At 47.7% G+C, this 57671-nt stretch carries 40 protein-coding genes (2 of these 40 running past the window's edge); 18 read left to right on the forward strand and 22 right to left on the reverse strand.

Translation table 11 applies throughout. The features are described 5' to 3' along the window. Positions 1-915, forward strand: the 3' portion of a protein-coding gene (hisS, locus tag D9Y29_RS20680; protein ID WP_127131836.1) for a histidine--tRNA ligase. The gene continues 450 nt to the left of window position 1, outside the view; 915 of the gene's 1365 nt are visible here — the last part of the coding sequence; its start codon lies beyond the left edge, outside the window; its stop codon occupies positions 913-915. A gap of 141 nt (positions 916-1056) precedes the next feature. On the opposite strand, the gene D9Y29_RS20685 is transcribed toward hisS, so the two are convergent. After that, positions 1057-1527, reverse strand: coding sequence for a DinB family protein (locus tag D9Y29_RS20685; protein ID WP_164735502.1), 471 nt, complete (start codon positions 1525-1527; stop codon positions 1057-1059). A gap of 181 nt (positions 1528-1708) precedes the next feature. Next, positions 1709-2905, reverse strand: a complete 1197-nt coding sequence (locus D9Y29_RS20690) for a thiolase family protein (protein ID WP_127131840.1) — start codon at positions 2903-2905, stop codon at positions 1709-1711. A gap of 87 nt (positions 2906-2992) precedes the next feature. Between D9Y29_RS20690 and rlmN the strand changes: the two genes are divergently transcribed. The 3 genes from rlmN to D9Y29_RS20705 are packed head-to-tail and all read left to right on the forward strand — an operon-like array spanning position 2993 to position 6423. Further along, positions 2993-4054: a dual-specificity RNA methyltransferase RlmN gene (gene rlmN, locus D9Y29_RS20695; protein ID WP_127131842.1), complete on the forward strand. Its 1062-nt coding sequence runs from the start codon at positions 2993-2995 to the stop codon at positions 4052-4054. A 52-nt stretch (positions 4055-4106) separates the two neighbouring features. Continuing rightward, complete coding sequence (locus tag D9Y29_RS20700) at positions 4107-5708, forward strand: pseudouridine synthase (protein WP_241238000.1); 1602 nt, start codon at positions 4107-4109, stop codon at positions 5706-5708. Continuing rightward, positions 5701-6423, forward strand: a complete 723-nt coding sequence (locus tag D9Y29_RS20705) for an RluA family pseudouridine synthase (protein ID WP_127131844.1) — start codon at positions 5701-5703, stop codon at positions 6421-6423. Before D9Y29_RS20700 ends, D9Y29_RS20705 begins: the two co-directional genes overlap by 8 nt. Positions 6424-6557: 134 nt before the next feature. On the opposite strand, the gene D9Y29_RS20710 is transcribed toward D9Y29_RS20705, so the two are convergent. From D9Y29_RS20710 to dinB, 3 genes are all read right to left on the reverse strand, one after another. Continuing rightward, a complete protein-coding gene (locus D9Y29_RS20710; RefSeq protein ID WP_127131846.1) occupies positions 6558-7832 on the reverse strand; it encodes a metal-dependent hydrolase family protein in 1275 nt (424 codons plus the stop codon). A 154-nt stretch (positions 7833-7986) separates the two neighbouring features. Further along, a complete protein-coding gene (locus tag D9Y29_RS20715; RefSeq protein WP_127131848.1) occupies positions 7987-8622 on the reverse strand; it encodes a peroxiredoxin in 636 nt (211 codons plus the stop codon). Between the two features lie 126 nt (positions 8623-8748). Next, the gene (gene dinB / locus D9Y29_RS20720; RefSeq protein ID WP_127131850.1) at positions 8749-9948 is read right to left on the reverse strand and encodes a DNA polymerase IV; all 1200 of its coding nucleotides are present in this window, start codon (positions 9946-9948) and stop codon (positions 8749-8751) included. A gap of 45 nt (positions 9949-9993) precedes the next feature. Between dinB and D9Y29_RS20725 the strand changes: the two genes are divergently transcribed. Further along, on the forward strand, positions 9994-10581 hold the full coding sequence (locus tag D9Y29_RS20725; RefSeq protein ID WP_127131852.1) for a Crp/Fnr family transcriptional regulator: 588 nt from the start codon (positions 9994-9996) through the stop codon (positions 10579-10581). Positions 10582-10721: 140 nt separating this feature from the next. After that, complete coding sequence (locus tag D9Y29_RS20730) at positions 10722-11312, forward strand: DinB family protein (RefSeq protein ID WP_127131854.1); 591 nt, start codon at positions 10722-10724, stop codon at positions 11310-11312. 120 nt (positions 11313-11432) lie between these two features. Here the strand turns inward: D9Y29_RS20730 and D9Y29_RS20735 are convergent, their stop codons facing one another. Next, positions 11433-13571 carry an outer membrane beta-barrel family protein gene (locus D9Y29_RS20735; protein ID WP_164735503.1) on the reverse strand — a complete coding sequence of 713 codons (2139 nt, stop codon included), beginning with the start codon at positions 13569-13571 and terminating at the stop codon, positions 11433-11435. Between the two features lie 183 nt (positions 13572-13754). Here D9Y29_RS20735 and D9Y29_RS20740 point away from each other — a divergent pair, with 183 nt between their 5' ends. Both D9Y29_RS20740 and D9Y29_RS20745 read left to right on the forward strand, forming a co-directional pair. Next, the gene (locus D9Y29_RS20740; RefSeq protein ID WP_127131858.1) at positions 13755-14903 is read left to right on the forward strand and encodes a sensor histidine kinase; all 1149 of its coding nucleotides are present in this window, start codon (positions 13755-13757) and stop codon (positions 14901-14903) included. Positions 14904-14927: 24 nt separating this feature from the next. After that, positions 14928-15626 (forward strand): LytR/AlgR family response regulator transcription factor, encoded by a 699-nt coding sequence (locus D9Y29_RS20745; RefSeq protein ID WP_127131860.1) that lies wholly within the window; start codon positions 14928-14930, stop codon positions 15624-15626. Here the strand turns inward: D9Y29_RS20745 and rimM are convergent, their stop codons facing one another. From rimM to D9Y29_RS20765, 4 genes are all read right to left on the reverse strand, one after another. After that, positions 15627-16142: a ribosome maturation factor RimM gene (rimM, locus tag D9Y29_RS20750; protein ID WP_127131863.1), complete on the reverse strand. Its 516-nt coding sequence runs from the start codon at positions 16140-16142 to the stop codon at positions 15627-15629. It abuts the gene before it with no gap. Between the two features lie 86 nt (positions 16143-16228). Then, on the reverse strand, positions 16229-16654 hold the full coding sequence (rpsP, locus tag D9Y29_RS27120) for a 30S ribosomal protein S16 (protein ID WP_127131865.1): 426 nt from the start codon (positions 16652-16654) through the stop codon (positions 16229-16231). Positions 16655-16807: 153 nt separating this feature from the next. Beyond that, positions 16808-18127 carry a signal recognition particle protein gene (ffh, locus tag D9Y29_RS20760; protein ID WP_127131867.1) on the reverse strand — a complete coding sequence of 440 codons (1320 nt, stop codon included), beginning with the start codon at positions 18125-18127 and terminating at the stop codon, positions 16808-16810. Positions 18128-18277: 150 nt separating this feature from the next. Next, on the reverse strand, positions 18278-19147 hold the full coding sequence (locus D9Y29_RS20765) for a sigma-70 family RNA polymerase sigma factor (protein ID WP_127131869.1): 870 nt from the start codon (positions 19145-19147) through the stop codon (positions 18278-18280). A gap of 320 nt (positions 19148-19467) precedes the next feature. Between D9Y29_RS20765 and D9Y29_RS20770 the strand changes: the two genes are divergently transcribed. After that, a complete protein-coding gene (locus tag D9Y29_RS20770; RefSeq protein ID WP_127131871.1) occupies positions 19468-19848 on the forward strand; it encodes an START-like domain-containing protein in 381 nt (126 codons plus the stop codon). On the opposite strand, the gene D9Y29_RS20775 is transcribed toward D9Y29_RS20770, so the two are convergent. Further along, the gene (locus D9Y29_RS20775) at positions 19845-20456 is read right to left on the reverse strand and encodes a hypothetical protein (RefSeq protein WP_127131873.1); all 612 of its coding nucleotides are present in this window, start codon (positions 20454-20456) and stop codon (positions 19845-19847) included. The genes D9Y29_RS20770 and D9Y29_RS20775 overlap by 4 nt on opposite strands. Before the next feature lie 24 nt (positions 20457-20480). On the opposite strand from D9Y29_RS20775, the gene D9Y29_RS20780 reads away from it, so the two are divergent. Further along, positions 20481-21971 carry an LptF/LptG family permease gene (locus tag D9Y29_RS20780; RefSeq protein WP_127131875.1) on the forward strand — a complete coding sequence of 497 codons (1491 nt, stop codon included), beginning with the start codon at positions 20481-20483 and terminating at the stop codon, positions 21969-21971. Positions 21972-22697: 726 nt separating this feature from the next. Here the strand turns inward: D9Y29_RS20780 and D9Y29_RS20785 are convergent. Further along, a complete protein-coding gene (locus D9Y29_RS20785; protein ID WP_127131877.1) occupies positions 22698-23396 on the reverse strand; it encodes an LOG family protein in 699 nt (232 codons plus the stop codon). A gap of 103 nt (positions 23397-23499) precedes the next feature. After that, positions 23500-24957 (reverse strand): sodium:solute symporter, encoded by a 1458-nt coding sequence (locus D9Y29_RS20790; protein ID WP_127131880.1) that lies wholly within the window; start codon positions 24955-24957, stop codon positions 23500-23502. A gap of 131 nt (positions 24958-25088) precedes the next feature. Between D9Y29_RS20790 and D9Y29_RS20795 the strand changes: the two genes are divergently transcribed. Next, on the forward strand, positions 25089-25628 hold the full coding sequence (locus D9Y29_RS20795; RefSeq protein WP_127131882.1) for an LOG family protein: 540 nt from the start codon (positions 25089-25091) through the stop codon (positions 25626-25628). Between the two features lie 217 nt (positions 25629-25845). Here the strand turns inward: D9Y29_RS20795 and D9Y29_RS20800 are convergent, their stop codons facing one another. From D9Y29_RS20800 to D9Y29_RS20840, 9 genes are all read right to left on the reverse strand, one after another. Beyond that, the gene (locus D9Y29_RS20800) at positions 25846-26427 is read right to left on the reverse strand and encodes a hypothetical protein (RefSeq protein WP_127131884.1); all 582 of its coding nucleotides are present in this window, start codon (positions 26425-26427) and stop codon (positions 25846-25848) included. Positions 26428-26460: 33 nt separating this feature from the next. Next, complete coding sequence (locus tag D9Y29_RS20805) at positions 26461-27870, reverse strand: FAD-binding oxidoreductase (protein WP_241238001.1); 1410 nt, start codon at positions 27868-27870, stop codon at positions 26461-26463. Between the two features lie 301 nt (positions 27871-28171). Next, positions 28172-29809: a glycosyltransferase family 39 protein gene (locus D9Y29_RS20810; RefSeq protein WP_127131888.1), complete on the reverse strand. Its 1638-nt coding sequence runs from the start codon at positions 29807-29809 to the stop codon at positions 28172-28174. Between the two features lie 127 nt (positions 29810-29936). Next, the gene (locus D9Y29_RS20815) at positions 29937-31136 is read right to left on the reverse strand and encodes an acyltransferase family protein (RefSeq protein ID WP_127131890.1); all 1200 of its coding nucleotides are present in this window, start codon (positions 31134-31136) and stop codon (positions 29937-29939) included. 12 nt (positions 31137-31148) lie between these two features. Then, entirely contained in the window at positions 31149-31886 is a 738-nt protein-coding gene (locus tag D9Y29_RS20820; protein ID WP_127131892.1) for a TolC family protein, read from the reverse strand. Positions 31887-31889: 3 nt separating this feature from the next. After that, positions 31890-33407 (reverse strand): O-antigen ligase family protein, encoded by a 1518-nt coding sequence (locus D9Y29_RS20825; protein WP_127131894.1) that lies wholly within the window; start codon positions 33405-33407, stop codon positions 31890-31892. A 112-nt stretch (positions 33408-33519) separates the two neighbouring features. After that, positions 33520-34686, reverse strand: a complete 1167-nt coding sequence (locus D9Y29_RS20830; RefSeq protein ID WP_127131896.1) for an acyltransferase family protein — start codon at positions 34684-34686, stop codon at positions 33520-33522. A 26-nt stretch (positions 34687-34712) separates the two neighbouring features. Further along, positions 34713-36920 carry a GumC family protein gene (locus tag D9Y29_RS20835; RefSeq protein WP_127131898.1) on the reverse strand — a complete coding sequence of 736 codons (2208 nt, stop codon included), beginning with the start codon at positions 36918-36920 and terminating at the stop codon, positions 34713-34715. 114 nt (positions 36921-37034) lie between these two features. Continuing rightward, a complete protein-coding gene (locus D9Y29_RS20840) occupies positions 37035-44276 on the reverse strand; it encodes a fibronectin type III domain-containing protein (RefSeq protein WP_127131900.1) in 7242 nt (2413 codons plus the stop codon). A 389-nt stretch (positions 44277-44665) separates the two neighbouring features. Between D9Y29_RS20840 and D9Y29_RS20845 the strand changes: the two genes are divergently transcribed. From D9Y29_RS20845 to D9Y29_RS20875, 7 genes are all read left to right on the forward strand, one after another. After that, complete coding sequence (locus D9Y29_RS20845; protein WP_127131902.1) at positions 44666-45862, forward strand: glycosyltransferase family 2 protein; 1197 nt, start codon at positions 44666-44668, stop codon at positions 45860-45862. A gap of 423 nt (positions 45863-46285) precedes the next feature. Continuing rightward, positions 46286-46687 carry a response regulator gene (locus tag D9Y29_RS20850; RefSeq protein ID WP_127131904.1) on the forward strand — a complete coding sequence of 134 codons (402 nt, stop codon included), beginning with the start codon at positions 46286-46288 and terminating at the stop codon, positions 46685-46687. 47 nt (positions 46688-46734) lie between these two features. Further along, a complete protein-coding gene (locus D9Y29_RS20855; RefSeq protein WP_241238002.1) occupies positions 46735-47904 on the forward strand; it encodes a sugar transferase in 1170 nt (389 codons plus the stop codon). A 93-nt stretch (positions 47905-47997) separates the two neighbouring features. Further along, positions 47998-48906: a glycosyltransferase family 2 protein gene (locus tag D9Y29_RS20860; RefSeq protein ID WP_127131906.1), complete on the forward strand. Its 909-nt coding sequence runs from the start codon at positions 47998-48000 to the stop codon at positions 48904-48906. 1 nt (position 48907) lies between these two features. Then, positions 48908-50116 carry a glycosyltransferase family 2 protein gene (locus tag D9Y29_RS20865; RefSeq protein WP_127131908.1) on the forward strand — a complete coding sequence of 403 codons (1209 nt, stop codon included), beginning with the start codon at positions 48908-48910 and terminating at the stop codon, positions 50114-50116. 307 nt (positions 50117-50423) lie between these two features. Continuing rightward, positions 50424-55511 (forward strand): PKD domain-containing protein, encoded by a 5088-nt coding sequence (locus tag D9Y29_RS20870; RefSeq protein WP_127131910.1) that lies wholly within the window; start codon positions 50424-50426, stop codon positions 55509-55511. Positions 55512-56243: 732 nt separating this feature from the next. Beyond that, positions 56244-57671 carry the start of a PKD domain-containing protein gene (locus D9Y29_RS20875; protein WP_127131912.1) on the forward strand. Its footprint extends 1470 nt past the window's final position, so only the first 1428 of its 2898 coding nucleotides appear in the window; its start codon is at positions 56244-56246; the stop codon falls past the right edge of the window.

Genomic DNA, 57671 nt, shown 5'->3' on the forward strand with positions numbered 1-57671 from the left:
GCAGATGTTGTGGGCAGCCGCTCACTTCTCAATGAAGTGGAACTTGTGAATATCTATCACACGGTGTTCATGGACCTGGGATTGAAAGGATACGAACTCCGCATCAACAGCCGCAAGATACTAACGGCGCTGGCTGAACGCTGTGGTGGCGCAGACCAGATGATCAATATTACCATCGCTATCGATAAGCTGGATAAGATCGGACTGGATGGAGTGAAGAAAGAACTGGTGGAGCGCGGATTGAAACAGGAACAGATCGAAACCATCGAACAATACCTTCACATCAGCGGCAGTAATGAAGAAAAGCTGAAAGCCATCGAAACATTGCTCGGAGGAATTGAACAGGGTAAGCTTGGGATCGAAGAATTGCGTACAGTAACGGAAACGGTTAACCTAAAAGAGCTGATCATCGATTTCACTTTGGCGCGTGGCCTAAACTATTACACCGGCATTATTTTTGAAGCGAAAGCTCCACCAAAGGTGAAGATGGGCAGCATCGGCGGCGGCGGCCGTTACGATGATCTTACGGGCCTGTTCGGCGTTCCCAATATTCCGGGTGTAGGCATCAGCTTTGGCGTTGACCGGATCTATGACGTGCTGGAAGAAATGAACCATTTCCCGCCCGATGTTCAGGTTGGCACACAGGTACTGCTCTTCAATCTCGGAGAAGCAGAAAGCAAAGCAGCATACAAACTCATGCAGGAACTGAGGCTGGCCGGCATTCGCAGTGAGCTCTTCCACGAGAACACAAAATTTGATAAGCAATTCAAATATGCAGAAAAGAAAGGCATCCCTTATGCTATTATCATTGGCTCCCAGGAACTGGCTGCCGGTGAAGCGGTTATCAAGGACCTGCGCAAGGGCACACAGCTCAAAGTTACCATGGCTGATGCCGCCTGTTATGTTTTCGGGTAGAGCTATATCATCTAAGGAATATCATAGTAACATATAAGTAATATCTAAGTAAGATCCTCCCTAATGGAGCGATGCCCAAAGCAAAGAGCAGCATACCGCAAGGCGTGCTGCTCTTTGTGTTATCAGTAATAAATTCTCTTCTTACCCGAAGATCTGCCGGAGATGATGCTCCATGTGATCAGCATAATCATCGATCCACCAGCCAAGCGTTTTCACTTCGCCGTTAGGAATGATCACCTGGTAGTTGAGCTTATCGGCCGGGAGATTGGTAATCACGTAGAGTATCTGCTGATTCAATCCGATCCACATCTGGAGGATATGATCGAAGGGCAGCTGCTGATACGCGTTGATGCTAACGAGATCATCCTGCTGATAAGGTGTGATCCTGTAGGGTTGAGGAAGATACTGTACGTCGGTAAAGCGTTTGAGGTTGTTGATGGCAGAGTCAACGAGGTGACCGAGAATTTCCAGCTTCGACCATTTTGCGGGATTGGGCTTTGCCAGCCATTCATCCAGGGCGAGATCGCGCGCACGTAACGGCATGTCCAGCACATGACTGGTCAATCGGGTTACGGTTGTGGCAATTGCGGGTGTGAGTAATCCTTCCTGCATAACAACAAATTTTAAGGACATTCAAGTTACTGAAATTATTTGAAGAATCCGCGGCAATGCCGCATCCGGACAGGATTTGCAAGGGATCCAACAATCAGCGTTTACATTCAGTTGAAAAGATTATGCCAGAAAAAAGGCGAAGTCTACGCTCCGCCTTTCGATTATCTTTCAAATTATCTTTTTACACTTTTTCATATACGATGGCGGCTCCCTGCCCTACGCCCACACACATCGTAGCCAGTCCATACCGCATATCCCTGCGCTGCATTTCGTGCAATAATGTGGTAGTGATCCGCACGCCGCTGCAACCCAGCGGATGACCGATGGCAATAGCGCCACCATTCACATTCACTTTGCTTTGGTCAAGCCCCAGCTCGCGGATACAGGCAAGGGATTGTGAAGCAAATGCCTCATTCAATTCAATCAGATCGAGATCTTTCACGGTGATGCCTGCCCGCTGCAGCGCCTTTTGCGATGCAGGCACAGGGCCGATCCCCATGATGCCGGGATCCACTCCCGCAACCCCCATCGATACAATGCGCGCCATCGGTGTAAGATCATATTTTTTCAGCGAGTCTTCACTCGCCAGCAATACAGCAGCAGCCCCGTCATTGATGCCGGAAGAATTGCCCGCTGTTACTGAACCGTCCTTCGCGAAAGCCGGACGAAGGGTTTGCAATTTTTCTAAAGTTGATTTGCGCGGATGCTCATCCACTTCGAACAATATCTTTTCATTCTTTCCTCCCAATACTTCCACACCTGCGATCTCGATAGGCCAGATGCCCCTTTCGAGTGCAGCGAAATATTTATCCTGGCTCGCCAGTGCGAAGGCATCCTGTTCTTCACGACTGATCTTCCATTGCCTGGCAACATTTTCTGCCGTTTCACCCATCGAGTAAGGATGATGCATATCTGAGAGTTTCTTATTGGTGAAGCGCCATCCGATAGTAGTATCATACATTTCGGTATTGCGGCTCCAGGCGCCGGATGATTTGGCCATCACGAAAGGCGCACGTGTCATACTTTCAACGCCGCCCGCCAGGTAGAGCTCACCTTCACCACACATCACGGCGCGTGCCGCATCCATAATGGCCTGCAATCCGGAAGCGCAGAGACGGTTTACGGTATTGCCACCTACAGAAACGGGCAGACCGGCAAGGAGAGCGGCCATGCGGGCCACATCGCGGTTATCCTCCCCTGCCTGGTTGGCATCGCCGGCAATCACATCTTCGATCGCATTCACATCAACCCCGGGATTACGCTGGATGAGGGTCCTGAGCACATGGGCAAGCAGGTCGTCAGGCCTGATGCTACTGAGTGCGCCACCATATTTTCCAATGGGCGTTCTCACTGCATCAACGATATAAACTTTCTTCATATAGCTTATTAAGGCAGCAAATATAGCGGTTTGCCCCATCTTGCAATACAGACCTGCCGTTACCAAAAACAATGCTACCTTTGCAGGATGGCAAACACAGGGAAGAAGAACATAAGGCATCTGAGCCTCAGTGAGTTGGAGAAGTATTTTGAGGAACTCGGCGAGAAGAAGTTCCGCACCGGACAGGTGTACGAATGGATTTGGCAAAAACATGCCCATAGTTTCGAGGCCATGACCAACCTCAGCAAAGAGCTCCGTCAGAAACTCGCTGATCATTTCTCCCTTCCTTCCCTTAGCGTGGGCGCCACTCAGTATTCCGCGGACGGTACAGTGAAATCAAGGTTCAAGACCGTTGACGGACATGCCGTGGAAGGCGTTCTGATCCCCACTGACGAACGCAAAACAGCTTGCGTGAGCTCACAGATCGGTTGTTCCCTCAGTTGCAAATTCTGCGCTACCGGTTACATGGAGCGCAAACGCAACCTTGACTACGACGAGATCTATGACGAAGTGGTGCTGATCAACCAGCAGTCCGAGCGCGTATACAACAAGAAACTCACCAATATCGTATTCATGGGAATGGGCGAGCCGCTGTTGAATTACAAGAACGTGCTCAAAGCCATCGAAAAGATCACAGATCCGAATGGCGGACTGGCCATGAGCCCCCGCCGCATCACTGTGTCTACTGCCGGTGTAGCGAAGATGATCCGTCAGCTGGGTGAAGACCAGGTCCGTTTCAAACTCGCTTTGTCGCTCCACGCGGCCAACGACCAGAAAAGGAATGAGATCATGCCGATCAATGAGACCAACAATCTCAAAGCATTGATCGACGCCATGAATTTCTTTTACAAGGCAACCGGCAACGAGATCACTTTTGAATACATCCTTTTCAAAGACTTCAACGATTCTCTGAAAGATGCGGATGAACTGATCAGGATCTACAGGCAGGTTCCTGCAGACCTCGTGAATATCATAGAATACAATCCCATCGACAAAGCCGCTTTCATGAAGCCCGATGAGAATGCAGTACAGGCTTTCATGCAGTATTTGGAAAAACACCGCGTCAATGCAAGGTTACGCCGGAGCCGTGGTAAAGATATCGATGCTGCCTGCGGTCAGTTAGCCAATAAGGAAGTACAGGTAGGTTAATATTTCTCTCTATATTTTTTTAATTACTGTTGAAAAACAGCAATGCACTATTATGAAAAAACAACCAAACGGATTCAAGAAATTCATCCAGACGGAAGAAAAAGGATCCATCAAAAAAGAGCGCATCCGCCAGGAAAAGAAAGCCATGCGCAAAGAGACCCAGGAATATTTTGCTAAAAAGAAAGAAGAGGCAAAACAGTCAAGAGCTGCCGGTAACACAACCAGTAAAGCCAAATGGGGATCGCGCGGCAATGAAGGCGCCGACAGGATCGAAAAAAAGAAAATTTCCAAATCAGAAGATAAGAATGAACGTGGTGGCCGCCCATTCAAAAAGAATGATGCCGGCAATCGTTCCTTCAAAGGCGCTTCAAAAGGTAAGGGCTCTTTCAAAAGCAATGATCGTGATGACCGTAGTCAGCAAGGTGATGCACGCGGCGGATTCAAAAAGAAAGGAGGCTTCAAAAAAAGCAGCGGCTTAGGTCCGCGCGCTTTCAAGAAAGCCGGTGGTTACAAAGCGATGAGCCGCGATGCAGCTGCTTTTGAAGAGAAGACAAAAGGTTTCAAGAAAGAAATGCCTGCTGCACCGAAAGATCAGGAGCAGCAGTCGCCCCGTTTCAAGAATACACGTTTCACCGATAAGAAGCCGTTTAACAAGAGCGAAGAAGGTTCTGCACAAGATGATGCCAAACCTTATCGTTTCGACAGAACAGAAAAACCTGCATTCAAGAAACGTGAAGGCGCAACCGAAAAAACTTCGAAACCAAAATCAAATTTTTCCAGCCGTATCGAAGGCGCAGGTCCTCAAACCGAGAAGTCTGCCAGGAATGCTCCGGGCACTTCACGGAAGAAGATCGCGGTAGAGAAAGAGGAAGCTCCTGAGAAACCCGCTATCGTGAATACCGGGTCTATGCCGCTCAATAAATTCATTGCGCATGCAGGCGTATGTTCCAGAAGGGATGCAGCCGATATTGTAAGATCAGGCAAAGTGGTGGTGAATGGAACAACAGTTACCGAACCAGGTTTCAAAGTATCCGGCAAAGACGAGATCAAAGTGAACGGAAAGAAGATAGCGGTGAGAAGGAATCTCGTTTACATCCTGCTCAACAAACCCAAGGATTATATCACTACTACAGAAGATCCGCAGGGCCGCAAAACAGTACTGGATATCATCCGCAATGCCACTACCGAGCGCGTATACCCGATCGGAAGACTGGACCGCAATACTACCGGCGTCCTCCTCCTCACCAATGATGGAGAACTGGCGCAGAAATTATCTCACCCCAGTTACGAGATCAAAAAGATCTATGAAGTAACACTCGATAAACCACTCACCAAAAAAGATTTCGACAGCATCATCGGCGGTGTGAACCTGGAAGATGGCTTCATCCAGCCCGATGCGCTTGCATATGCAGATAGCAAAGACAAAGCTGTGATCGGTATGGAGATCCACAGTGGCCGCAACCGCATCGTCCGTCGCATCTTCGAGCATATGGGCTATGATGTGCGCAACCTGGACCGAGTAATGTATGCCAACCTCACAAAGAAGAATGTAGACCGCGGCAAATGGCGTCTCCTCACCGAGAAGGAAGTCCGCCTGCTCAAATACCTCAACGCTTCTTACACCAACAAAAACAAACCTGCGCGCCGTGGCTAAGATCTCACTGGACATTATCGAAGAGAACGATCATTTTGTAGCAATCAATAAACCATCAGGAATGCTCAGCATCCCTGACCGGGAAGGAAAAGAGACGAGTCTTAAACAATTACTCCGCGAGAAATACGGGAATATCTTTGTTGTACATCGTCTCGACAGGGATACCAGCGGCGTGATCATCTTTGCGAAGAACGAAGAAGCCCATCAGTTCCTCTCCATCGCATTCGAAGACAGAACGGTGGAAAAATTCTATGAAGGCATCGTTACCGGTACATTGCCTTCTTCCGAAGGCACCATCGATCAGCCAATTGCTGAAAGCACCACCAAAAGAGGTGAAATGCTGATCCACAGAAGAGGCAAACCTTCCATCACCGATTATAAAGTGGAAGAGAATTTTGGGAAATTTTCACTGGTGAGGTTCCAGATCCATACTGGCCGTACACACCAGATCCGCGTACACATGCAGTTCCTGGGACATCCGCTGATTTGTGATCCAACTTATGGCGATGGAAAACCGGTACTGATCTCCAGTATCAAAAAAGATTACAAGCTCTCCAAAAACGAAGAAGAAGAACGCCCGATCCTGAACAGGGTGGCTTTGCATGCAGCAGAACTAAGGTTTACCTCTCCTAACGGTACGAAGTATGCGCTGAAGGCGGAGATGCCGAAGGATATGCGTGCGCTGTTGCAGCAGTTGAGGAAGAGAGTAAAATAAATTTTGTTTCGGTGCCGCCAATCGCTCGCCTCCGGCGAGTGATTGTTTTTTAGTCGCCTCCGGCGACGCGGTGTTCGCCGGAGGCGAACAAAAATAAGTCACTCGCCGGAGGCGAGCGACTGCCTGCACGCTGATTATTTCTTATACACCACGCCATCTTTCATCACAAAACTCACTTTACCCATCACCTTCACATCGCGTTCCGGATCGCCTTCCACTGCAATGATATCGGCCAGTTTACCTTTCTCAATACTGCCCAACTGATCACTCACTCCCAACAGGTCAGCTGCACTTACCGTGGCTGACTGAATAGCTTTCATCACCGGCATGCCCGCTTCATTCATATAAACGAACTCCATCCAGTTCTTTCCATGCGCATACACGCCGGCATCTGTGCCGAAGGCGATCTTCACCCCTTCCTTATAGGCTTTGGCAAACATGGTCTGAATTTTAGGGCCGATGGCCAACGCCTTGGGCGTTACCAGTTCAGGATAATACCCGGTTTTCTTTGCGGAATCAGCTACTGACTTCCCGGCAATGATGGTGGGTACCAAATAAGTTCCATGCTGCTTCATCAACGCAATCACTTCATCATCCATATACGTTCCATGTTCGATGCTGTTCACACCGCCGCGCACAGCGCGTTTCATGGCCTCTGCACCATGACAATGAGCCGCCACTTTGAAACCATAATCCTTTGCGGTTTCCACAATTGCTTTTATTTCATCTTCCGTGAACTGTGGGTTCTCGCCACTCTTCGCCACGCTGAGTACACCTCCGGAAGCTGTGATCTTGATCAGGTCTGACCCATCCTTGTACCGCTGACGAACCGCTTTGCGACATTCATCCGGTCCATTGGCAACGCCTGCTGCCGGGCCGGGATCTCCCTGCAGGTCTTTGCGATAGCCATTGGTTGGGTCAGCATGCCCGCCGGTAGTGGCAATGGATTTACCCGCCGTGAACACACGGGGACCAACAATTAATTTCTTATTGATAGCATTACGCAAAGCAATGTTTACACCACTGCCACCAAGATCACGCACAGATGTAAAGCCAGCCATCAATGTACGATTACTGAACATCACAGACTGAAAAGCATAATCGGCAGGATTCAATGTAAAAGTTTCCAGGTAACGGTTCGGATTGGTCTCATGCTCCATGTGTACATGACAATCGATCAAACCCGGCATCACCGTGGACCGCTTCAGATCCATCACAATATCAGCACCGGTTCCGGCAACATAACCCTTTTGTATATCCGAGATCTTATTCCCTTCAACGATGATGGTCTGTTCAGTACGCACTGAACCATTCTTTACATCTATCAGCCGGCCACAATGTAAGAGCGTGCGCTGCGCAAACAATAATACAGGAATGAAAAACAGGAAAAGTAGAAACAGCTTTCTCATGTAGCAGAAGATTGGTTTGTTCCCTTAAGATACTAATTGCAGGGAGAAATCCTATGCCCGTTCAAACAAAAATCCCCTGCATCAAATGCAAGGGACCCTGAATATTAAAAGCTACGGAACTACAGCCTGATTGTTGTTGTTACAGTTATAACAATTACAAGTTAGGCTGCGGTGTGTAGCGCAGGTACGGTTTTACCACATCAACTCCTTTGGGGAATTTCTTGATGGCATCTTCAGTAGAAACTGCAGGCACCACAATTACATTCTCACCATTTTTCCAGTCGGCAGGCGTTGCTACGCTGTAGTTGGCGGTCAGTTGCAGAGAGTCAACCACGCGCAGTACTTCGTAGAAATTCCTTCCGGTAGAAGCGGGGTAAGTGATCATCAGTTTCACTTTCTTATCAGGCCCGATCACAAAAAGAGAACGAACAGTGAAAGTTTCTGATGCGTTGGGGTGGATCATATCGTACAGCCCTGCTACTTCGCGGCTCTCATCAGCGATGATGGGAAAGCCCACGTTACAGTGCTGCGTTTCGTTGATATCTTTAACCCAGCCAAAGTGTTTGTCAAGCGGATCAACACTCACAGCCAGTACTTTTACATTGCGTTTTGCAAATTCCTCCTGCAGCAGTGCAGTCTTTCCCAGTTCGGTTGTACACACAGGCGTATAGTCGGCGGGGTGAGAAAAGAGGATGCCCCAGCCGTTGCCGAGGTATTCATAGAAGTCCAGGTCACCGGCAGTAGTCTTTGCCTTGAAGTTGGGAGCTATGTCTCCTAATCTTAAACTCATAATTCAAACATTTATGGTTATTAAAATCTGTTAGCAGAAGGGTAACGAAGATACTGATATCCTACCAAAAAAGTAGACTAATTTGTTAATTCTCGAATTTGCTGTCAAAAGGTAAGAATTATTAGATTACTCCGGGCGGCCGGGGAGATGCGGATCGGAGCGCTGGGGCTTGTTTCCATTGGCTCCGGTGGCCTTGGAGATGGCGTTTTTCCCAAAGCGGTTCTTTACATCGTCGATGGCTTTATAGAGTTCGGTCTTTCGCTCCACATTGCTGAAAAGATTGGTCTGCACAGCTTCGCCGGTGAGTTCGCTGAGGCGAACACCCAGGAGCCGCACGGGAGTGCCTTTCCTCCAGAGTTTGTGGAAGAGGTCACGGGCCTGGGGCAGCAGCTCATCGTCATAAAAAGTGTAATCGATGCTCGTCTGGCGGGATGTGGTCTCAAAATCAGGGTAGCGGATCTTCACGGTGATGCAGCCAGCCATTTTATTGTCCTGCCGCAGTTCGTACGCTACTTTCTCTGTCATATGCACCAGCTCGGCCTCCAGCCTGCTGACGTCCGTGATATTCTCCTCGAAAGTGTTCTCTGTGGAAATGCTCTTGGCCTCATGATAAGGCGTTACCTCGCCATTATGGACGCCCTGGCTCTTCCACCACAGATCCCCTCCATATTTGCCGAAACGCTTTTCCAGGAGCTCTATGGGCGTTTCACTGAGATCTTTGATAGTGGTGATGCCGATGGCCTGCAGGGATTGCCAGGTCTGCTTTCCCACGCCATGGATCTTGTTCACGGTGAGGGGCGACAAGAAATCCTTTTCACGACCGAAAGGGATAAAAAGATAACCATTCGGTTTGGCGGCATCGGTGGCGATCTTGGCGATCATTTTGTTGGAGCCCAGTCCGAAGGAGATGGGAAGACCGGTGGTATCGATGATCTCCTGGCGGAGGTCGATTGTCCACTGGTAGGGCTGAAAGTATTTATCCATTCCGGTGAGATCGAGATAGAACTCGTCGATACTGGCTTTCTCGAAAAGCGGCGCCTTACCGGCAATGATATTGGTAACGATGCGGGAATATTTGCTGTATTCGCCCCGGTGGCCTTTTACAACGATGGCTTGTGGACAAAGCCGCATGGCCGTTTTCATGGGCATAGCCGAATGGATGCCGAATTTACGGGCCTCATAGGAACAGGCAGCCACCACTCCCCGCTCACGACCGCCTACCAGGATCGGCTTGCCTTTGAGGGTGGGGTCCAGCAGGCATTCCACCGATACGAAGAACGCATCGAGATCGAAGTGCGCAATGATCCTTTGTGGTGATTTTCCCATTTCTACTGCAAGTTACGCAATAGTGAAATGTTTATTTTTGTTGAATTGGAAAACAATATCGAGATACTTAAACAGCATGTTTTTGCCATGCAGTCCCTGCCGGACCATGTTTGGGAACCTTTCGCCCGGATCTGGCAAACCGTTGAGTTCAAACGTAAGACAGTACTCACCATTGCCGGAGAAACGGAACGTCATCTCTACTTTGTACTGGACGGCGTGCAGCGCGCTTTTCATATGGACGATCATCATCCGGACGCCACCATCGTTTTCACCTATCCCTATTCCTTTGCAGGAGTAGCAGACAGCTTTCTAACGCAAACGCCCAGTCGATTTTTCTTCGAAACGCTTACCAGTAGCAAAATGCTGCGGACCTCGCACCAGCAGGTAAGACAGTTGACCGATAAACATCCCGAACTGATGGCATGGATATTGAAAGCCACTGCCTTTGCACTTTCCGGAGTACTCGAACGCCAGGTGGAATTGCTGAAATTCAGCGCCGAAGAAAAATTTCGCATCCTCCTCAAACGCAGCCCTCATGTTCTACAAATCATTCCTCACAAATACCTCGCCTCCTATCTCGGCATCGATGCCAGCACATTCAGTAAATTGCTGAGCACTGTCCGCATCGAATAATTACTCAGCGTGTGCCTGTCGCTCGCCTCCGGCGAGTGACTTATATTTCTTCGCCTCCGGCGAAGCTCCTTTCAAAATCTTGGTGCAGACCAAGATTTTCCGAACCGCCCCTTTCTAGCTTTGCTGTAAATAAGAGAAAAATGAAAAAACTGAACAGCTCCAACACCCTCGAACTACTGGAAAACGATACAAGACAGATCATTCTCAGCCTCCGTCAACTGCAACAGCAGGACCCGGAAGTGCTGCTGCAGGCACCGGCGCCCGGCAAATGGACCGTGGTTCAGGTTATTGAGCATCTGAATACTTATGGCCGGTACTATCTTCCGCGGATCAAAAAGGCGATAGTGGAATCATCCGCCGGTTATGAACCTTCCTATAAACCCGGGTTCCTCGGTAATTACTTCGCCAATTCAATGCTGCCAGACAAGAACGGAATGATCAAAAACAAAATGAAGGCTTTCAAAAACCATATACCTTCTGTTGACTTAGATAGTCATACCGTTCTGAATGAGTTTCTGAAACAGGAAGAAGAACTGTTGGTGTTATTGGAAAAAGCGAAAAAAGTTCCACTTGGTAAGATACGTATCCCTATTTCAATTGCATCATTCATCAAACTGAAATTAGGTGATACTTTCAGGTTCTTCATCGCGCATCATCAAAGACATTTTGTACAGATCAGCAATATTCTGATTACTCTGGGTGCCGGCAGTCGCTCGCGTCCCCGCGAGTGACTTATGTTTGTTCGCCTCCGGCGAACACTGTGTCGCCGGAGGCGACGGAATAAAAGTCACTCGCGGGGACGCGAGCGACTGCCGGCACGCTGAACTTCCAGTAGTTCTCCTGCACAGCTATCACTCTCCCATCCTTCTTGATTCCACTTCCACTCCGCTTCTGCGACCGCTGTTCACTTTTACATTTTTATTGCCAAACCTCCAGGTGAAGGCAAGTTTCACAAAGCGGCTCTCCATCTTGTTGCGGTTGTAAGAGCTCACGCCAAATCCTTTCACATCAAATACCGATACATTGGTATTGAACAGATCGGAAACATTCAGGACCACCGTTGCCTGGTTGTTGAACAATGATTTACTTACACCCGCATCCATCGTGAATACAGAGTTGATACGGTATGCGCCGATTATCATCGGGCTGGTATAAGAGCCGAACAGCTCAGCCTTGAAACCTTTCGGCAACAACAACATATGCTGGCTGGTGATATTGGCAGTGACAATACCTTCATTCTGATCCGGATCAGCCGTATTGTATTTGCAATACATCGCATTCACTGTATTGGTGATATTCCATTTTTTGCGCAGCCAGGAAATGGAATGCGATACAGTGGCATTCAGCATATCTCCGGTACCAAGATTCTCAGACCGACTGATCACGGAACCAGGCAATGCACCAGGGCGATACACTTCAGACAAGGCATCCATATAATGTGTGTAACCGATGGAACTGAACAACTCGTTCTTAAAACTGTGCGATATCTCAATTGCATGTGCAATACTCGGCCTGATCTCAGGGTTGCCCTCATAATAACTGTACTGGGAACGGAAAACGATAAAAGGATTCACCACGTCAAATTTGAATCGCCGGATGCTCTTACGATAGCTCAGGCTCAACTCATTCTTTTCATCAGCGGTGTAAGCAATGTTCACTGTAGGAAATACATTGAAATAATCCCGGCTGCTCTTTTTGTTCCAGGTAACCAGATTACCTCTCGTTTCTGTTTCTTCCACGCGCAAACCGGCCTGTACACTGTATTTTCCCATTTGCTTCCCCGCGTTCACATAAGCAGCGTAAATATTTTCCTGGTAGATGAAATGATTGGTACGGCTACTGTCGGTGATCCATTTGTTGCTCAACATCTCTTCCCACAAAACATCATTGTCAGTTCTGGTGAAAGTGGATCTCAATCCTGTTTCAATCCTGGCAAATTTGGTGGGCAATGCATAATCGATGGAAATGGATTGCACCCTGTTGGTGGCCGGCGACTGATCACGCAGGTCATAGGGAGTTTGACATTCTTCCCCTTTTGTATCATAATAGCGTGTGATGAAATCATCATTCCATTTTTTATCGTACACAAAATGATCTGCATTCACAGACAGGGAAGCGCCTTTCGCATTGATGGCCCATCTGTAAAAAAGATTTACGGAAGGTGTGCTGATGCGGGAATACGCGTTGCGACCGGTAGTTACAACTGAATCGGTTATAGATGAATGATTGAAAGATCCAGCTTCATTGATGGCAATGCCGCCTTTCACCATCAGGCCAATAGTATGTTTAGGGTCGATACTGTATTCCAGTCCGGCTTTCAGGAAATGACTGCTGTTCTCTCCCACGCGATGGGTATTATCGAGGAGACGGTCTTTTGAAGTAAGCGCACGGCTGGTGAAAGCATCGCTGTATGTTTTCGTGTAACGATAATCGTAACTACCCCAGGCATTGATCTGTTGATTACGATAATTGAGTGAGCCGCCAAGATTATAACGCCCATAGCGTCCGGCGCCTGCTCCGGCAGTAAGCGTTCCATTTGTACCGAATTTCAGGCTCTTGGTGGTAACGATATTGATCACGGCGCCACCGGTAGCGTCATATCGTGCTGGCGGATTGGAGATCAGTTCAACTGTACTGATGGTATTGGCCGGCATGCTGCCGAGGAAATTACGGAGCTCCTCTCCTTCGAGATGACTGAGGTGGCCATCCAGCAGCACCACAATCTTCTTTCCACGGAAGGAAAGCGCTCCATTCTGATCGATGATACCAGGACCGCGTTTGATCACCTCCCAGGCATTGCTGCTGGCAGCGATGGGGCTGCCCGCAATATTCAGCACCACTTTGTCGCCTTTCTGTGAAACGAAAGGTTTGGCGGCGGTAACGGTTACGGCAGATAAATTCTTTGCAACAGGTTTGCTGCTATCCTGGCTTTGTGCATTTGTTGCCAGTGAAAAAATGGACAGGGCTAATATGATGGTAAAGGTCCTCATATGCGTTTGTTTTATTTTGATTGTGTTGATCATGAAGCAAACCTACTATGCCGGCCCCGCGGGGAAAAGGCAGCTTCGGCAAGCAGGTGTTGCCGCTCTGCGAAATTGAACGGTACGGATTTCGTCGAAGGAATTTCCGATCTTGTCGAAACGGACCCGGTGCAAGCAGCTTAAATTGTAGTCTTGCCGGTCAACATCAAACTCAATATGAACGCAATCACCACTACCCAACGCAGCCGGTTCCCGCTGGTCTTTGAGCTTATGGTTTGGCTGATCTATGTTTGCCTGTATAAATATTCTTTTTTCCTGGATCAGGGCCATCTTCCCAATCCACATTTCGATAATTTTCCCTGGCCGCAACTGATCATCTATTCCATTGCTATGACCTTGTACACTATTCCATTTTACAGGATCATCGCTCCGAAACTGTTGCTGGCAAAACGTTATGGATTCCTGGTGCTGACTATCATCCTGTATTTCTGGATACTGCTGAAGCTCAACAACTGGCTGGTGACCTGGATCTTCCAGGCATTGCACCCTTCCGGTGACCTGGGACTCTACTATCAGCAACAACATGCCATTGCATCAGATAAGCTCAGGTATCTTTTCGGATGGGCGCCCAATACTTTATTGACTGACCTGCTCGCTTTCATGTCAGTAGCCTTCATGCGCTATGCATTCGAAAATGAAAAAAAGAAATTCCTGCTGGAGCGTGATAACCTGGTATTGCAACTGGAATCCCTGAAAGCCCAGCTGCATCCCCATTTCCTGTTCAATACGCTCAACAGTATTTACGGCATGAGCCTTACCGGTAATAAAGACACCCCTTCTTACATTCTCCGGCTTTCGGAAATGATGCGGTATATTTTGTATGATTGCCAGCAACATTTCGTGTCATTGGAAAAAGACATTGCTTTTATCGAAAACTATGTGGCCATGGAAAAAGCGAGATATCCCGAAGCAGATATTTCATTCTTAATAAAAGGAAATGCCGGTGGGCAGCAGATCGTACCCTTGCTGTTCATCCAGTTTATCGAGAACAGCTTCAAACATGGTGCGCACCGCGTTACTGAAAACGGCTACATTCATGGCTCGTTGGAATTGAAAGACGGGCGGCTTCATTTCCATCTCGTGAATGATGTACTGCCTCCACAAACGCTGCAAGCCACCATTCCACATGCGAAGGAAGGAACAAACTATGGCGGCATCGGTATTCAGAATGTGCAGAAAAGATTGGAACTCATTTATCCTAACCGGCATAAGATGAGTATCAAAAAAGAAGAGGACCAATACGAAGTAAATATCGATATCTTGTTATCAACTGTCTCATAAACCTTAAGCATACCCGAAAAACTTATGATCAAATGCCTGATCTGCGACGATGAACTGATGGCCCACCAGATCCTGGAGGCTTATATCCTGCAAACACCAGGACTGGTACTGGTGGCCAAATGCCGCAATGCACTGGAAGCTTTTGCCAAACTGGAGCAGCAAAGCGTTGACCTAATTTTCCTGGACATCGAGATGCCACTGGTGAATGGTATCAATTTTCTAAAAACGCTCAATAACCCGCCCAAAGTGATCTTCACAACTGCCTATTCCGATCATGCGCTGGAGAGTTATGAATTGAATGCGGTGGATTACCTGCTGAAGCCATTCTCACCGGAACGCTTTGCCAAAGCCGTGGAAAAAGCGAAAGCCCTGATCGGGGCGGGTGGTAATACTTCGGAAAAACAGGAAGAGACAGGCGCACTGGTGATTAAGGAAAAAGATGGGCTCATCCGTGTGCAACACAACCAGATCCTTTATATCGAAGCATCGAAGGACTATATGAAGATTGTGACCAATGAGAAAACCTACCTGGTGCATATCACGATGAAAAAGCTGGAAGAATCTTTACCGGCCAATCAATTTGTGAGGACCCATAAATCCTTTATGGTGGCGCTGAAAGCCATCCGGATGCTGAAGCCAGAGGAGCTGGTGCTCACCAACAATGCAGTGGTGCCGGTTAGCATCAATTACCGGGATATAGTTGCGGAGAAGTTCAAATCCTGATTACCTGAAAATATCCAGCAGGCCATCCGGCAGTTGAACATGCACTTCTTTTTTCTTCTTGTCAACTTTCAGTAAAGTTTCCGGGTGCATCGGAATGAGTGCTTCCTTGCCATCCAGATCAATGCGGCAGAGGAGCTGGTGAGGTTGTTCTATCACTTCCAGGATCTCGCCGATATCGGTGCCGTTGTCTATGATATGGAAGCCGAGATAAGAAATAGGTGCGGTCTTGTTGGTGAACTGCTGAACAGTTCCTTCGGGTAACCATACCTGTTTCTGGAGAAAGTTGCGGGCCTCTTCTTTGGAGTTGATGCCTTCGAGTTTGATGAAGAGTTCGGTCTCGTTTTTCACGCGTGCCTCTTCTACAAAGTATGGGAGCAGTTCATCGCGTTTGATTTCGATGAAGATGGCCGGAACGCCTTTGAGGGCAGTTTTCTGGCCCAGGTGGTGGACCAGCACCAGTTCTCCCTTCACTCCGAAAGTGGCTGCTAATTTTCCTATACTGTTGTAATTGGTCATAGTGTACGCGTGCAAGTTAGTGAGTAGTGACAAAAAATCCCGATGAAAGATTCACCGGGATTTAATAGCTTAATTCCATGCGCTAATTAAGACTCGCTTCTCTTCGGACCGGTGGGAGCCATCGGGCGACGAGGACGACGATCTCTGGCATTAGCTTCCTGGCGCTTTTTCAGTTGCGCCTCATGCTCTGAATGCCAAACCTGGAATTTCTCCATAGCAGCAGCATCATCGAACAGACCGAGCTTAACACCACGCAGCAGGTGTTTCAGATAAAGCACTCCTTTGAAAGAAAGGATCCTGCGAACAGTATCTGTAGGCTGAGCACCTTTGTGCAGCCAATCAAGCGCCTTCTGGCGATCCAGTTGAACACTTGCAGGAACTGTAAGAGGATTGTAAGTACCGAGCTTCTGAATGAATTTACCATCTCTGGGTGAGCGCGCGTCGGCTACTACGATGAAATAGAATGGTCTTTTCTTAGACCCATGTCGTTGCAGTCTGATTTTTACTGGCATTTTAAATAGACATTTAAATGCGTGAACAAATAGGGTTACAATTTAAAAAATGTCAAGGATTGCAAAGGTAACAATCGCACTGACTTTGCCAAATTTAATACAATTTGTATATAAAAGTCAGCAGGACATAAAAAATTTACATTCGTCGGAAAATCAACGCCGGCCAAGCCCCATGCGGCCCATAGGCATTTTATTCATCATTTTCATCATGTTTTTCATCTGCTCAAATTGCTTCAGAAAACCATTGAGTTCATCCATGCTTTTTCCTGCTCCTTTGGCAATGCGCGTCTTGCGACGGGCATCCAGAATATCGGGGTTGGCCCTCTCTTCAGGGGTCATACTATTGATCAGCGCTTCAATGCCTTTGAAAGCGTCATCGGAGATATCTATGTCTTTTACAGCCTTTCCAACACCGGGGATCATACCTAAGAGGTCCTTGATATTTCCCATTTTCTTGATCTGCTCCAGTTGCTGTTTGAAGTCGGACAGGTCGAACTGATTCTTACGGATCTTCTTCTCCAGCCTCTTTGCCTGCTCTTCATCGAACTGGGCCTGAGCCTTTTCTACCAGGGTGGTGATATCACCCATGCCCAGGATACGCTGCGCCATACGTTCGGGATAGAACACATCCAGGGTATCCATCTTTTCACCACTGCTCACGAACTTGATGGGCTTTTCCACCGTGTATTTGATGGAAAGGGCCGCGCCACCGCGCGTATCACCGTCCAGCTTGGTGAGTACCACACCGGTAAAGTCCAGGCGATCATTGAAGGCTTTGGCTGTATTTACAGCGTCCTGACCGGTCATGGAGTCCACCACAAAGAGGATCTCATTCGGTTTCACAGCGCTTTTCACATTGGCCACTTCGGTCATCATCTGCTCGTCTACGGCCAAACGGCCGGCTGTATCGATGATGAGCACGTTCTTATTTCTGCTCCTTGCCTCTTTCACCGCATTCTCTGCGATCTGAACGGCATTCTTGTTTTCCGGTTCACTGTATACATCCACGCCGATCTGCTCACCCAATACTTTCAGCTGGTCGATCGCCGCAGGGCGGTAGATATCTGCAGCCACCAGTAATGGATTCAGTCCTTTTTTGGTCCTGAGGTAATTGGCCAGTTTGGCACTGAAAGTGGTTTTACCGGAACCCTGCAGACCTGCGATGAGGATCACAGCGGGGTTGCCTTTTGACTGCAACTCACTCTCGGTACCGCCCATAAGCGCCACCAGCTCATCTTTCACGATCTTCACCATCAGCTGTCCGGGGCTAACGGCAGTGATCACTTTCTGGCCCATGGCCTCATCCTTGATCTTATCGGTAAACTCCTTCGCAATTTTATAGTTGACGTCGGCATCCACCAGTGCACGGCGTATATCCTTCACCGTTGCAGCGATATTCAACTCGGTGATCCTGCCTTCACCCTTGATCTGTTTAAAGGCCGATTCTAACCGCTCTGTAAGATTCTGGAACATGTTTTTTCAATTTTCTAAAAAGGAATCGCGGGGCCGGCCGTCCAACCAGGGACAGTACAGACCCCGCAATGACTTTATTTTCAGCGGGCAAATTTACAGTAAGATTATGAAGTGTAAAGTTTCTTTCGGGTATAATTACAATTTTACGGGTTATACGCCCAGGTAGCTACGGAGGGCTTTTGAACGTGAATTGGTTCGCAACTTGGTGATAGCCTTGTCTTTGATCTGCCTCACGCGTTCACGGGTGAGGTTGAATTTGTCGCCAATATCTTCCAGGCTCATTGGATGGTCCACCCCGAGGCCGAAGAAATAGCAGATCACCTCTTTCTGCCGCTCGGTCAGCATTTTCATGGACCGCTCGATTTCCTGTTTAAGGCTTTCCCTGTGCTCGATATTGGCATTGGCATACTCGGCATTAGGATTGACCAGCACATCCACCAGGGTATTGTCTTCCCCTTCAGATAGTGGCGTATCCATGCTTACATGCCTGGCGGCGATACCGAGTGTGGCAGACACTTCTTCGGTTTCCAGCTCCAGCAATTCGGCCAGTTCTTCAGGACTGGGCTCGCGCTCAAATTCCTGTTCGAGTTGGGAGAATGCTTTCTGGATCTTGTTGGTCAAACCAACTTTGTTGAGTGGGAGACGAACGATACGGCTTTGTTCAGCCAGCGCCTGTAAAATACTTTGGCGGATCCACCACACGGCATAGGAGATGAATTTAAAGCCGCGGGTTTCATCAAATCGCTGTGCTGCTTTGATGAGGCCGAGATTGCCCTCGTTGATAAGATCTGGAAGGGAGAGGCCCTGGTTCTGATACTGCTTTGCCACGGAGACTACGAAGCGGAGATTGGCTTTGGTCAGTTTGTCAAGTGCAGACTGATCGCCCTGTTTGATTCTACGGGCGAGACGCACTTCCTCTTCAGGGCTGATCAATTCAACTTTTCCGATTTCCTGCAGGTATTTCTCAAGGCTCTGAGATTCACGATTCGTAATTGATTTCGTGATCTTGAGTTGACGCATACTCATAGGTTGAGGTCGTTTAAAGGGTTTTTAAGGTTTAAAGGTTGCCTGGTATCCATGAGAAAAACGTAACAATGCCGGTTTTCTTATATTTTGATCGTCAACTTGTAAAATGCCTGCTGAAGCAATTTAACCAATTCAGGATCATTTTCCAAAAAAAAGAATTCTAAACAACTGGTTTCCAGCAGCTTTAAACTTTTTCTCGCCAATGTTATCTTTCCCTATCTTTAACGGCGCCTCCAACAAAAAAATTTTTAGGGTTATATTATTTTTCTATTATTGCAACACAGGTTTTATAAAAAGTTCAATAAAAGGAGTAGATGAGTAAGAAACAACAATTTACGTTAGAGTATCCGGTAAGATGTTCTCCTTCCATTTTATACGAATTCCTCAGTACGCCAGCCGGTTTGCAGGAGTGGTTTGCAGATAAAGTGGACGAGCGCGATAATGTATTCAGCTTTTCCTGGAATGGTTCAATAGATAAAGCAGAAGTTACAGAGAGTGAAGAAGACAAATTCATTCGCTTCCACTGGCTGCATGCACCAACCGATGAATATTTTGAATTCCGCATCGAGAAATCAGAAGTGACCAACCAAACGATCCTTGTGATAAAAGACTTTGCTGATAAAAGTGAAGTGAAAGATCAAAGTCAGTTATGGGGTTATCAGGTGAAAGATTTGTTCCATCGCCTTGGCAACTAAGCCATGAGTGCATTGAATATGGCGCGGTACAGGGTATCCGCCGTATTCACAGACAGATTCCACATCTGCAGCGGTATTCTCACAGACAACTTACAGAAATCAGTAACCGAAAGTATGTCTTCAACTGCTTGTTCACTCAGGCGGTCAAGTGATACATAATTGGTAGGGGAAAAGTCGTGCCGCCACTCATCTTCTCCTACACATAAATAAAAATTGCATTCCTGCAGCAACATCCTGTTCCGCAGCAGCACTTCCCTGAACTGTTGTTTATACACTCCGCTCAGGTGTAATGTGATACTGAAAAAATTCCCCCACCAGAACATCGTTCTCACTGCAAACACTGCATCCTTTCCAAAATACCTCGGGTAATCCAGCATCACCCAGGGCAATCCCTCATATTTTTCTCCCTTTGATATCTTCGCTGAAGAAGCCAGCACTTCTGCCGGTAATGGCGGTCCCAGCTCTTTCATAAGCCGCTGTATCAATACATGCATCTCCCCCATCGCCTCCACTGCCTTATTAATAATGGCATTCTTTGTTAAAAGCAATTGAGCATTTTGAACGAATGCCAATTCATCTTCCGAAAGCTGTATTTTTGTTGGATTCATGTATTAAAGGTAACTAGCAGTATTGTGATCAAAAAACTGGATATACTTGTACTCAGGGCATTTATAGGCCCCTTTATCGCCACCTTTTTCCTCACACTCTTTGTGCTGATCCTTCAATTTTTTTGGTTATGGATAGACGATTTCGTTGGTAAAGGGATCGATGGCTTCGTAATGCTGCGCCTCATCACCTATCTCAGCGCCACCCTCGTCCCCCTCGCCCTCCCACTCGCCGTACTGCTCAGCAGTATCATGACCTTCGGAAACCTCGGTGAAACATTCGAACTGGTGGCCATCAAATCAGCCGGTATCGGCCTCATGCGCTTCATGCGCCCCTTGCTGATGGTTGCCGCCTTTCTTTCTATCCTGGCCTTCCTCTTCAACAACTATGTGATACCGGTAGCCAACCTCAAGATGAGAACCCTGCACTCAGACCTCATCAATAAAAAACCTGCCTTCGATCTCAAAGAAGGTGTTTTCTATACTACCATTCCCGGCTTCGCCATGAAAGTGGGAAAGAAAGAACAGGACTCGATCCTTCACAATGTGATCATCTATGAAGAAGCCAGAACACAGCTTCAGGACAATATGATCGCAGCACGCCGCGGCGTTATGAAAGTAACGCCGGACAAGATGTTCCTCGAATTCAAACTCCAGGACGGATGGCGCTACCAGGAAGAAGGCAACCGCAATACCACCAATACACAGTTCACACGTCTCGGCTTCAAGGAATATAAAAAGATCCTGGACCTCAGCGCACTCGCCTTCAACCAAACATCAGACAGCGTTTACCGCAACCGTTACGAAATGCTGAACGTTCGCCAACTCAGCGTTGTGATCGACTCACTGGAGCGCGATACAAAAAAAGTGGAAGACCGCACGCGCAGCGACCTCCAGGTATACCTCACTTTCAACAAATATATCGATACCGGCTGGACCAAAGTGAAAGCCGCGCCCGTTCCGGATTCCATAAAATCATTCGCCCAACTCATTCCGGACAGTCTCCGCAGCTCCGTGGTTGACATGGCCTCATCCTATGCCAGCTCCATGAAATCCGCTGTGGAAGGCAGTTCCATCGAATATGAGAACAAGCGTAAAGACCTTCGTCTCCACCTCATGACCTGGCATGAGAAGATCACTATGTCGCTTGCCGTGCTGGTGCTCTTCCTGATCGGTGCGCCGCTGGGCTCCATCGTGCGCAAGGGCGGGATCGGAACACCTGTTGTGTTTGCAGTGATCTTCTTTGTGATCTTCTTTTTGCTGAACAACTTCGGTAAGAAATTCGTGAAGGAAGATGTGCTGACGCCGCTGGGAGGCATGTGGATGGCCACTTTCGTGCTGGTGCCGATTGGCATGTTCCTCATTTACAAAGCACTGCATGATTCACAGCTTTTCAACAAGGAGTTCTATTATCGGTTGTTCAGGGGCGTTAGAAAGATGATTGCCAGGATCAAGAAACCGAAACCACAGCTGGCAACTAATGTTCCTGCTTCTGCTTCTGATGAAGATGCAGCCTGATCTTTTTTGTCGCAAAGGGATATGAACGCCGCCTGGAAAACAAACCAGCGCGGGAGAATGAATTTTGAGCTGTGGGGAGGAGAGATTGGGCTATGGTAATTCTTTTGGGCTTCTTCGCTTATGTTTTCAAGGCCGGGCTTTTCATATCACCTTTGCTCCATCACGATGCAGGTGCAGCATTTTTTTACGCAGGAACATCCTTCACTTCTATTATCATCTCCAGATAAATATCTTTCAATTCATCACTGATTGACGCAATCATTTTTCTGAATTTAGAATTGCTAAACAATCAACCAACAGCGCTTGAATTCTTAATCTCATTCAAGCAGACTCGTTTCATTTCGCCACTTGAAAATATAAGAATCATTACTCCATTTGACATCAGTTTAGCTACAACATCATCATTCATTCACCAACCGAAATCATCAATCATCAGCTGCACCAACATTACGATAAAGCAACCGAAACATCGTCACGATTCACCCGGAATAAACGCATGCCGGAATTCGCCCACCCACTCGAACAGCAACTACCTCTCGCCAAATTAGTGTGCCCATCAGCGTGAGGGTATAACAATTCAGGCCTCCGAAACGTAAGCGATGAAGTTCAATAGAATTACCGAACCCATCATCCTCCCTTACAAAAGCCCATCAATATTCTCCCGCGCTGGTTCGTTTCACAGCCGGAATTGTTATATCCTCACGCGCAAAAGCCATTTCAACTAAGCTAGAAGTTCGGCTGCAGCGGATGCTTGGTATAGAACTCCAATACATGCGCAACAACCTCTTCGGGTGTGTCTGCAATTTTGAGGAGATCGAGGTCTTCGGGTGAGATGTTGGATGCCTGTTTCAGCATGATGTCCTGCATCCAGGCAACGAGGCCGCTCCAGTAGTCGGCGCCAACGAGGATCAGCGGGACCTGCAACATTTTACCGGTCTGAATGAGCGTTATCACTTCGAAGAATTCGTCCATTGTACCGAATCCACCGGGCATCATTACGAAGCCCTGGGAGTATTTGGTGAACATCACTTTGCGGACGAAGAAATAATCGAAATCGAGATTCGCATCGCGGTCGATGAAGGGATTGGAATGTTGCTCGAAAGGGAGATCGATATTGAGACCAACGGATTTACCGGCGCCAAGCTGGGCGCCTTTATTGGCAGCTTCCATGATACCAGGACCGCCACCGGAAATGATGCCGAAACCTTCCTCTGCCAATCTTTTGGAAATCTGAACGGTGAGCTCATAATGAGGATGCCCGGGTTGAGTGCGGGCAGAACCGAAAACGGAAATGCAGGGACCAATTTTGGCAAGCGCTTCAAATCCATCTACAAATTCGGCCATGATCTTGAAGATCTGCCAACTGCTGTGCGCTTTGCTCTCTGACCACCTGCGTTGCTTACTCTTGCGGATCGTGTCGTTCATACTTTGCGTTTAGGGGTGAAGACAAGGAATGCCATCCTTTGGTCTCCCCGGAGGGAGCGTAGAGGGATGGCATTCTATTCATCTAAACGTTGTAGCGGGCTATTTAGTTTACCCGGAGAGCGGCTTTTTTTGATACCAGCAGCAGACCGATAAAGGTGAGGCCGCCATTAATGATCAGCAGTTCCAGGCCGATCTCGAAATCCCCGAAAATTGATTTCTGGAAAATATCGAGCACCAGGCAGATCAGGGGCGCCACCACACAAACAATGGGGGCCAGCTGATCATTCACTGCACGTTTGGTGAGGATCCCGAAACTGAAAAGACCCAGCAGCGGACCATAAGTGTAGGCCGCGATCTTCAGGATCACACCGATCATGCTGTTATTGTTGATCCATTCGAATACCATTACAAACAAGAGGAATATCGCTGCAAAAATCAGGTGTGTACGCTGGCGGATCTTTTTCTTCTCAATATCGTTCCAGTCCTGTCTTCTCTGCATTCCCAGGATATCGATACAGAAAGATGAAGTGAGTGCTGTGATCGCGCCATCGGCACTGGGGAAGAGCGCAGAGATCAGTGCGATGATGAATACCACGGAGATCAGCGGAGTCATATGGTTCAGCGCCACTTCAGGGAAGAGTTTATCACCGGTGGCTGTTAATCCCTGTTGTGCGGCGTAGAGATGCAGTAACCCTCCCAATACGAGGAAAAGACCGATCACCACGAACATGATGATGCTCAGTGTAACCACGTTCTTCTGTGCGTCCTTGAGGGTTTTCACGGAGATATTTTTTTGCATCATCTCCTGGTCCATACCCGTCATGGTAATGGTGATGAAAGCCCCCGCCAGTATCTGTTTGACGAAAAAGTATTTACTGTCGGGATTGGTGAAGAAAACTTTGGAGTAGCCTTGCTCGCCCATAGCGCTGAGGCTTTGACCGAGGCTCATGTCCATCTTGTTGAGAATGTAGATCACACACACAACCAGACCGAGCAGCATACAGGTGGTTTGAAGTGTATCTGTGTACACGATGGTTTTCACACCGCCTTCATAAGTGTACAAGAGGATCATCAGCAGTATGATCAGCGTAGTGGCCCAGAAAGGCACGCCGAAACTACTGAGGATCGTGTCCTGAAGAATCTTCACTACCAGGTACAAACGCGCTGTGGCGCCGAGTGTACGGCTGAGGATGAAGAAAGATGCCCCGGTCTTGTACGACTTGAACCCCAGTCTTGTACTCAGGTAATTGTAAATGGAAGTGAGATTGAGTTTGTAATACAGGGGCAGCAAAACGAATGCGATCACCATATAACCGATAAAATAACCGATCATGATCTGGAAATACGCAAAGGATTCTTTTCCTACGGCGCCGGGCACACTCACGAAAGTTACACCACTCAGTGATGTTCCGATCATACCAAAAGCCACCAGCATCCAGTTGGAATTACGGTTACCGATGAAGAAAGAATCATTGTTAGAGTTACGGGATGTGAAGTATGCTACGGCCAGAAGCAGCACAAAATAGCCTACCACGAATGTGAACAGCATGGAAGCCGACATAAGCTTAAAGAATTAATAGTGATCTTCTACAAAATTTTCGCGCGCTGAAGGTAGGAAAATTGTCACCAAAATTGCAGACAATCCACTTACCTTAGCAAGAGTTTCAGATTGCTGAAACCAAAGTCATCCATATGAAGATTGAATCTGTAGCGGTTTTCTGCGGATCTAAACCCGGACAACACCCCATTTACGCCCAGCATGCGGCAGAATTAGGAAAATTCATCGCCATCCTTGGCCTCAAACTCGTGTATGGCGGTGGAAACCGCGGCCTGATGGGCACTGTAGCCAATGCAGTGCTCCTCAATGAAGGTAAAGTGATGGGCGTGATGCCCAAAATCCTCGTAGATTGGGAACAGCAACATGAATCGCTATCGGAACTCGCTATTGTACCCGACATGCATACACGCAAAAAAATGATGTACGATCTCTGCGACGCAGCCATTATCCTTCCCGGCGGCTTCGGCACCCTCGACGAGCTTTTTGAAATGGTGACCTGGAACCAACTCAAGATCCACGATAAAAAGATCTATATCCTCAACTCAAACGGATTTTACAAACACCTGCTGGGACATCTGAACCAAATGCAGAAGGACGGCTTCCTCTATGAAGGCGTTACAGACAGGATCATCGTTTGTGATACACCGGTAGAGCTATTCAACAAGATCGGATAAAAATCAGAGGGCTGGCAGTCGCTCGCGTCCCCGCGAGTGACTTGTATTTAGTCGCCTCCGGCGACGCGGTGTTCGCCGGAGGCGAACAAATAGAAGTCACTCGCCAGAGGCGAGCGACTGCCAACTCTCCGCCCTTTTTAGTCACCCCCTGCTCCCCGATAAAGCAAAAGCCCGGAACAATTCCGGGCTTCCGTTTATCATCAATTCATTGGTTTCATCAAAATCCAATATTATAACCAAATGTATAAAATGCCCTGTTCTGATAAGGTGAACGGTCATTCTGTAAAAGATCGTATTGCACCATCGCCACAAAAGAACCCCTGCCCCCGGTTGGGATCACCGCACCGGCGCCACCTAACAAGGAGGGAACTACCTGCGGATCCAGTTTGGCCGATGTACCATCGGGATATTTTATCTTACCCCATACATAGTTGGCTTCCGGCTGCAATTGCAACAGCAAGTATTCGATAGGATATACCCTTCCGAAAATATTCAAACCGGCGTTTCCATAATTTTCCTTGTAATCCGCGCCCACATTATACCTGCGCTTGTAGCTGGAATAAAGGAAATTCACACCGCCACCTGCAGCCAAATACCTGTTGAACCGGTATCCAATCTGTGGAGACACATTCACCAATGTATAATCGCCAAAGCTCAAACCGAAGTTGCCTCCGAAGAAAAGATTATCCCTGTTGAAACCTTTCTGTGCAGGAGGTTCTTCCACCGGCCGTTGCTGAGCCTGTACAGCCAGTGTGCCAAACAATAAAAAGGCAGCCAATGCAAAATGCTTCTTTGCCATATTGATGTTGTTAAGTGTAAGCGCCGGGCTGAACTACAGGTCGAATATCTTTCCTGCGTTCAGAATATTATTAGGATCGAAGGTTTTCTTGATGCCGCGCATCAGTTGCAGTTGCGCTTCATTGAACACAATATCGATATAATTCTTCTGGATCAGACCAATTCCATGCTCACCACTGATTGTTCCTCCCAATTTGTGCACCAGCGCAAACAATGCTTTGATGCCGGCAATGAGTTGCGGATCATCAGCGCTGTTGGCTACACCCTCTTTCTTGATGCGGATATGCAGGTTGCCATCGCCGGCATGTCCGTAACAAACAGCTTTGAATCCGTATTCGAGACCAAGCGCTTTTACACCACGGATCAATCCGGGCAGTTCGGCCCTGGGCACCACGGTATCTTCTTCCACGGTATAGCCATCCACTTTTACAGCTTCGGCTGTTCTCCGGCGGAGTTTCCAGAGTTCCGCTTTCTGTTGCGCGTCATCCGCAAAATACACTTCGCCTGCCTCATATTCTGTTAAGAGCGTGCTAATTGCCTCCATCTCCACCATCAGTGTATCCAGGTGGTTACCATCCACTTCAATGATCAAATGTGCAGCAGTATCATCGGTAACAGGAACAACGGCGCTGTCTACAAATTTACTCACGATCTTCAATGCATCGATCTCCACCAGTTCCAGTGCAGAAGGCGTGAAGCCCGCACGGAAAATAGCACTCACCGCTTCACCTGCTTTTTCCAGGCTCTGGAAAGGAACCAGCATCAGCAGATCATATTTAGGAAGCGGGATCAGTTTCAAAACGATCTTCGTAACAATGCCCAGTGTGCCTTCGCTACCAACCACCAACTGCGTCAGGTTGTAACCGGTAGAGTTCTTCAGCACATTGGCCCCGGTCCAGATGATCTCACCGGTTGGCAGCACCAGTTCCAGGTTCAGCACATAATCCTTTACCACACCGTATTTCACGGCTTTGGGACCACCACTGTTCTCGGCAATATTACCGCCGATGAAACAGGAACCGCGACTGCTGGGATCAGGTGGATAGAAAAGCCCTTTCTCCTTCACTGCATTCTGCAACACTTCCGTGATCACACCAGGTTCCGTGATCACCTGCAAATTCCTTTCATCGATATGAACAATGGAATTCATGCGATCAGTAGAGATCAGCACACCACCGAGGTTTGGCAGCGCACCTCCGCTAAGGCCAGTTCCTGCTCCACGGGGCGTTACAGGGATACGATCTTTGTTACAGATTTTCATCACGGCTGAAATTTCCTCAGCTGTTCTTGGTCTCAATACAACTTCGGGAGGAAAGAGCAGGTGCTCAGTTTCATCATGCCCGTAATTGTTGAGCGATTCTTCATCCAGCAACACATATTGCTCTCCAACAATCTGCCGGAATGCATCGATATGCGTTGCAGTCAGGGTTCCTTTAATTGCCACAGTCTCCATTTTATTCCTGGGGGGTGGTTAAGATTTGGTCAATAATGCTGTTTATAGAAAAACGGACTCAAAAATCGGTTAAAAGCGGCAAATAATATGGAATTTTCTTGGTGCCGGCGGGGTTATACTTCGCAGGCTGCAAAATATACCATCGCGGGAGAATCAATATGAACGTTTGTTTGGAGAGATTGAACAATAGCACCGAATCAGCTTCATCGCTTATATTTTGAAGGCCTGGAAAGCATAATCCGTGCCGTCACATGCCTCTGGAGGTGCAAGAGGAGAATGTTCAAATAATTTGTTATGGCATTCTATCTGATGCTGCGTCCTGAGGCAGTGTTGTTGTATCGGCAACAGGTTTGATGATCAATATTTCAGGATCATTGGGATGAAGAAGATGGATATCCTTTGAGTACAACCGCATCAGTGAATCTACATAGGAAGTTTCAGGACGCTCACTCATGCTGTTCACATCGGGGTAAAGGAAAAGTCTTCCGCCTCTTTGAAAACTGCTGTTGATGATACTGTCTACTGCCGGCCTCAGTTGAGAATTGGCGGGTACTTCCGTAACATTTGATTTGGTGAAGTATTCAAGGAAGTCTTTCAGGATCCATCCCTGTTGCAATAAAACAACATCGTTTTCCTTAATGGCATTTTCCACGGGGCGCACTTTGAGATAGTACCAGTCGTGGTCCAGGTCCTGCAACCAGCGGATACTTCCGAAATAGTTCACAATAAATAATGTGATGCTACAGATCAATCCAACTGCAGTATGGCGAAGGCCGAAAGGAAATCCGGTGACGGTCAATGTGCCCAATAATAGTAGCCAGAGCAATACAGTCTGAAAGATCCAGAACTCGAGTATCTCCGGCATCCACACGCAGAAGAATGCAGAGTATACAGCGCCGCAGACAACAAGTGACGGTATTACTGAAGGCCAGGTTTTTCGCACAGTTTTGTATTTCCTGATGAAGCGAACAATCAACACCAGCATCGTTGCGGCCAGCAGCAGGGTAAGCAGGGAAAGCACAATGGCCGTTCCCTGGCTGATATGACGCGCCAGGAATATTTCATCGTGGAGGGAATGAACAGACTGCAATTTCTCGAAATAGCTATCTATACCAGGCAGCCGGAATACAAAATGCCCTCCAACAAAAGCATGTGTAAAACCGGTGAAGACATAGAATGGAGTTTTCACACCGGGCATCTGCCAGTAATCCTGGTGTTTGGTATAGCCCTGCATCCAGCCGGTCCATTGTTCCAGCGAATCCTGTCCGGCCACTACCCACCCCATGAAGAAATAAGTGCCGCCTACCAGCACCAATCCTGTTATTGCGTATGCAATGAAAGAAGGCATGAAAGCCAGCTGTTGCCGGCGGCTCCAGAGAATGTAAATGATCACCAGCGCAAAAAGGATATGCAACTGGTGGAACAGGATGGCCAGGCAGTGAAGCACTGCAACCAGCCAAAGATCTTTTTTGGAGAATGATGGTGAAGTGAGTTTGTAAAGGGATGCCAGCAGGAACATCATCGCCGGCGCATATACTTCAATGTTAGCGCTGTAGAACCACATGCCATAGGAGAACGCGATCACGGAAGAGAACACCACGGAAGGCCAGGGCTTCCAGTTGAAACGCCAGCGGAAAAAGCTGTACACAATGGTCATACTAACGCTGCCGCACACTGCCGTAAATGCTTCCACCAGGTAATAATCTTTGATGCCTGGAAAAATGGCCTGCGTGAATTGCAACCAGTACCAGGCAGCATAATGATACAAAAGGTGATGCGGATGGCTGAGGTTTTCACCGCCTTTGATAATACCGTTGAGATAGCCAATGGAATCGTGTGGCCCTGAGAAATTGGCGGCCAGTGTTAAAAGGAACATTAATAAAGATCCGGCAAATACAAGTAGCTGCTCCGGAATTTTCGGATGCTTCATTTTTACATAAGTTTCATAAATCACTACTCACAATTTCTCAGCTGGTTTCTAACAACTACTATTTACAGGGCTATGCTAACTCAGGTATAGAACATTGGTTTGAGGGGTGGCTGCAAGTTAATGCGCATTATTTAGTAATAAAAGCAAATCGGTCTTTTAATTGCAGGAACCATTTCTCAAAAAGGTGATAAGAAGCGATACTGATACCGATGGAAAGAGGCAATGCGATGATCGCCTGCGCAAACGCCGTTCCCAGCATACGCTGGTCCAGTCCGAGTTTCAGCACCACTTTGGTGGATATATAGATCGCCAATAAATGAAGGCAGTATAACCCGTAAGTATATGTACCCAATTTTGAGATCAGTTTCCACCTGCCCAGTTTGAAGAAGCTGTTCACGGCATAATTCTGTTCAAGAATGATCATACCAAAGAAAAGCCCGATCACCAGCCGCTCGAAAATGATGGGTATACCGGCAGGGAATATATAACTCTTGAAAAGGCTCAGCATCACAGCGCCTCCGTAAATCAGCGCTATCATGGGTTTGCTCATATTGGTTACCCAGTGCAGGAATTTGGTGGGTGAAGAACAGAGCCAGGCCATCAATCCACCAAGGGCCATATCACCGATCACTGAGAAAGTGTGAAAATACCTGACGGCATAGTCATGATCGTTATCTGCTGTGTAAAAACTCCTGAAGATCAGAGACCCCAACATGATAAGCAGGAAAACATATTTGTAAAATCTCACGGGCACTATGCGGAGTATCAATGGCCAGGTGAGATAGAACTGCTCTTCAACGGCAACGGACCATAGCACTGAAACCAGCACAGCCTCAGGATGCTCCGGCCAGATACGCATGTATTCAAAGTTGGCGGCAAAGATCACATAGTACCAGGGATCAACTCTCTCTACATATGCTTCCCCTCCCATCTGTTTCAACACCGGGAAGATGATAAACGCAATGGCAAGGCAGAGATAATACAATGGCCAGATTCGCAATATCCTTCTCACGTAGAAATTACCAATATGAATAGTACCGGTGAGCTCACGTTCACGGATCAGCAGGTAAGTGATCAGGAATCCACTCAACACGAAGAAAAAATTCACGCCCAGTGAACCGTATTGGAAAAGAAAACGGATCCCTTCGGAAGCATTTGGATTTGTTCCGTTGATATAGGGATAGGTAGTCATATACCAGTGAAAAAGGAACACTACAAAAAACGACAGGAACCTCAACCCGTCGAGGTTCGGGAAGAAAACACGCGCTTTGGCCTGAGCAGGCGCTTGCGCCGTTAAAGGAGTGATGGCAGGTATTGACTGGCTCATGGGCAGAACGGTTTATTTTCTTGGAAGCACATCATCGATATTCACGCCGATCTGCAACTCCAGTTCATATTTCGATACGTTGAAATTCCTCAGCATTTCAGCTCTTGTGATCAGTTGGTTGTAATAAGCTGTCTCCACTGTTTTGAAAGCTTCTGCCGTGATAATGCCATCGGCAAAATCCTTCTCGGCCAGCTTGTATTCAGTGTATTCGCCCTGTGTGATGCGCACCTGCAGATCATACTTTTCCTTATGCATCAGGTAATCTTCGTAGGCGCTGAGCACATCACGACGGATGGTACGGTAACGTTGGTTCTTTTCAGCTTCCGCGATATAAATATTCTCGCGCGCCACTTTCACATCATTGCTTCTTGCAGAAAAGAAATCGAAAGGAAGCGTGAGGCTGAAATTGTACCTGGGAAAGAACAATCCTCCATTCAGGTTGCTTGGGTTGGAGTTGCTGTTGCCCAGATCCTTGATGGAAAGTTCATTCAGGTTACCGGAAGCCGCAAAAGCATTGAGCCAGGCGCCCTTCGCTTTCTTGAGTCCCCTTTCGGCAATGGTCACTTTTCTATCTGCGATCTCGTAATTGGGGTTCTGCAATGCAAGCTGCACCAGTCTTTCCCTGATATCCACCGGCCTTACGGTATCCAGGTTGGAATGATAGGTAGAGGCATTTCTCCCGGCGGGATTTTGAGCGATGGCATTCATCGCAGCCAGCATAAGAACGGCGGCCATTAGTGATTTCATCATGATCTATGTTTTTTCTTCTGCGGTTTGAGATGGATAAGCATTATCATCATATTGCGGCATCTTGATCAGCAATGCCAGCACGGAATAAAAATAAAGTACACTGGGATATTGGCCGATGGCCAGTTGCGAGAATTGCGCCACCATGAGTGTAAAGATGGAAACAAAATGGCATAGAAGCAAGGCCCTGAGCTCGGGATCACGCAACCGGTAATAACTTCTGATGCCCGTTCGCAGGATGGCAAAGTAAAAGAGCAGCAGCAAGCCCAGCCCTATCGGCCCCTGCTCCATCATGGTTTGCATGAAACCGCTGTCCGGCGGAATGATGCTCATCGGGTGGCCGGGATGGTAGAACTGTCCCATATTCCCGGAGGAATTCAGTCCGCCTCCTATCGGGTGCCTGTAGGCGTATGGCTGTACTAGCTTCCGGTTCATGTCCCGCGCCATGGCCGACGGATCTTTCGATCCTTCAAACGTAGACCGGAGGCGGTTGATGATCATATTGTCGTAGACCGGCGCCACCAGCAGTCCAATTATCATGAAACCGAATACGCCTGCAAACAGTATTGTCCTTTTCTCGTACAGGGTCAGCACCACGTAAAATACCATGCCCGCCACAATCATAAGAGTGCCCGTTCTGGTGCCGGTATAACTGGATGCCATAAAGTGAATGGCAGTCAGTATCCAGAACAATACCTTCTGCCAGGTTTTGGTGGAGCGGATGGCCAGTACAATCATCATCACACAGGAACAGGAATAGAGAATGCCTGCTGCTGCGGGGTCCGACAATAATCCGAACCTCCTGATGAATCCGAAGTTTACAAAGAGCGCATATCTTTTTTCATCCGCCATCAGCCATACCTGCTCATAGTGTGCAAAGCCAAGCCATTGCTGCTGGCAGGCATGCAAAGCATTGATGGTGCTCAGTACCACCCAGAACCAGGTGAACTGAACTATCATCTTTCGTGAATTGAGGAAACAGTAACTGATATAGAAAAAAGCTACAAAGCTCACCTGCTTTCTGAAAAAATTGAACCAGCCAAATACGCTCCTTCCCGATGGGTTGCCCAGTTGAATAATATAGAAACCAACCAACACCAGCATCCAGACAGTAATCGCATTGGTCCAGAATTTTGTATTGATCTCCTTTCGCAACTGCTGTTTGGTGAGCACACCTAACATTGCCAGGTAAGCGAGGTATTCAGGGATCAGGCCGGTTGGTATTGGTGTAGCGGAATTGCTCAGCCGCGCCGGCATCATCATGAACAAAGTAGTGGCGTAGGCTGCATAGAAACCGAACAATGGATAAACGATACAGAGGCCGCACAATAACAATACACCCAGCAAACCCACGATCATCACACTCAGCTTTATATCCACCACTACGGTGATATAACTCATGAGTATGGCTACCAGTCCCAGCAAACCGAATCCCAGCGGGGTATTCAGTTTTTTGGTAACCAGGTGGTAGCGCAGGGTATCCGTCAACGCGCCCTTCGTTCTATTGAACAGGTTCTTTTCCATGTTTATCAGAAGAACAGGAATTTAACGAACATGCCAAGGCAGAACACAATGGCGAATAAGGTACTGATCAACTCAAATGTCTTGTAAGGATTTTCATTCTCCTTTTCCATGATCATTTATTTAAATTTTCCTTCGGTACAACAACTTCTCTCGTGAAATATTGGGTGGATGGCTGCGGTTTCTTCTTGGCTGCATCATCATCCCTCAGCGTAAAGATCCATCCAACACCCAGTTTTTTGGATACATTGAACATGATCATTGGGATGATCACACCCAGCGGCCAGATAGTGAACTGCAATAACGGAATGCTCTCGATATGCAGGTATTTAACAAACAGGATACGCAGCCCGGCCGTAACCATCAGGTGGGCCACATAGATGTACAACGCATGATAGCCAACCACCCTCAACCATCTCATCACATTGAAACGCTGCAGCATGAACGACAGGTGGATCATGAACAGACCTCCAATGATGGCCGAGAAAAAGAATATATCCTGGCGTTGGTGCTGTACATAAAAATCGAACTCTTCTGGATGCGCCAGGTTCAGCGTGGTGCAATACCATTCAACGGCTGCAAATATGGGCAGGATGATAAAAGTAGTTTTGAAAGATGATAACCATTTGTGATGTTTTTCATCAAGCACAATACTGTGGAGGGCATCGCCCACTGCAAAGAACAGGTAGTAAAAGGTAACGCCACTGAGGAACCCGATATGTATATTCTGTTTATGACAGTACGTTGCGATCCCATAGAACACCAACCCGAGCACCAGCTGGTGTTTGGAAGTGAACTTCCCATACCATGTGGTGAGCGCGTAGATCAGGCTCACAAAGAACAGTGCATTCAGGTACCAGAACTGTTCCAGCTTGCGCGGATCGAGGATCAGGTTCAGGTAATCGAATGGCGTTCTGTTGGCATTCACACCGGCTCCTGCAAAAAGCAGTTGAAGGGTGATCTGCAGGCCGCCCCAGAGAAGCAGCGGGTACATAACTGTTTTGAATTTCGCATTCAGGAAATCACCGATCCCTTTTTTGAAAAGTGTAACGGCAAAGAATGCGCCGGCGATCATAAAGAACAACGGCATACGGAATCCCATCGTGAACACGTCAACGATACGGATGCCGGGGTAACTGTAAGAGCCCACTCCCACATTGGCAATGCCCTCAAATGTATGCCTGTACACCGGCATCAGGATACAGATGCCCTTAGCATAATCCATCCATGGGTTACGGCTGCGACCAAGGATCTTATCAGCATTAAAAAGAGAATTGATCACGTTAGAACAGGTTTATGGATTAACAATTACAACTCCATATTATCAGGCTCTACGATATTCAGAACCGTTCCAATGAATTTCCCTTCAGTGCTTTTCAGATAATCTATGGAGTCTTTATCAGTTTGCTTAAGTACGGATTTGGCGTCAAACACAGCGATGATGGCTTCCGCATAGCGGGCCAGCTCTTTACTGTCTGCATGCTCATTGAGTGAAGCGCCTTCAATGATTACGAAATCGTAACGTTCTGCAACCTTGCTGATATTATCCAGCAGGCTATTCTTTGGAAGCACTTCGGAGGGTGTATAGTTACCTTCCGGACAACCGATCAGATCGGTATGCGGAATGGGGGTCATGCTGGTAATGCCCAGGAATTTTTCAACGGCTGCATCTTTCTCTCCCACACTGAACTGCGTAAGTGCAGGCTTGGCTTCAAACATCCTGGTGAGCGAATTATTGCTGAAGTTGGCATCGATCAGCAATACTTTTTTCTTCGTAATGCTGAAGCTATGGGCAAGCGCTTCGATCACGGTTGTTTTTCCCTGTTGGGATTGCGTGCTGGTAACAAGGAATATTTTCTTCCCGCTTCTTTCGAATTCGTATCTCAGTTTGCGAAGATTCTCCACAAAGAGATTGTCTCCATCCTTGCGATTGGGATCGCCATCAAAATTGAGATGGTCCTTCAGGGCCTTCTTTTTCAGATCGATCCTGTTCAGCGAGCTCAGCAATTTCAGCTTGGTGAGGCGCGTGAAGATGGAAGGCGTTTTGAAAGAACTATCCAGGAACTCGAGGCCGAGCAATACGATGGAGGAAAGGAAGAACATAAGGATGCCGCTCATTCCCATAATAATTGTGCGGCGAGCGGGCTCAGCGCGGTAAGCGGGCTGTCCAACCATCGTTTGTTTGAAGTTGTTCTCGGGGTTCACATCCAGGTCCAGTGATGCCTGCAGGCTTTTCTTCAATGCTTCATATTCCTGCGATGCGATGCGGAGCTCTTCCTCTTTCGCTTTCAGGATCACTTCCTCACCGCCACCAGTGGTGGTCATGGCCTCATATTGCGCTTTCTGCGCACTGAACAATTTCACGTTCTGTTCTGCAGCCAGGATCTTTTGTTGCAATTCCACTTTTCTGTCTATCAGCTCAGACTGACGAATGGCAGATTTTTCTGCGGCCCTTTCGCGGCTTCCGCTGGCAGTGGGCGCTACGGACTGCATTTTGCGCACATTGGCATCTATCTGTGTCTGGATCGTTTTAACTTCATCTTCTGACTTACCGGCTTTCTGTAATTCCAGGTTTTCATTCTCTCTTTTAAGGCGAAGATATTCTGCATTGTTGTTCACTACGGGAGTGCTGCCAACTGTAACAAACGAACGAAGTTGTGTTTCCACTGCTGTCAATTCACCGCGAAGATTGTTGAGCTTGGCCATTTCCTGCTGGAAATTCGAAGTCATTTCCTGTACCACACCCATCGCAGCGGACGCGCGGTCTGCCACGTTAGGGGTTCCGATCCGCGCACGGAAATCACGGAGTTTGGCAGTGAGTTCATCCACTTCTCTTTTTTTGGTACTGGTGAGACTGTCGAGCTTTGCAGTTGACTCCTGTGCGCGGGTACCATAAATATTGTTGAAGAAACGAATGAACTGCTCTCCGATGGTGTTCACCACATATGCAGAAAGGAGTGGACTCTCCGATGTATAGACGATATTGATAAAGTCTGTATTCTGGATGCGGCTGAACGCGATCTTATTGTTGAGGGCCTGGTCGTTATACCCATAGAGAAGAATGAGATCATAGATCTTTTTTTCTTCGGGGTCATAAGGAGAGATAAGGCTCATGGTAGCGATCTTACTCCGGAGAATGGATTTGGCATTTTCCAGATTCGCTACTTTGTACACATCCTGCGATTTCTGTTCTTCCGTGAGCACACGGAATGGGTGGGCATCTTCGAGATCATGCAGCAGCAGCTTGTAAGACAGCATGCCCATTACCTTGGGAGAGCGGAAGGTTTCGAATACGTTGTTGAACCGAAGATCGATCTCAAAGATGTTGAGGTTGCCGTCATCTTTGATACTCACCTTCTGAGCCATTGTAAATCCCGTCGAATACTGGGATACGGAGAGATAAGATTTTTTCTGTGTCAACGTAAATGCAAACCCTGCCAGCAAACCTATGAAGGTGCAAAAAGCGATGATCCACTTCTTGCGTAGCAGTGAATGCCATAAGTACATCAGATCCATGAAAGTTTCATTTTTGTGTTTCAGTGAAAAAGGTACGCTGCGAATCTCTATGAACAAACAAAGAAGAACGAGGTGCCACTTTCTTCTGACACCTCATTCTTCTGAATGGAACGCTTATTTCTTTTCTGCTCTTAACATTTTGCTTGTGGCCACAGGTTTACCATTAACCACCAGGGTCATTAGGTAAATGCCTGTTCCAAGTGCGCCTTCGTTGGTATTGATACGAAGGGTATTCATTCCCGCCGCCATTTGACCGTAAGCACGTCTGTATACCAGTCTGCCGCTCATATCATACATATCCACTCTCACCTGGTTGGAAGCAGCCGCATTATTGAAATCGATGCTGATAAAATCATTGAACGGATTCGGATAAGCTTTGATGGCAACTTTATCCGCCAGCTGAGCATTGTCGGCCACGGCTTGCAATGCAGTCTGTTCCCCGGTTACAGTATTCACAGGTTGATCAGGATTTCCTGTCACAACTATATTGGGTACTGCTCCGCCGATCACATCATCATATGTCTCCACTATCATACCTGAGTTGAAGCCCCATACGCCTTCCTGAGTGGTAGAGAAGTCTATGAACACTTCGCCATTTGCATCAGGCTGAACATCTCCGATGTACACGAACTTGGTCTTGTTCAGCCATGAATTGAGGTATACTGACCTTCCGTTGATGGTATAGGTTGCGGTGTAGTTACCAAAGAACCAACCATCGCTGCCCATGCTTCCGATGAATCCGAAGCGGTAACGCTTGTTCTGATTCAGTCCACTCACCTTCAGCGTTGATATCTGTGTATTATCCAGCCAGTAGCAGCTTTGAAGTACTGCATCCGGTGCGATACCTGAGTTGTTACCGGTATTGATACCCGCCACATTCTCACCATTGAACGGATTAGCGATAGAAACGGTCATACCGCTCGGTTGTCCGCTCTGGTTCTTCAGGTTAGTGAAGTCAGTTGGCAGGTTCGGCGTTTCGCCGGTATTATTCCATGGGAATCCTGCATTGGCCGTAGAGAAGTTGAAGTTCAGGTACACCAGTGATTGTGGTGTAACAGTTTTCACACGATTACTGAAATCAGTGAATGTTGCTCCAACTTTGGCTCTCACGCGGAACCAGTACCTGGTATTTGGATTCAGACCGGTAACCCTGCGTGTTGTTGTATTGGCCGCTAGTGAAACTGAATTCAGGTTCATGGTGAACAGGGAATCGGTGGCGCGTTGCAGTTCAAATCCGTCAACTGCATTTTCATTGTTCAGCCTGTCTGACCAGCTGAGGTCAACGGTATTGCGGTCCACCGGTTCTGCATAGAGGTTAGTGGGTCCCATCGGCGCCAGTGCCGGTGAGTATTCCTCTATCTGAATACCGTTCAGTACCATATAGGATGCTGATCCGATTTTGGAAATCTGCACATCTATTATGTTCTGAGCATTAGGTGTGATACCATTGAGGTTAGCTGACTGATTGGTATTGTTCCTTGCCTGTAATGTATCACTAACAGTGCCGCCTACTACAACATACCTGTTGTTTGCATCCGAACCTTCATTGATGCTGCCTACAAATACAAGGTTGTAACGTTTGGTCTGATCAAGACCGGCAAACCTGATGGTCTTCGGACCTGAACCGGCATCGATGATACCGCTAGCCATCACTGAATCAGGGAAGATACCGGTATTGTTTCCGGTCCTGTGACCATTGCGGTTTACATCGCCCCATCCGTCTACTGTTGTAATACTGATAGTAGAAGCCACATTGTTCTCGTCACGCAGGTTGGTCCTGTTAGATCCCGGGTTAGCCCATCCGTCCATATTCGTCCATGGAGCAGGAGCCAGTGTTGATGATTGACCCAGGTTGATATAGAACGATCTTGTATTCTTATCAGCCACTCCCACATTGATGGATTGCGTAGTTACGCCGCCCTTATCATCTTCCGCACGGATGGTGATGGAAGTGAATCCGATATTATCGGCAGTGGGCGAAGCCACCAGGCGGTAACTATTGGCGCCCAGTTGTTGCAGGGCAATGAATCCTGGCTTGTTCAGCACAGATACTGTTACCACATCACCAGGATTATCAGTTACAGTGAAGTCTTCATTCACGGTAGCATCCGTCTTGGCGAAGATATCAGCCAGCCCTGCCAGCACAGGTTTGTTGTTGGCAGTTGCGATATGAATGGTATCGCTGGAAATGCCGTCTCCATGTTTGTTGGTACCTATTACATAGTAATAGTAGTTGTTGTACGGCTGAGTAGTGAGATCCGTGTATTCGGTAGCATCCACGTTATTTGCGCCTGGGTTAAGCAGGGTATAAGGACCAGCTTTGGCGTCTGCGCGGTATACTTTGTAATTCTGTTCATTGTATGCCTTGTCTTCCCATGTGAGTTTCACACCGGTATTGGGAACATCTTCTGCAGCCAGGCTGAGCGGCTTCACAGGAGTGGTGCCATCGTCGAATGCAGCTTCCACAACCAGTGCGTTGAGATAACCACCGAGGTTGGTGGCGGCATCACCGATCATGGTGATGATCACTTCACCGGTTGGGCTCGGTTGTACCTGGTAGATAGTATCGGTTACATTCTGGTTGTTCCAGAATTTGATCTCTGCGGATTCGTTGCCGATCTTATAAGTAGTGGTGCTGTTTACAGTGAACTGGCACCATGGGCAGGTATTGCTTGCGTAGAACACGAAGTTGTACTTCCTGTTATTGTCGAGACCATATACACGCAGCCTGAGTGTATCATCGCCATCATTACCGCCCCATCCGAGATAATCGCGCATCACGTTATCCGGGAATACGCCGGAATTGTTGCCGGAGTTGTAGCCATCGCCACCAGTTCTGTTGTTGCTGTTGGCGTTCATGCGCTGGATACCTACAGTGGTCACCTCGTTTTTGATATTTCGGAGACCGCTCACATTGAAGTTGCTGCTCTTCGCGTCCACATCATTCCACAGTGCAACGTATCCGTTGTAGTTCATCATATTGATCTGGATCTTGTCGTTCGGATCCAGTTCATTCACTGTTACAGTAATGTCTTTGCTGCTCCATGCGCCATAGCTGTCGTCAGAGATCAACGTGATATTATATACACCTGAAGCATTGTAGCTTGGAGCGAAAGTGATAGAAGCGCGGCCGTTACCACTGTCTACCAGTGTGGCAAATGATGGCAGGTTGTTGGAATACCAAACGAGGTAGTCGTTACCATCATCATCATTGGATACCAGGTGCAGTTTCACCGGAGATGCGCCTTCATTCATATTCACATTACTTACAGGGTTGATCACAGGCAGACTGTTGGAGTTCACCAGGATCGAGAAGGCGGTAGTATCAAATCCGTTGAATCCGTCAGATACGATCACCTTGATAGTATAAGCACCCTGATCTGCCATCGATGGGTTGAACACCATATTGGCAACCCCGTTGCTCAGGTTCTGGATCTGCGCAAAATAAGGCAGTGGCTGAGCAGTGAATACGAGCGGATCGCCATCGGAGTCGGTAGCATTCAATGTAATGGTGCGTGAGGTACCGTAGGTCATGGAGAAGTCCATTACACCCTGGATCACGGGAACTGAGTTCACAGTGGTAGCACTGGAATTGTTGCTGTAAGCTGAAGGAGATACAACGCCTTTTGCCCGCACCTTGTAATAATAGGTTACGTTAGCAAAGAGTGATGAGTCTGTATATGTTTTTGTAGCGCCTGCACCGCCATCAACATTCGCCACGAGGCGGAAGTTATTGGTGTTACCCAGTGAGCGCCACACTTCAAATCCTGTTTCATCTGAAGACTGATCATTCCAGGTAAGCTTCACATTATTACCAGGCAGCAGTTGCGCATCCAGTCCTGTTGGAGTAAGCGGCGCTGTAGGAGCAACCAGGGTAGTATCCCAGGATGGCCCATATGTGCCATTCATTACAGATTGTATGCCGGTTGCAGTTAATGCAGAGTTGATCACAAAGATCTGGTCCATCTGACCAACGAAATAATCGCTGGAGGTTGCTGCCTGATTGAACACGGCATCGGAACTGCTGCTGCCTGAATAACCAAGCCTGGAAGCATTGCTGGCAGTACCAGACACAGTGGTGAAATTCAGGTTGGTGATGCTGCTTACTTCCACGCCATTCAGGAACAGGCGCAGTGTATTTTCATTGTATACAACAGCCACGTGGTTCCAGTTATTGGTGCCAAGCCAGTTCGCATTGCTGGCGAAGTTGGTCAGCGTTTTCGTGGTACGTGTTCCTGCGCTGCTGGCAACACCGTATTGCAGGCTGGTTCCATTGAAGCGGAGACCCAGTCCATTGCTGGAGTTACCGAAATCGAAGATCACACGGTTATTGTAAGAAGCAGAAGTTGGCCTGATCCACATGGCAACAGTACGCTGTGAGTAACCGCCTTCACTTGGGAAGGCGGCGGAAGCGCTGTTGTTGACAGTAGCATAGTTGTTGGTGCCATTGAAGTTCAGTGAAGAACTGCCTTCTTTCTTATCAGTAGTATTGTATGCGATAGTACCATTATAGGTAAGGTTGCGTGTTGAACCTCCTGAAGCATTGTTGCCATTACCATTCACCAGCCAGTTGGCCTCAGTGTAGGTATTGGTAAAGGCGGATTCACCACCGGTGCCAACTGCTCTTACCTTATAATAATATACAGTATTGGCACTGAGGTTGGAGTCGATATAACTGCTACCAGCAACTGTAGCAACAGGAATATAAGTTCCGTTGAGGGTGGTTGAGCGCACCACTTCAAAACCGGTTTCGTTGTTGCTGTTGTCTGTCCAGTTCAGTTGCATCTTATTATATGCAATGCCTGTTGCACTCAGATCGGACGGAGCTGCAGGGGCAGTGCCAGATACTGAATAGTTCCTGAAGTAGGCAGACAGCGGAACATTCTGTTCACTGAGACCTGCATTGTTCCTCCAGGTAAGGCTCAGCGCCTGACCGGAACCGGTATTGTGATAATAGGCAATGGCAATAGGATGCACCCCGGCAGCCAGGTAGATGGAGCCTGTTTTGGAAGTTGCACTGTGATTACCATCGTGGTTGATCACTTCGGCACTACCATATGGGCTTCCAACATAAAGATTGGCGCCATCATTGGCGGTAATTTTGAAAGTATAGGTTGCAGAAGTTGGCACCTTGATATAACCTTCGAAGAGGATACCATAGTTATCCGTTCTGTTCCGGATGCCTGCAATGTCCAGCACAGTGGAGCCCGAACTCACTCCCGTTTTCACCACAGTAGTGAAGTTGAAATTGGGGAGGGAGGTCCATCCTGTTCCTTCAAAATATTTATAGCTGAGGCCATTCTGTGTATACGAAGTAGAAGCAGTTACCTGGTTGCTTGGAGCAGACACGTTACCTGCCGCATCGAGCGCTTTCACATACATGGTATAGGTAACATTGCTATCGAGGTTGCTCAATGTAAAGGATGTGCTGCTGGTAGTGTAGGATTTTACACCATTGAGATAGATCTCATATTTTGTAACGCCTACATTATCGGAAGAAGCAGTCCATTTCAGGTATGCATAATTGGTAGCAGTAGCCTGAACCGTAAATGCAGAAGGAGCTGTGGGTGCGATGGCATCCAGCTCCGTAGCCACACCTGCTTCATTGGAAACAACTGCTGCACCAAATGCGCTCACTGCACGTACTATGTAATAATAGGTTGTATTCGAAGTCAGTCCCTGGTCCAGGTAAGAGAGCACATCCGGACCGGTGATATGCAGAAGCGTATAAGGTCCGCCTTCTGTCTGGCTCCTGTAAATTTCATAGCCTGTTTCATTCTGACCTGCATTGGGGTTCTCACTCCAGTCCAGCTGAATGCTGGTGAGTGAAGCGGCCACTGCGGTAAGGTTCTTGGCAGGGTCTGGTTTTGGACTGCCGCTGGCAGCAATCACTTTGAAATTGGGAGAAGGCAGTGTACCGCAACCAAACTCCTCCACCACTTTCGCATAGTAGGAACCGGAAGGCACGTTGATAGTGCGGCTGGTACCGATCTGCTGGTTATTGGAAGCATTGAACCACTGATAACCGAAATAACCTTCAGGTTGTTGAATTGTGGTAGTAGTGCTGCCATCAGGAGCGGGCAGTACATTACTCTTCAATCCGAGAATGCTGATATTCGGCGTTTGTGTAACTGGTTTTGGTGCAATCACAGCGGGTTTGGGACTCCACTCAGACCATGGGCCTGAAGCGGTGCGTTTGAAACGAACGCGGTAAACACCGAAAGATTTTACTGTGATATTATTTCCTTCATAAGAGATGATAGAAGAACCATCAACAATGGTATTGATATTGTTCTCGCGTTTGGCGATCAGGCTGCCATCTTTCTCCCACTCGTACGAAGCAAAGCCCGGGGTAATACCCAGTTTGGTATTGATGGCTGAATCAGGGCAAAAATCGCTTCGCTGGAAAAACACCAGGGGATTGGCTTTGTGCAGATCATTCATCCACGGAACGAAATCAGGTTCAGCCCAGTGCGGGTCCCATACAGAGTGACCGAGATTGGCGTATCTCGTCCAGCGGATATCTCCACCGTTGAGTTTATTGATATTATAAGAAGAAGTAGCGTAACCTAAATTGGGGTTGGTGTCTTTATCACCGGTTGCAAACCAAACGGGAACATGGATGAACTGTTGCCAGTTCTGGTTTCCGTTACCGGCTGCTGAAGGAGCTACTTTTGCTACGCGCTGGGGATATGCACAGGCAAAAGACCAGGTAGCGGCGCCACCATTGGATAAACCGGTAGCCAACAACCTGTCTGCATCCACGCGCGCATGTTTCACCAGCGAGTCTACCACCCGGAGCACCAGGTCATAATAGTAAGAGTAAGGAGCAGTGCCCCAGTCGGACCAGCAGTTAGCCCCGGAATACACCTGCGGATATAGCAGGAAGCCGTCGAACTTACCACTGTTCACTTTATCGAGGAAAGATTTACCGCCATGCACCAATTGTCTCTCATTATTGTAGAGACCTCCATTGGAATTACAACCAGGTTCACCTGCTCCATGGTAGAACACCATGACAGGATACTTCTTGGAAGCACTGTCTGGATTGGTATAACTGGTAGGGAACTTTAAACGGAAACACATTTTAAGTCCGCCGGCTCCGCCAACATTGATAAAGTATGCCTTGTATGCTGAAGCATTGAAACTTCCGCTTCCTGTGCTGACACCTGACGATGCCACACTAACCCATTTCTGCAAACCTTCAATATTGGGGTCTGGGTTGGAAGGAGTGCCCAATGCACTGCCTGAGTTCCAACGGACCTGGGCGTCATTAGGGTCAAATACATTCTGCGAATGAGCCACCGCAATGCATAACAATGCACTCATTGTGGAGAGAAGTAAAGCTTTCTTCATAAAAAAGCAGTTAAGCGTTATTTGTAAACGTTAATCTAAATGCTGTAAAAGCGGTTTGACAATGAGGATATGTTTTCCGGGACTTCGTTAAGTTAAAGACTCAGAAAGGCATATTGGAGGCAGATATTGTGGTGGTTTTCTCGCAGAATAATGAGGTAATCACAAGCAAGGTAATCCGAGGGATATGTGGAAGAGAGGCTTTCGTAGTAGGGTCAAAAGTAATATAATTTTCTAAAGTGCGAAATTAATTAACAAGCAATCCATCAGCAATAACCACTTCCGGGTATTTTTTTCAATTATGTCAAATAATTGCTTTTTTTGCAGAACAGATTCATCTCTAAGCATCCATTCTGTACCAATTCATATCACGTGAAGGGCTACTCTTAACTATGATCCTGACAATTATCAATTTTATTTTCTGGTTCAGTCTTGCGCTTATTTTCTATAGCTATGTTGGCTACGGCATCCTGGTTTGGATACTGGTCCGTATAAAAAAACTGTGGAAAAAACCTGCGCCGTTATTTACAGATGAGGACTCGCTTCCACATGTTGCACTGGTAGTGGCCGCTTACAATGAGCAGGATTTCATTGAGCGGAAAATCGCTAATTCATTGGAGTTAGATTACCCGGAACACAAGCTGGAGCTGGTTTTTATCACAGATGGCTCCAATGACCTAACGCCAGATATTATACGAAAATACAATAAGATACAGTTACTGCATCAGCCGGAAAGACGTGGTAAAGTGGCTGCCATGAACCGCGCCATTCATCAGGTGAAGGCCCCCATCGTTGTGTTCTGCGATGCCAATACATTACTCAATAAAGAATGCATCCGCAATATCGTGCGGCATTATGCGGACCCAAAAGTGGGCGGAGTAGCCGGCGAAAAACGTATCTGGCAAAATACCGCAGACGCCGCTGCTGCTGCAGGAGAAGGATTGTACTGGAAATATGAGGGCTTCCTGAAAAAGCTGGACTCCGACCTGTATACCACTGTGGGAGCGGCCGGCGAATTGTTTTCTGTACGCCGTGAACTGTTCGAATCAGCGCCTGAAGGCACCATCATCGAAGACTTTGTGCAATCGCTGAAACTCTGTGTGAACGGGTATGTGCTGCGATATGAGCCCAATGCCTATGCTGCAGAAGCGCCCTCTGCTTCTATAAAGGAAGAGATGAAAAGAAAGGTAAGGATCTGCGCCGGCGCTTTCCAGGCGATGGTACTGTTGAAAGAGCTGTTCAATATCTTCAAATATCCAATAGTATCTTTTCAATTCATTTCCCACCGGATCCTGCGCTGGACCTTGTGTCCCGTTGCACTGATCACACTCCTGATCAGTAATATCATGATAGTTGCACTGGCTCCTTCCCCATTTTTTACCCTGGTATTGATTTTGCAGGGAGCGTTCTACGTTACAGGAATCACGGGGTGGATATTCGCTTCAAAGAATATCAGATTGAAAGCTGTGTATATTCCATTCTATTTTCTTTTCATGAATATATCTGTGTTTATCGGGTTCAACCGTTTTATCCGCAATAAACAATCGGTATTGTGGGAAAAGGCCGCCAGGAGCCAGTCCCACGCTTGATAATTATCAATTAAAAGATACCACAAAAAGGGTATTTTTCATGTCAGGGTAAATATTGATTTTTGCTGGCGAATCGAAATATAATAATAGTTGACGCTTGGTTTATTGATTTTAGTTGTTACTTTTACCTCCGAATTGTAACCTCCCACCTGGTTCACTATCCTTTGGAGAGCAAGCTAATGACGCTAATGCCAATTGAACGAAGCTTATACTCACTACCACGAATCCATTGAAATTCCTCACAGCTGATCGTCCGATCGGTTAATCCACATACCATCCTTAAAGCCATACCTTTTGAAGTACGGCTCTGCGCCTGTTCAGATATAACAACAGTAGTTTCTCAATACCTCTGTAAACCGATTATCGTCCAAGCATAAGCCTTTTGAAAAATTGCGATTTTTTCAAACTTAATTTTTTCTGTTAATGAAAAATTTAATACTCGCAATTGACGACAGCAAGGCAATACGTTTTTTATTGCAAACTGTACTCGGAAAACATTACCAGGTTGTGACTGCACCAGACGGATGTTCTGCTATGTATTGGTTATCGAAAAGAAACCTTCCAGGCCTGATCATCCTCGACGCACAGCTTCCTGATATGCAGGATTGGGAAATGGTTGAACAATTATCCACCAGTGGTATTTACAAAGACATTCCCATGATCGTGCTTTCATCATTAGATAAAGAGAAAGTAAAAGCCCAGTGTGAAGAATACGGCGTTTCCGCATATTTCACAAAGCCCTTTAATCCCGTTGACCTGATGGACGTAGCGAACCGATTGCTTAATGGCCAAAAGACCCCTGCACGCGTTGCGCATGCAGATTAAGTATTGAGTAAGAAAATCAGGAAAAACTTAACCTTCAACCTTACTTTATGGAACTGACATTTTTACCCGGGGAAAAGACAGCAAGAAGGATTTACAAGCACTATTCCATTAATTCCAGCATTGCTGCCGAACAACCTACAGCCAGCAACACCAACAAGCTGGAGTTTTTTTACATAGGAAAGAAAGCGGCCAACATCGACAGTCTGATCCGGACATTCGAAAGCGGCTATGCTGCCGAATCGGTGAGCAATGCCCGTTCCATGCTCAAGCGCCTGCTTCATCATTCCAAAAATATTTTCATTCCGGATGTGATCATCCTGGAAATCTCTGCGTCTACTGATTTCCGTGAACTGCAGCAATTCCTTGCTACTGACAGCCTCCTCAAAGGAGTACCCGTTGTAGCCGAAGTAAGCGGACTCACAGAAGAAGTGATCAAACGCGCCAAGGAATGCCCCTTCATTGATGAGATCCTCGTATTGAACGAACAGAACAGGAGCTCCCTCATCCGCAAGATCGGCTTCCTCAAAAAAGTGAAACAACAGTTCCTGCTGGAAAAAAGCTTTTCACTCGAAATGTCTTTACACGATCATAAAGACAGACCTACCATCATCAAAAGAAGTTTCGACATCATCGTTTCTTCCAGCATCCTCCTGGCCATCAGCCCGATAATGCTGTTGATCATGGCCGCCATCAGGCTGGAAAGCAGAGGCCCCATCTTCTATATTTCCAAAAGAGCCGGCCGCGGATACAAGATCTTCGACTTCTTCAAGTTCCGCACCATGGAAGTTGACGCTGATAAAAAAGTAGCGGCTTTGAGCCACCTCAACCAATATGATGCAGTTCAGGAAGGCCCCGTGTTCTTCAAGGTGGACAATGATCCGCGCATCACACGCGTCGGGAACATCCTTCGCAAAACCAGCCTGGATGAGCTTCCCCAACTGATCAACGTACTGAAAGGCGATATGAGCCTGGTAGGTAACAGACCCTTACCCTTATACGAAGCCGCTTCCCTCACTACCGATGAGTGGGCCAAGAGATTCATGGCGCCCGCAGGTATCACCGGCCTCTGGCAGGTGAAGAAAAGAGGTAAGAAAGATATGTCAGTGTCTGAAAGGATCGCGCTGGATTGTGATTACGCAGAACGTTACAGCTTCCTGTACGATATGTGGATCATGGCCAACACACCCGCAGCATTAATGCAAAGTTCAAATGCGTAGCATTGCTTTATAGAGTGTAGCGGGGTCATGTACCCCGCTACAAATGCTCAGGGTTCCACCCCTGCATCGAAACCCCACAAAAAGAAAGCTGATATGTCAACAGGGCAAGAGCCTTTCGTATCCATCATTACACTCAACTATAACCAGACCGCCGTTACCTGCGATTTCCTGGAATCGGCTAAGCATTTGCGTTATTCCAACTACGAGATCCTCGTGTGTGATATGGATTCCGATGTTGACCCAACCGAACAGATCCTCTCCGGCAATTATCCCAACACCAAACTCCTGCTCAGCAAAGAGAACCTCGGCTTCGCCGGTGGAAATAACTGGGGCATGAGACAGGCAGGCGGCGATTACTTCTTCATCGTGAACAACGATACGGAAATGACGCCCGATCTTATCCAACAACTGCTCCAACCCTTTCAGGAGGATGGATCCATCGGCGTTACCTGCCCCCGCATCATGTACTTCGACCAGCCTAACGTTATCCAATATGCGGGATTCAATCCCATGGGCAAACTCACCGGCCGCACCAGCAGCGTAGGGATCTGGGAAGAAGACAAAGGCCAGTACAATCAATCCCGCGCCACATATGGCGCCCACGGCTGCGCCATGATGGTGAAAAGGGAACTGACGGAACAGGTTGGAATGTTCCCGGAAAAATTCTTTCTTTACTATGAAGAATGGGACTGGAGCGCACGCATACTCAAAGCAGGATACAAGATCTGGTACACTGCAGATGCAATAATCTATCACAAGGAATCGCTCAGCGTTGGAAAGGCCAACCCCATGAAAGTGTACTACCATACCCGCAACCGGATCCTGTACATGCGCCGGAACGCAGGCCCGTTGCAACTCCTGGCATTCAGCGCTTTCTTTACATTCTTTACCTTACCCAAAAGCGTGATCGGTTTTGCCGTCAAAAAACAATTCACGCACCTGAAATATTTTTTGAAAGGGGCCGTTTGGAACCTGTATTCATCCAGTTACTCTAAAACTTAGCATGCTACTCACGCTTCTCCATATCGTTCTTGGGATACTGTTTGTGTATCTCGCCATCAATACCCTCTACTTCTTCACTGCAGCAGTAGCAGGCAAACTGTATCGCTCCCCGAAGTACCTGCCGCATCCCGACAAGAAGAAGATCGCCGTGCTGATCCCTACTTATAAGGAGGACCATATCATCATCAATACCGTGAAGAAGGCGCTGGAACATGATTACCCGGCTGACCGCTTCACCATCTTTGTAGCAGCCGACCAGCTGCAGCCGGAAACCATTGCTGAACTGCTCAGCTATCGAATTTGTCTGAAGGAAGTACAATTCGAGTTGAGCAGCAAGGCCCGCTCCCTCAATGCACTGTTGAACCATGTTCCGGAAAATGAATATGAGATCGCCATCATTATAGATGCAGATAATATTATGATGCCTGGCACTCTTGAAAAGGTGAATGCCGCTTTCCACAAGGGTTTCAGGGCAGTACAATGCCATCGCACCGCCAAGAACCGCAATACGCCTGTGGCTGTGCTGGATGCCATGAGCGAAGAGATCAACAACCATATCTTCCGCCGGGGTCAACGAGCCCTGGGCTTCAGCAGCAATACCATCGGATCCGGCATGGCCTTCGAATTCAAAAAACTGAAAGAGATCTATAATAAACCAGGTATCCTGGGCAACCCCGCCTGCGACCGTGAAGTGGATTTTGAAACGATGAAAGCGGATATCTGCATCGAATTCATCGATGATGCTTATGTACTGGATGAAAAAGTGAGCAGCAAAGCGGTTTTTGAAAGACAACGCACACGCTGGCTGGAATCGCAGATCATTCACCTGCGCCTCTTCTTTGACAAAAACCAGGGGCATCTTCCCAGGACCAAGGATTACTGGAATAAGCTTTTTGCCAACTTCGCTCCCCCGCGCCTGGTATTCCTGATCAGTTATTGTATCTTCTTTTTACTCTTCCTGGTAGAATTGATCAGTGGCGTGCAATTCCTCTTTCCACCCTATATCTGGTGGGCCGGATTGACCGTTTTATATTTTTTGACATTTGTCATATCCATTCCGGGAAACTTTTATACCTGGAAAACACTGCGGGCATTACTGCATATTCCACTATTGATGTGGAGTATTGTACGTGCAATTTTCCGCATGAAAGTAAGCAGGAAAGAGTTCCTTCATACCCCCAAAGCGTATACGCAGGAATCGAACCACTAACCCTGCAACTCAGGCCTGCCCAGTGTTTCGTGAATATTAATTTTTTCCACATTAGGCATAGTTTATACCCACAGCTGTGAAATGGCCCTGGTTTTGCTGTTTCTTTGCAAGCTTACTACACCCACGCTCACCTCTGTACACTAGAAGAACTACGATTGATTTTTGTCAAATTCACATGTCAAAAAACCGTGGCTCTGATGTATCGTATCATCGTATTATTTCGTTACTTGGTAAGGTTATTGTATATGGGTTGCCATGCAATTCCTTTTTCGAATCCATTATATCCTAATACCGAAAAATCAACTCTATGAAGAATTCTACCCTGATGCGTAGGAAACTGCTGCTGCTCTTTTGTCTCTTCATGTTTTCCCTTTCAGGTATCTCACAACAAAAGCAAAATTGGATCACCGCTAAAAACGGTAAGGAGATTGGCTTTTACGAATATGTTCCCACGAATTATTCTGCTAATCCTTCACTGAAGTATCCTGTTATCATCTTCCTGCATGGGCATGGTGAACGGGGCAATGGCCGTTCGGAGCTTCCCCGTGTTTTGCTTAGTGGTACGCCTCCGAGGCTGATTGCAGACGGCAATCCGATGACATTCACCTGGAATGGAAAAACTGAATCCTTCATTGTGATCAGCCCCCAGTGTAATTCAGAGTTTGGCTGGTGGCAGAACTGGTATGTGGATGAGCTGCTCGCGTATGTTCAGAAAACCTATCGCGTGGATGAGAACCGGATCTTCCTTACCGGCCTGAGTATGGGTGGTGGCGGTACCTGGGCTTATGCCGGCGCTTCCGTGGAGAATGCTAAGAAGTTCGCCGCCATCGGCGTTTCCTGTGGCGCCTGCACCAACATCGATCGCTGCAACCTGGCCAATGCCAATCTTCCCGTATGGGCATTCCACGCCAAAGACGATAACAGCGCTGCACCATATAGTTGTACAGCCGGCACCATTGCAGCTATTAATGCCTGCAACCCTGCTGTTCCTCCTTATTTCACTTCCTATGAAACAGGCAACCACTGGATCTGGGGCCGTGTGTATGATCCCGGTCACAATGAACAGGACCCTAATCTTTACGAATGGTTCCTGGCACAGAACAGAAGCCTTCCTGTTAATAAACGTCCGGTGATCAATGCACCTGATGTAACCACTACATCCTCTCTTGCCACTGCAGTACTGGATGCTTCCAAATCAACAGATGCAGATGGGAGGATCGTCCGTTATTCATGGAAAAGGATTTCCGGTCCGGGTGGCGGCACACTCAGCGCCGGTTTCTCACTTGATGGCAAGATCACTGTTAATAGCCTGGTGAATGAAGGCACTTATGTTTATGAAGTGAAAGTGATTGATGATCGTGCGGACTGGACTGTAAAGAATATCACTGTGAATGTAGTGGCTGGCGCACCCGGCACCAAGAAACCCATTGCAGATGCAGGTTCCGAGATGACCGTTTTCTATCCCGCCACCAGTGCACAGCTCAATGGCAAAGGTTCTTACGATCCTGATGGCAGTATCACCAAATGGGCCTGGAGCCAGGTGAGTGGCCCAACCACAGCTGGATTCACCAATGGCGGCACTTCAACGCCTACTGTAACCAACCTCGCATTGGGAACTTATGTTTTCAAGCTCATCGTTACCGACAATAATAATCTGACAGCGGAAGCGCAGGTGACTGTAAAAGTGAGTCCCTCGAATGTATTACCCGTTGCCAAAGCAGGTGCAGACATCCATATCAGTTTGCCTGTCAGCACAGCAACACTCGATGGCAAAGACTCCTATGACTCCGATGGTGAGATCAAAGCTTATGAATGGGCTTATGTAAGCGGCCCTTCACAATATACTATTACAAGCCCCACGGCTATGACCACTACGGTTACCGGTCTTGTTGAAGGTACTTATGCATTCAGGCTGCGCGTATGGGATAACTGGTACAATTCCACGAACGATACCGTAAAAGTGACCGTGAGCAAGGATCCCGCGCCGGTGAATAGTCCACCCGTGGCCAGTGCAGGGCCTGACCGGGAGATCACATTACCTGTCAATTCCGCTTCACTCGATGGCAGCGCCACCCGCGACCCCGAAAATAATATTACAAAGTATGAATGGACAAAGGTGAATGGCCCGGCATCGCACAATTTCGCAACCGGTTCTTCCCCCTCAACCATTGTAAATGATCTATCTGAAGGCAGCTACGAATTCAAACTTACCGTTACTGATGCCGGTGGACTCAGTTCTTCAGACAATGTGATCGTTCGCGTGAATCCAAGGCCCAATCAGGCTCCTGTGGCCAATGCTGGCCCTGACCGGGAGATCACTTTGCCAACACAAACAACTTTGCTGGATGGCAGTTCCTCCAGCGATCCCGATAATAATATTTCATCTTACGAATGGGTCAAGATCAGTGGCCCAAACGCGCACACTTTCGCCAATGCCGCCGCTGCTTCCACCAATGTAAATGACCTCGCGGAAGGCACTTACGAGTTTCAACTCACAGTAAAAGATGCGGCCGGCCTCAGTTCTTCAGACATCGTGGTAGTGAAAGTAAATGCGAAACCAACACATGCCCCCGTTGCCAATGCAGGTCCCGACCGCGAGATCACATTGCCGGCATCTGCTACAACCCTCGATGGCAGCGGTTCTACAGATGCAGATAACAATATTGAAACTTACAAATGGACGCAAGTAAGCGGGCCTGCTTCCCCCACTATCGTCAATGACGCTGCAGCCCAAACGGATGTAAAAGATCTGGCTGAGGGCACCTACCAGTTCAAGCTTACTGTTACAGATGCTGACGGGCTGAGCTCTGATGATATCGTGACCGTGAAAGTGAATCCCAAACCCAATCAGGCACCCGTGGCCAATGCAGGTGCAGACCGCAATATCACATTGCCTGCCTCCGCTACCACCCTGGATGGCAGCGCCTCTTCCGATCCTGATAATAATATCAAGACTTTTGAATGGTCGTGGGTAAGCGGCCCCTCCACCTATCATATCGATAATACTGCAAATGCAAGTACTGACCTGACCGGTCTCGTGGAAGGTAGTTATGTTTTTAAACTTACTGTTACGGATGAAGACGGACTGAGTTCCAGCGATGAGGTGAGAGTAATCGTAAATCCTGTATTGACGCCCGATAACCAGGCGCCAACTGCCGATGCAGGCAGTGATCAAAATATCACATTACCTTCTTCTGCTACCCTTAATGGAACAGGCAGTAAAGATGATGATGGCAGTATCGCCAGCTGGCTTTGGGAATGGGTGAACGGACCATCGTCCTTTAATATCGTGAATAAGAATGCAGCCAGCACTGCACTGAACGGACTCGTAGTTGGCACCTATACATTCAGACTAACGGTTACCGATAATGGAGGTCTGACCGCTTCCGATGTGGTTACAATTGTTGTGAACCCCGATCCCAATCAGGCTCCGTTGGCCAATGCAGGCAATGATATTTCCATTACACTCCCCAACAATTCAACAACCCTCGATGGCAGTACCTCCTCCGATCCGGAAGGCAAAACCCTGACTTTTCTCTGGGAATGGGTTAATGGTCCTGGTACCTATACTATCGCCAGTAAGAACACAGCGAGTACCTCGCTTACTGGTCTTGTTGTTGGAACTTATACATTCAAACTCACTGTTACAGACGTTGGCGGATTGAAATCCGTGGATGAAGTGAAAGTGGTGGTGAATCCCGATCCCAACAAACCACCGGTAGCCAATGCAGGTACCGATGTTACCATCACATTGCCTGTTCAAACAGCCAGCCTGGATGGAAGTTTGTCATCCGATCCGGAAGGCAAAACGCTCACTTATCTCTGGAGCTATGTGAGTGGCCCTAACTCCTATTCGTTTAGCAGCACCAATACAGCAAAGACCAGTTTGAATGGATTAGTGGAGGGGACTTATGAATTCAGGCTGCTGGTGAAAGATCCCGGTGGCCTCAGTTCCAGCGATATCGTGAAAGTGATGGTGAAACCTGTGCCTCCCAATCAATTGCCCAACGCCAATGCAGGTGCGGATTTCAGCGTTACCTTACCAAATCCGCTGATTCAGTTGAATGGCGGTTCATCAACCGATAATGATGGCACCATCACTGCCTGGAAATGGAATCTCATCAAAGGGCCCAATGCAGCTACTATCACAAATGGCACTACCAAACTGGCAACGGTAACCGGCGTGATCGCAGGCACCTATCAGTTTGAACTGGTGATCACAGATAACAGGGGTGGTATCGATAAAGACACAGTGAATGTGATCGTGAACAATCCGCCGAACCAGGCGCCAACTGCCAATGCAGGTACAGATATCACTATTACACTTCCTGTATCCGCTGTAACCCTCAATGGAAGCGGCTCTACCGATCCCGAGAACAAACCACTCGCTTATCTCTGGACTTACGTGAGCGGACCAACGCCATATTCATTTGCCACTCCTGCTGCTGCAAAAACAGTGGTGAACGGATTAGCAGAAGGAACCTATCAGTTCCAGCTGCAGGTGACCGACCAGGGTGGCCTCATTTCAAAAGATATTGTAAGAGTAACAGTGAAGCCTGCTGTGAATAGATTACCACTCGCCAATGCAGGTACAGACTTCTCGGTAACATTGCCTGCACCAATCATACAACTCAATGGCAGCGCATCTTCCGACCAGGATGGAGAGATCACTTCCTGGAAATGGAGCCGCATCAGCGGGCCCGGAACCGTTACCGTCAACAATGCGCAAACCAAAGTGGCCAGTGTTATTGGTGCTATAGTTGGCGTACATGCATTTGAACTGGTAGTTACAGACAACAGGGGAGGTATCGACAAAGACACGGTGAAGGTGACCGTTGTTAATGCCCCCAACAAAGCTCCTGTGGCGATGGCCGGAAAGGATACAACTATTGCAGTACCAGCCAATTCAGCCATACTCGATGGTACAGCTTCTTTTGATCCCGATGGCGTGATCACTTCAGCCAGGTGGACCCAGATCGAAGGGCCGCGTGAAGCCATTCTTTCTACCACCAGCGGCGTTACCACTACCGTTTCCGGCCTTACTACCGGCGTATACCTGTTTGAACTGATAGTGACCGACAATAAGGGAGCAACAGGTAAGGACACTATCAAAGTGGCTGTGGTAAACAATTTCAAGTATACTGAAGAGCTGACTCTTTATCCCAACCCAACCAGGGGGCAGATGAAGGTCCGCTGTATCAGCGATACAGAAGGGGATGCTATCGCTTCCATCATAGATATGAACGGACATGTGGTGAAGAGTTTCCTGGTCCCCAGGTCCCAGTCCGTAGTGATCCAGGAAATATCCGTAGTTGACCTGGCGCCGGGCGTATATTATTTACACTTGAATCTTGCCAATAAGAAGAAGATGGTTAGTAAATTTGTGAAGCAATAGACGAAACAGTTTATAAGCGCTCCGGAACAGCTATCTTGCAGGAGCATTTGAAATAGAGATCACCCGCCGGGAGGCGAGCGATTGGTAACACTCGATAAATGTGAAGGATTTACTCAGCAGTGCCGCCAGTCGCTCTCCTTTTTCGCGGGTGATTTTTTGATTTAAGACAAATAGTGAAGCACGTCAAATATCTACTACAGCATCTCCTCATTTTTGTTTCTAATTTTTTACTGCGAACAATTGCATTACACGAATGCTTTCTTGCCTACCAATTATGCCTGACTTTTTGATGTACCCGCAAACCCTTGCCAGTACTGGCTTTTACAATTCGAAAAAAAACTTTTTTTGCTAACACGTTCGCTTCCTTGTATTCAGAACGTTTACTTGTAATAACTGCATGCTGTTTTACTCAACCGCGGTAAAAATGTTGCCTGGCTTACACATCTTGGTATAGTAATTGCGCATTTTGGAAACTGAAAATCGTTCCCTATTTAATCCCGGTTAGTCCGAACAGTAAAAGTCGTTTTAGCTCCCGCCTGAAAGTGCCTTGGGATTGATGTGACCTTTATAAGAAACCGGTTTTGTTCATATTCCTTATCTATTCGATTTTTTACAGGTCTGCAAAGCGATAGCATGAAATGCTTTGAAAGTATTGCTGCTATTGACTATGATCATTGCAAAATGGTCGTACCAGGAAACTATTTTTTTTACGGGAAACACTTTTAATTTTCTATGAGAAACTTTTTACTCTGTCTGCTGGGCATCCTGATCACGATGTCCGCCGCGGCACAACACGAGCCCAAGGGTATCACAGCTAAGAATGGGGAGTACATTGGGTTCTATCAATTCTTACCTCCTGATTACAACAAGGACACGAAAACGCACCCTCTGATCATTTTCCTTCACGGTGCGGGAGAAAAGGGTGATGGCACCACGCAACTCAAGAATGCCTGCTGGAATGGGCTTCCACGCGAGATCGACGAAGGCAGCACCATGACCTTCACCTGGAATGGCAAAACAGAATCCTTCATCGTGCTAACGCCGCAGCTGAATTCAAAATACGGCTGGTGGCAGAACTGGTACGTTGATGACCTGATCGATTACGCTACCAAAAATCTCCGCATCGATCCAAACCGCATTATCCTGACCGGCCTGAGTATGGGCGGCGGCGGCACCTGGCAATACGCAGGCAGCTCACTTGAGAACGCCAAAAGGCTTGCTGCCATCGGCATTTCCTGTGGCGCCTGCACAAATACAACCTGGTCCAATATGACCAATGCAAACCTGCCCATCTGGGCCTTTCACGCGGAAGACGATAAGAGCGCCGCTCCTGTAACTTGTACCAAGGGCGCTATTCAGTCTCTCAACGCCCTCAATCCTGCCGTGAAACCTTATATGACCATCTGGCCTAACGGTGACCACTGGATCTGGACCCGCGTATACAATACCAAATACGAATACAACAATCCCAATATTTACGAATGGTTCCTGGCGCAGAACAAGAGTCTGCCGGTAAACGTTCGTCCTGTTGCCAATGCAGGCGGTAATCAATCCATTACTACCGGCACTGCACAGGTAACCCTCAATGCGGGCGCTTCCACCGATAAGGATGGCAAGCTGCTCCGCTTCATCTGGAGCAAGGTTTCCGGGCCATCATTCGGTACCATCAGTACGCCGGTTACAACCAATGGCGTTACAACCGTTACCAATCTCACACAGGCTGGCACTTATGTATATGAAGTGAAAGTGGTGGATGACCGCTGCGACTGGACCACTGCTCAGGTAACCATCACCGTTACAGACGGTCCTGCCGGAGGCAATCAAAATCCTGTTGCCCGTGCCGGAAATGATATTACCATCAAGGCTCCGGCCAACAGCGTTACGCTCAACGGCTCTACTTCTTCCGATCCCGATGGAAGCATCACTGCTTATAACTGGACTAAAGTGAGTGGCCCCACAGCCGGCACTATCGCGGCGCCCAACAGCTCATCCACTGCAGTAAGTGGCCTTACAGAAGGCACTTATGTATTCAGGCTGAAAGTGACGGATAATAAAGGAGCTACCGCAACAGATGATATTACCGTAACAGTGAACAAGGCAGACGACAAACCGACTGCCTGGGTAGTTGACGCCGGCGCAGATAAAACCATCACACTGCCC

This window comes from Pseudoflavitalea rhizosphaerae (assembly GCF_003991355.1).
Taxonomy (GTDB): domain Bacteria; phylum Bacteroidota; class Bacteroidia; order Chitinophagales; family Chitinophagaceae; genus Pseudobacter; species Pseudobacter rhizosphaerae.

Excerpts from the sequence above, each read along its gene's own strand:
- D9Y29_RS20790 (WP_127131880.1), bottom strand. The coding sequence starts at position 24,957 with ATGTCGGCTTCCATGCTGTTCACATTCGTGGTAGGCTATTTTGTGCTG.
- D9Y29_RS20700 (WP_241238000.1), top strand. The coding sequence starts at position 4,107 with ATGAAAAAACAACCAAACGGATTCAAGAAATTCATCCAGACGGAAGAA.
- D9Y29_RS20710 (WP_127131846.1), bottom strand. The coding sequence starts at position 7,832 with ATGAGAAAGCTGTTTCTACTTTTCCTGTTTTTCATTCCTGTATTATTG.
- D9Y29_RS20745 (WP_127131860.1), top strand. The coding sequence starts at position 14,928 with ATGATCAAATGCCTGATCTGCGACGATGAACTGATGGCCCACCAGATC.
- D9Y29_RS20770 (WP_127131871.1), top strand. The coding sequence starts at position 19,468 with ATGAGTAAGAAACAACAATTTACGTTAGAGTATCCGGTAAGATGTTCT.
- rpsP (WP_127131865.1), bottom strand. The coding sequence starts at position 16,654 with ATGCCAGTAAAAATCAGACTGCAACGACATGGGTCTAAGAAAAGACCA.
- rimM (WP_127131863.1), bottom strand. The coding sequence starts at position 16,142 with ATGACCAATTACAACAGTATAGGAAAATTAGCAGCCACTTTCGGAGTG.
- D9Y29_RS20810 (WP_127131888.1), bottom strand. The coding sequence starts at position 29,809 with ATGAAGCATCCGAAAATTCCGGAGCAGCTACTTGTATTTGCCGGATCT.
- D9Y29_RS20855 (WP_241238002.1), top strand. The coding sequence starts at position 46,735 with ATGGAACTGACATTTTTACCCGGGGAAAAGACAGCAAGAAGGATTTAC.
- D9Y29_RS20765 (WP_127131869.1), bottom strand. The coding sequence starts at position 19,147 with ATGCGTCAACTCAAGATCACGAAATCAATTACGAATCGTGAATCTCAG.
- D9Y29_RS20845 (WP_127131902.1), top strand. The coding sequence starts at position 44,666 with ATGATCCTGACAATTATCAATTTTATTTTCTGGTTCAGTCTTGCGCTT.
- D9Y29_RS20815 (WP_127131890.1), bottom strand. The coding sequence starts at position 31,136 with ATGAGCCAGTCAATACCTGCCATCACTCCTTTAACGGCGCAAGCGCCT.
- D9Y29_RS20850 (WP_127131904.1), top strand. The coding sequence starts at position 46,286 with ATGAAAAATTTAATACTCGCAATTGACGACAGCAAGGCAATACGTTTT.
- D9Y29_RS20785 (WP_127131877.1), bottom strand. The coding sequence starts at position 23,396 with ATGAACGACACGATCCGCAAGAGTAAGCAACGCAGGTGGTCAGAGAGC.
- D9Y29_RS20825 (WP_127131894.1), bottom strand. The coding sequence starts at position 33,407 with ATGGAAAAGAACCTGTTCAATAGAACGAAGGGCGCGTTGACGGATACC.
- D9Y29_RS20860 (WP_127131906.1), top strand. The coding sequence starts at position 47,998 with ATGTCAACAGGGCAAGAGCCTTTCGTATCCATCATTACACTCAACTAT.
- D9Y29_RS20835 (WP_127131898.1), bottom strand. The coding sequence starts at position 36,920 with ATGGATCTGATGTACTTATGGCATTCACTGCTACGCAAGAAGTGGATC.
- D9Y29_RS20795 (WP_127131882.1), top strand. The coding sequence starts at position 25,089 with ATGAAGATTGAATCTGTAGCGGTTTTCTGCGGATCTAAACCCGGACAA.
- D9Y29_RS20685 (WP_164735502.1), bottom strand. The coding sequence starts at position 1,527 with ATGCAGGAAGGATTACTCACACCCGCAATTGCCACAACCGTAACCCGA.
- rlmN (WP_127131842.1), top strand. The coding sequence starts at position 2,993 with ATGGCAAACACAGGGAAGAAGAACATAAGGCATCTGAGCCTCAGTGAG.
- D9Y29_RS20715 (WP_127131848.1), bottom strand. The coding sequence starts at position 8,622 with ATGAGTTTAAGATTAGGAGACATAGCTCCCAACTTCAAGGCAAAGACT.
- D9Y29_RS20820 (WP_127131892.1), bottom strand. The coding sequence starts at position 31,886 with ATGATGAAATCACTAATGGCCGCCGTTCTTATGCTGGCTGCGATGAAT.
- D9Y29_RS20865 (WP_127131908.1), top strand. The coding sequence starts at position 48,908 with ATGCTACTCACGCTTCTCCATATCGTTCTTGGGATACTGTTTGTGTAT.
- D9Y29_RS20775 (WP_127131873.1), bottom strand. The coding sequence starts at position 20,456 with ATGAATCCAACAAAAATACAGCTTTCGGAAGATGAATTGGCATTCGTT.
- dinB (WP_127131850.1), bottom strand. The coding sequence starts at position 9,948 with ATGGGAAAATCACCACAAAGGATCATTGCGCACTTCGATCTCGATGCG.
- ffh (WP_127131867.1), bottom strand. The coding sequence starts at position 18,127 with ATGTTCCAGAATCTTACAGAGCGGTTAGAATCGGCCTTTAAACAGATC.
- D9Y29_RS20735 (WP_164735503.1), bottom strand. The coding sequence starts at position 13,571 with ATGAGGACCTTTACCATCATATTAGCCCTGTCCATTTTTTCACTGGCA.
- D9Y29_RS20800 (WP_127131884.1), bottom strand. The coding sequence starts at position 26,427 with ATGGCAAAGAAGCATTTTGCATTGGCTGCCTTTTTATTGTTTGGCACA.
- D9Y29_RS20690 (WP_127131840.1), bottom strand. The coding sequence starts at position 2,905 with ATGAAGAAAGTTTATATCGTTGATGCAGTGAGAACGCCCATTGGAAAA.
- D9Y29_RS20840 (WP_127131900.1), bottom strand. The coding sequence starts at position 44,276 with ATGAAGAAAGCTTTACTTCTCTCCACAATGAGTGCATTGTTATGCATT.
- D9Y29_RS20870 (WP_127131910.1), top strand. The coding sequence starts at position 50,424 with ATGAAGAATTCTACCCTGATGCGTAGGAAACTGCTGCTGCTCTTTTGT.
- D9Y29_RS20730 (WP_127131854.1), top strand. The coding sequence starts at position 10,722 with ATGAAAAAACTGAACAGCTCCAACACCCTCGAACTACTGGAAAACGAT.